Raw genomic sequence first — 43,026 nt, forward strand, 5'->3', positions numbered from 1 at the left:
AAGATCCGAGGCTGACCGAGAGCCTGCAGTGCGACTCGGTCCTGTGGGAGCGGAGCTTGCCCGCGAAGCTTTTAGCGGCTTCAAGGACGCCATCGCCGGCACGCCGAGCTCCTACAGGGACGATGCATGCCTCAAGCCTTAAATTACCTCTATATAGAAGAGAGCAGGGTGCCTAAAGGACGCCCGCTTCACGCAATGCCGCAACCGCCTCCGGTGTCAGGCCCAACACCCGCTGCAATACCTCAAGCGTGTGCTCACCCAATAGAGGAGGGGCATTGCGATACTCCACCGGCGTCACAGACAAGCGGATCGGACTCGCCACCTGTGGCACCAGGCCGGCCAGTGGATGCGGCAACTCCACCGCCAGGCCACGGGCCTGCACCTGGGGATCGGCGAACACCTGCGACAGATCGTTGATCGGCCCACACGGCACACCGGCCTGCTCCAACTGCATCACCCACTCAGCCGTGGTCTTGAACACCGTCGCCTGGCGAATCAACGGAATCAGCACCGCCCGGTTGGCCACCCGCAACGTATTGGTCACAAACCGTGGATCGTCCGCCCACTGCGGCTGACCCGCCACCTCGGCAAACTTGCGGAACTGCCCGTCATTGCCCACCGTCAGGATGAAGTCACCATCAGCCGTGGGAAAGTCCTGGTACGGCACGATGTTCGGATGGGCATTGCCCAAACGCTTCGGTGCCACTCCGGTGGTCAGGTAGTTCATGGCCTGGTTCGCCAGGCATGCCACCTGGACATCCAGCAGCGCCATATCGATATGCTGACCGCCGCCGCCCTGATCGCGATGAGCCAGGGCCGCCAGAATGGCCACCGTCGAATACAACCCGGTCAGAATATCGGTCAGGGCCACACCAACCTTCACCGGCCCGGCCCCCTCATCACCTTCGGGCCGACCGGTGAGGCTCATCAGCCCACCCAGCCCCTGGATCATGAAGTCATAGCCGGCACGCTTGGCATAGGGCCCGGTCTGACCGAAGCCGGTGATCGAGCAATAGATCAACTTCGGGTTGAGCACCTTGAGCGACGCATAGTCCAACCCATACGCCGCCAACCCACCAACCTTGAAGTTCTCGATCAGGATGTCGGACTTGGCCGCCAGCTCCCGAACCAGACGCTGCCCCTCGGGCCGGGTGAAATCGATGGTCACCGACTGCTTGTTACGATTGGCCGACAGGTAGTAAGCCGCTTCCGTGGTGTTTTTGCCGTAGGCGTCCTTCAGGAAGGGCGGGCCCCAGGCGCGGGTATCGTCGCCATTGCCCGGCCGTTCGACCTTGATAACCTCCGCCCCAAGGTCGGCGAGGATCTGGCCGGACCAGGGCCCGGCCAGCACTCGCGACAAATCCAGCACTCGCAGATGCGATAGCGCGCCCATAAGCCAAGCTCCTTCTATTAATAGAACGCCTGGAGGCCAGTCTGGGCACGCCCGAGGATCAGCGCATGGACATCGTGGGTACCTTCATAGGTATTCACCACTTCCAGGTTCACCAGGTGACGGGCAATCCCGAACTCATCGGAGATCCCGTTACCGCCGAGCATGTCGCGAGCCATACGGGCGATGTCCAGGGACTTGCCGCAGGAGTTGCGCTTCATGATCGAAGTGATTTCCACCGCCGCCGTACCTTCATCCTTCATCCGCCCCAGACGCAGGCAGCCTTGCAAGGCGAGGGTGATCTCGGTCTGCATATCCGCCAGCTTCTTCTGGATCAGTTGGGTCGCCGCCAATGGCCGGCCGAACTGCTGGCGATCCAGGGTGTACTGGCGAGCGGTGTGCCAGCAGAACTCGGCAGCACCCAACGCCCCCCAGGAAATGCCATAACGCGCGGAGTTGAGGCAGGTGAACGGACCTTTCAAACCACGCACTTCAGGGAAGATGTTCTCTTCAGGGACAAACACGTTGTCCATGACGATCTCGCCGGTGATCGATGCGCGCAGGCCGACCTTGCCGTGAATCGCCGGCGCACTCAGGCCCTTCCAGCCTTTCTCGAGCACGAAGCCACGGATATCACCGGCGTCGTCTTTGGCCCAGACCACGAACACATCGGCGATCGGGCTGTTGGTGATCCACATCTTGCTGCCCGTCAGGCTGTAGCCACCGTCGACCTTGCGGGCACGACAGATCATCGCACCCGGGTCGGAACCATGGTTGGGTTCGGTCAGGCCAAAGCAGCCGATCCATTCGCCAGAGGCCAGCTTCGGCAAGTACTTCTGCTTTTGCGCCTCGGTCCCGAACTCGTTGATCGGCACCATCACCAGGGACGACTGCACGCTCATCATCGAGCGATAACCGGAGTCGACACGCTCGACCTCCCGGGCAATCAGGCCGTAGCTGACATAGTTCAACCCGCTGCCGCCGTACTCCACCGGAATGGTTGCGCCCAACAGGCCGATTTCGCCCATTTCACGGAAGATCGCCGGGTCGGTCTTTTCATGGCGGAAGGCTTCGAGCACCCGTGGCGCCAACTTGTCCTGGGCGAACTGCTCAGCCGTGTCGCGGATCATGCGCTCTTCCTCGGTGAGCTGTTGATCCAGCAGCAGGGGATCGATCCAGTTGAAGCTTGCCTTGGCACCCATGGGTGAGTCCTCGTGAAGTCAGTGAAAGGGTCTGGACTGATCCTAGGCGCCACCCAGCCATCCGGCAAACGAGGATTTCGCATACTGTTGTGCTAATTTCTCACTCCGAAAAGCTTTTAACCGCTATCTAGCACCACCTTTAGTGAGGTTGCCGTACATGCGCCGCAAAATTCCCAGCACCACCGCGCTGATCAGCTTCGAAGCCGCAGCCCGCCACGAGAGCTTTACCAAGGCCGCCCAGGAGCTTTCCCTCACTCAAGGTGCCATTTGCCGACAGATCGCCAGCCTGGAGGAGTTTCTCAGCGTTGAACTGTTCCGACGCTCCCGGCGCGGGGTAAAACTGACCGAAGCGGGGCTTTCCTACAGTCGGCGGGTCGCCACGCAACTGGACGCGGTGGAGCGCGACACGCTATCGGTGATGGGCCAGCAGGGCGCCAACGTCATCGAGCTGGCCGTGGTCCCGACCTTCGGCACCCAATGGCTGCTGCCCAGACTCAAGGACTTCCAGCAGCAGCACCCGGAAGTCACGGTCAACCTGACCAACCGCACCCGGCCGTTTCTTTTCGCCGACACCGACTTCGATGCCGCGATCTACTTCGGCGATGCCGACTGGTCGGGTACCGAGTCTCATCGGCTGATGGGCGAGAACCCCATGCCGGTGTGCAGCCCCAGCCTGCTGGGCAACCAGCGGAACCTCAACGCGGCACAGATCGCCGAACTGCCGCTACTGCAACAGACCACGCGACCCTATGCCTGGCGCCAGTGGTTCAATGCCCAGGAACTGAATGTGCCCCGCGACATGACAGGTCCGCGCTACGAGCTATTCTCCATGCTGGCCCAAGCGGCCATGCACGAGATGGGCATCGCGCTGATTCCACCCTTCCTGATCCAACGGGAGCTGGAAGAGCAGCGCCTGGTGATCGCCAACCCCAATGCGCTGTCCAGCATCAAGGCGTATTACCTGATGATTCCCGAGCGAAAGGTCGAATCGGCGTCCTTGCGCGCTTTCCGTGACTGGCTGGTAAACCAGGCGCAGAGCTACAGCCTGCTGTCTTAAAGACCTCAGGCCATTAGCTGACTCTGTAGTCAATATCACTTAATACCTACAGATATAACAATATGTCGCTTTTTGACAGACTGTACCGATACCAGGAAATTTGGCACTAAAGTGCCTGTTAGCAAGGCTTTCAACCCCTATTTCCGTCCAATACCGACTCATTCACGCCACCGATTCGAATTTTCTTCAATTCCAGCCAGAATCCTTGTTAGCCCCCTGTATTATGGGCTCACGGCGTTTCCCTGCGACATTTGGTCACAGCGTGACTTGTAGTTAATTTTACGTCACCTTTCAGAATATCTTGAAGGGTATGGTTTTCACCTGCAAAATGCCGCGCCCCGCCGACAAATCCGGCGGGATCGTGCTGATCGGCCGCTCCAGACGCACCATCCGCAGTGCGCTGGCCTCTTATAAAAAAGATCACGCAGGAGATTTGACGTGCACATTGGTGTTCCTCTCGAAACCCAGACGGGTGAAACGCGGGTTGCTGCAACCCCGGAAACCATCAAGAAGCTGATCGGCCAGGGTCATAAGGTCACTGTGCAAAGCGGCGCCGGCCTTAGCGCCAGTGTTGTCGACAGTGCCTATGAAGCGGCAGGTGCCGCTATCGGCAGCGCCAGCGACGCCTTTGGCACCGAGCTGATCCTCAAGGTGGTGGCGCCCAGCGACAGCGAACTGACGCTGATCAAGCGCGGCACCGTCCTGGTGGGCATGCTCAATCCGTTCAACAACGACACCCTCGCCAAGCTGGCCGAACACGGCATCACCGCCTTCGCCCTGGAGGCCGCGCCACGCACCTCCCGCGCCCAAAGCCTGGATGTGCTGTCGTCCCAGGCCAACATCGCCGGCTACAAGGCGGTGCTGCTGGCGGCCCATCACTACCCGCGCTTCATGCCGATGCTGATGACCGCCGCGGGTACCGTAAAAGCCGCGCGCGTGCTGATCCTCGGGGCCGGTGTAGCCGGTCTGCAGGCCATCGCCACCGCCAAGCGCCTGGGGGCGGTGATCGAAGCCTCGGATGTGCGGCCCGCAGTGAAGGAACAGATCGAATCCCTCGGCGCCAAGTTCGTCGACGTACCCTATGAGACCGACGAGGAGCGCGAATGCGCGGTCGGTGTCGGCGGTTATGCCCGGCCGATGCCCGCCAGCTGGATGCAACGTCAGGCCCTGGCGGTGCACGAGCGCGCCAAGCAGGCCGATATCGTTATCACCACGGCGCTGATTCCGGGTCGCAAGGCACCGGTGCTGCTCAGCGCCGAGACCGTCGCGCAGATGAAGCCCGGCTCGGTGGTCATCGACCTCGCGGCAGCGCAAGGCGGCAACTGCCCGTTGACCGTGGCGGATCAGGTGGTGGTCGAAAATGGCGTGATCATTTGCGGCCCGACCAATCTGGCCGGCGCAGTCGCGGCAGACGCCTCGGCGCTGTATGCGCGCAACCTGCTGGACTTCCTGAAGCTGGTCTTCAACAAGGAAGGCCAATTCGAAGTGAACCTAGAAGACGACATCGTCGCCGCGTGCCTGATGTGCCGCGACGGCCAAGTCCTCCGCAAAAACGCCTAAGCAGGGATTCAGACGATGGAAGAGCTTATCTCCCCCGGTATCTACAACCTGATCATCTTCGTGCTGGCGATCTATGTCGGTTACCACGTGGTCTGGAACGTGACGCCTGCACTGCACACGCCCTTGATGGCGGTGACCAACGCGATCTCGGCAATCGTTATCGTCGGCGCCATGCTGGCCGCCGCGCTGACCGTGACCCCACTGGGCAAGACCATGGGCACCCTCGCGGTGGCCCTGGCCGCCGTGAACGTGTTCGGTGGCTTCCTGGTGACCCGCCGCATGCTTGAGATGTTCAAGAAGAAAGCGCCCAAGGCTGTGAAAGAGGTGCAGAAGTAATGAGCATGAATCTGGTCACGACGCTCTACCTGATCGCGTCGATCTGCTTTATCCAGGCCCTCAAGGGCTTGTCGCACCCGACCACCTCGCGGCGCGGCAATCTGTTCGGCATGCTCGGCATGGCCCTGGCGATCCTCACCACCATCGGCCTCATCTATAAGCTGGGCGCGGAACTGGCCACCGCCGGCATCGGCTACGTCATCGTCGGCCTGCTGATCGGTGGCACCGCCGGTTCGATCATGGCCAAACGGGTCGAGATGACCAAGATGCCGGAGTTGGTTGCCTTCATGCACAGCATGATCGGCCTCGCTGCGGTGTTTATCGCCATTGCGGCGGTGGTCGAGCCGCAATCCCTGGGCATCGTCAAACAGCTGGGGGATTCGATTCCGCCGGGCAATCGCCTGGAGCTGTTCCTCGGCGCCGCAATCGGTGCGATTACCTTCTCCGGTTCGGTGATCGCCTTCGGCAAGCTCTCGGGCAAGTACAAGTTCCGCCTGTTCCAGGGCGCACCCGTACAGTTTGCCGGGCAGCATAAACTGAACCTGCTGCTGGGCCTGGCCACCCTGGGTCTCGGCCTGACCTTTATGCTCACCGGCAACCTCAACGCCTTCGCCCTGATGCTGGCCCTGGCTTTCGTGATGGGTGTACTGATCATCATCCCGATCGGCGGCGCCGACATGCCGGTGGTAGTGTCGATGCTCAATAGCTACTCGGGCTGGGCGGCGGCGGGGATCGGCTTCTCGCTGAACAACTCGATGCTGATCATCGCCGGCTCGCTGGTGGGCTCAAGCGGTGCGATCCTCTCGTACATCATGTGCAAGGCAATGAACCGCTCGTTCTTCAACGTGCTGCTCGGCGGCTTCGGCAACACGGCTGACGCAGCTGGCCCGGCCGGTTCGAAGGAAGCCCGGCCGGTGAAATCCGGTTCGGCGGATGACGCCACCTTCCTGCTGACCAACGCCGACACCGTGATCATCGTCCCCGGCTACGGCCTGGCGGTGGCCCGGGCGCAGCACGCGCTGAAGGAACTGACCGAGAAGCTGACCCACCGTGGCGTGACCGTGAAGTACGCGATCCACCCGGTGGCCGGCCGCATGCCCGGGCACATGAACGTCTTGCTGGCCGAGGCTGAAGTGCCTTACGACCAGGTGTTCGAGATGGAAGACATCAACTCCGAGTTCGGCCAGGCCGACGTGGTGCTGGTGCTGGGCGCCAACGACGTGGTCAACCCGGCGGCGAAGAACGATCCAAAGTCGCCGATTGCCGGCATGCCGATTCTCGAGGCTTTCAAGGCCAAGACCATCATCGTCAACAAGCGCTCCATGGCCAGCGGCTATGCCGGTCTGGACAACGAGCTGTTCTACCTCGACAAGACCATGATGGTCTTCGGCGACGCGAAGAAAGTCATTGAGGACATGGTCAAGGCTGTCGAGTAGAAGCTTGCGTTAACGCAATATCGAGAACCCCAACCCTTGCTAGGTTGGGGTTTTTCTTTGCTCGCGAAAAAACCGACCAAAGGCCCCGGATCGTTGGCCGGCATTCGACCTTTGTCGTGCGGCGAAACTTTTTCAAACCTCTAGACTGCGCATCTTGCTTTCGTTGCCTGAGATAACACGCTATGTATCGTGATCGTATTCGCTTGCCTTCGTTGTTGGACAAGGTCATGGGCGCTGCCGAGGCTGCCGCTCTGATTCAGGACGGCATGACCGTCGGCATGAGCGGCTTCACCCGCGCCGGTGAAGCCAAGGCCGTGCCCCATGCACTGGCCGAGCGCGCCAAGACGTCGCCGCTGAAAATCACCCTGATGACCGGCGCCAGCCTGGGCAACGACCTCGACAAACAGCTCACCGAAGCCGGCGTGCTGTCGCGGCGCATGCCGTTCCAGGTCGACAGCACCCTGCGCAAGGCGATCAACGCCGGCGAGGTGATGTTTATCGACCAGCACTTGTCGGAAACCGTCGAGCAATTGCGTAACAAGCAGCTCAAGCTGCCGGACCTGGCGGTGATCGAAGCCGTGGCGATCACCGAAGAAGGGCATATCGTGCCGACCACCTCGGTGGGCAACTCGGCCAGCTTCGCGATTTTCGCCAAGCAGGTGATCGTCGAGATCAACCTGGCGCACAATCCGAACCTGGAAGGCCTGCACGACATCTATATCCCCAGCTATCGGCCAACCCGCACGCCAATTCCGCTGGTGAAGGTCGACGATCGCATCGGCAGCACCGCGATCCCGATCGACCCGGCCAAGATCGTCGCCATCGTCATCACCAACCAGTCCGACTCGCCGTCCACCGTGACCCCACCGGACAGCGACACCCAGGCCATCGCCAACCACTTGATTGACTTCCTCAAGGAAGAAGTGACCGACGGGCGCATGACCAACAAGCTCGGCCCGCTGCAGGCCGGTATCGGCAACATTGCCAACGCGGTGATGTGCGGCCTGATCGACTCGCCGTTCGAAGACCTGACCATGTACTCCGAAGTGCTGCAGGACTCGACCTTCGACCTGATCGATGCCGGCAAGCTGTCCTTCGCCTCCGGCAGCTCGATCACCTTGTCGAGCCGACGTAACAGCGATGTGTTCGGCAATCTGGAGCGCTACAAAGAGAAGCTGGTACTGCGTCCGCAGGAAATTTCCAACCACCCGGAAGTGGTGCGGCGCCTGGGCATCATCGCCATCAACACCGCCCTGGAGTTCGACCTGTACGGCAACGTCAACTCCACCCACATCTGCGGCACACGGATGATGAACGGCATCGGCGGCTCCGGCGACTTCGCCCGCAACGCGCACCTGGCGATCTTCGTCACCAAGTCCATCGCCAAGGGCGGGGCGATTTCCAGCGTGGTGCCTATGGTCAGCCACGTCGACCACACCGAGCATGACGTGGATATCCTCGTCACCGAAATCGGCTTGGCCGACCTACGGGGCCTGGCACCACGGGAACGGGCGAGGGCGGTGATCGACAACTGCGTGCACCCGGACTACCGCGAAGCCCTGAACAGTTACTTCGAACGCGCCTGTGCCCTGGGCGGTCATACCCCGCACATCCTGCGCGAAGCACTGAGTTGGCACATCAACCTGGACGAAACCGGGAAGATGCTGCCGAGCTGATTGATACAGTTCGCCGCTGACGTAAACACAGTTTCGTCAGCGGCCCTGGATTCCTCGGTAATCTGATAAAAACTGTACTGCTGTACCGGTCATTTCTCACCTCGAATCACCTCGAATCTCCCCGCCCCAGACAAAAATGCACCATTTAAAGGCAGACAGGTACAGTTGCCTCAATTTCGAGCAGTACAGCACCCTTAAACAGTTAACTGAGCCCTCACAATACAGATGAACTGTATCTACAGAGACTAGGCAAAGAGGAGGATCATTGGCATCAGTTAAACCACTACCTAATCCCGCCACAAGCGGAAGGATGCTAATCATGGAACGTACACTCAGTTCCGACATGTTCTACGAAAACACCACTACTGACGCTCAAGCTTCGATGCCTCTGCGCGTTCTCGCCAACCTGATGTTGTGGCAGCGCCGCATTGCCAGCCGCCATCAACTGGCTCGCCTGGATTCGCGTCTGCTGGCCGATGCCGGGATCAGCGAAGCACAGCGTTACGAAGAGTTGAGCAAGCCGTTCTGGCGCTAAGCAGCGCTCGCTGGCCCTGACCCACCGGGTCCACCGCCAGCACCCGAATTGAAAAAACAGAGCCCGTCGCGGGAAACCGCGACGGGCTTTGTCGTTTTCGGCGAGAGGATTTCGAGACCATGTGTGCGAAATCGCCAGATAGGCACAGTTTTATATTTTTACAATAAAGCCAGTACACTTCTGCCCGAACCACTCGCAAGCCTCTAAACCGCGGATCAGCCGACGAAACTCGCTTTCGGCGGCTCGGGAACTCTGCCTAATATCGTGGTCATAGGTAGCCTGCGGCGCGGAATGTGCGTCTGAGGTTCATCGTTCATTGTGTTCGAGTGGCGGTCCTTGTCCGCTGCCACTGTTCCTTTTCATGCCCCTGGAGATTCATCATGTCCCGCCTTCGCCTGCTCAGTGCCGCCGCCCTGTTGACCCTGGCCAGCGCCGCCCACGCCAGCAGCTTCATCGTCACCACCGATTCGCTGGTCGGCGCCCTCAAGGCCACCTCCGACGCCTCGTCCGATGCCACCTCGTCATTGCGCGACAACAAGATCGTGCGCGCCGCCCAGGATGACGCCGCCAGCTTCGTCGCCAGCAATGGTCAGATCCGCAGCGTGAAACTGGAAAGCGCCTTCGACACCATCCGCCGCCAAGCCCCACGGTTGCAGGCCAGCGACGCGCAGTTGGCCCAGGCGATCCTGGCCATCTGAAACCCTGGCGCATGGGTCGTGGATTCCGCTAGCCTTGGCGCTCGCTCAATAAGACACCGAGACCCATGCGTTCACTCACCTTATTGCTCATAGCGCTGGCCTGGATCAACCAGGCCCAGGCCTTCGACCTGACCACCCAGACCCTGGTCGGCAGCGGTTATGTCACCAGCCAAGTGACCAGCGCGCCCTTCGACCGTAAACTGATACTGGCCGCGCGGGATGACGCTGCCGCTTTCGTCGCCACTAATGGCCGACTGCGCGGCGCGCAACTGGAGTCGGCCCTGGCCTACCTGCGCCAAACCCAGCCAAAACTTCATGCCGGCGACCTTGAACTGGCCCAGGCAATTCTCGTCCAATAGTCACTTTGCATTTCCGGAGACCTTCCATGCGTAACCCCCTGATCGCCGCCGCCCTCGGCCTGCTGTTGCTGAGCGACATGGCTGCGGCGCACACCCTGGTGGCTACCAGCAATATGCTCGTACGCGCTACGGGCCGCACTCTCGACTTCACCTCGGACACCACCACCTCGATCCGCGACTCGAAAGTAGTCCGTGAAGCCCACGACGACGCCGCCAGTTTCGTCGCCAGCCAGGGCGATATCCGCGGCGCGCACCTGGAAGCCGCCTTTGCTGCCCTGCGTACCGAAGTGCCAGGCGCCCGTGACGCCAGCGATCAAGACCTCGCCGAAGCCATTCTCGCCCTGTGAAGCCACTTCTCGGCGGACTGCTGGTCTGCGTCCTGTTGCTGTTCGGCAACGCGGCCCAGGCCAGCCTGCAATTGCAGCTCAAGAGCGAAGGCCTGAGCCCGGCCGAACAACAGGCCAGCCAGGTACTGATCGATGAAGCCATGGCCCATCTGCCGCCGCGCTTTATCGAGCAACTGGACCGCCGCATCGATGTCGTCTGGTCGACCCAGATGCCGGACAACGCCTATGGCGAAGCCTCGCTGGTCTCCGAAGTGGACCTCAATCGCGCGCTGCTGCCCGGCCTGGTGGACGGGTCCGCCGCGACAAAAAAAACCAACCGCCCCCACGGCACCGTGCGCGAGGAGATGCTCGCCACCGTCCTCCACGAACTGACCCATATTTATGACCGCGCCCGTCTGTGGCCCGACGCCGAGCGGATGCTGATCCAGCGTTGCACCCGGCGCGACAGCAATACCGGCCTGGTCGGCCTGCCCGATCAATGCCGGGGCCAGACCGGTCGGCGCTTCACCCTCAGCGACGACCCGCGCCTGCTCGACCTCGCTGGCTGGCAACAATCGGTCGGCAGCCGTGGCCAACGGGAGCAGCGTAACGGCCAGGTCGTGCGCAGCCCGGATATCTACGAGACCACCAATCCCAAGGAGTTCGTCGCGGTCAACATGGAGTACTTCCTCCTCGACCCGGCGTACGCCTGTCGCCGCCCGGCGCTGTATCGCTACTACCAGGAACGCTTCGGCTGGGCGCCAGCGGCCAAGGACAGCTGTGACCAGGCCTTCCCGTTCCTCAACGCCGGCAATGACTTCGGCAAGACGCCCCTGGGCAAGATCGACCCCGAGCGCGTCTACGAAGTCGACTACCTGCTGGCCGAAGCCAACCAGAACTGGGTCAGCCGTTGGGGCCACAGCATGCTGCGCCTGGTGATCTGCGCCCCCGGTCGGCCACGGGGGCCGGATTGCCGGCTGGACCTCGACCAGCATCTGGTGCTGTCCTATCGTGCCTTCGTCAACGACGTCCAGCTCTCGACCTGGGGTGGGCTGACCGGGGCCTATCCGTCGCGACTGTTCGTCTTGCCGCTGTCCCAGGTGATCGACGAATACACCAAGACCGAATTGCGCAGCCTGGCCTCGGTGCCGCTGAAGCTGTCGCGCAAGGAAATCGAGGAAGTGGTCGAGCACGCCGCTGAAATGCACTGGAGCTATGACGGCAACTACTACTTCATTAGCAACAACTGCGCAGTGGAGACCTTGAAGCTGTTGCGCAGCGGCAGCGACAACGCCCAGCTCAAGGGTCTGGACAGCATTGTCCCCAATGGTTTGCTGGAAGTACTCAAAGGTCGTGGCCTGGCCGATACCCGCGTGCTCGACGACCCCCGTGAAGCCTTGCGCCTGGGTTACCGCTTCGACTCCTACCGTGATCGCTACCAGGCCATGTTCGAGGTCCTGAGGAAACAGTTGCCGATCAAGCAGGAAACCGTCGAGGACTGGTTGTCGCAACCCGCCGAGGCCCGTCGTCCGTGGTTTGCCCAGGCCAACCTGCGCGCCAGTGCGGCCATGCTGTTGTTGGAGCAGGCGAGCTTTCGTCGACAGTTGCTGCTGGCCCAGGACGAGGTGAAACAGAAGTACCTCGGTGCCCGCGACATCAAGCTCAAGGACAACGAAATGGATAAGGCCAACCGCACCTTGCAGGAGATTCTTGCCAACAGCGGCTACCTCAGTCGTCCGGCGGAATTGCTCGGCAGCGGTGGCTATGGCTTGCCGCAACCCTCCGAATGGAAGCGCCTGGAAGCCGAAAGCAGCCAGCGCCAGCAGCAATTGCAGCGCCTGACCGGCGACCTCGACAAGGAAATCCGCAAGCTGCTGGACCCGGCCCGAGAAGCGCAGATCGAGGCCAGCGAAGCCAACCTGAAGATGGTCGGCGAACACCTGCGAGCGCTGCACAAGGCGGCGGGTGGGTTGGAGCTGCCTTAGCCGCCCCCTCGCGTCGACGCCGCTTCCAGCAATCTATCTCCGTCAAAGCGCCCGGCTGAAAGCTTGCCCCTTTAGCATCACCTCACCGCCGGCACCAGACCGGTCGGCCGTGGCGCGTCCTGAAGACGCTCGACGGCCATTTCACAACAATAAGATGGTGATACCGATATTCGCTACGACCCGCCTGTTCGCTGCAACTCCGTTCGTTCCTTTCGCGCCGCCCGCCCAGCACTGAGCCCAGTCGCTTCGCCTTACCCCAGCCGCGTTACGCCCGGAGTATCCCCATGCTGACTTTCCTTGGCTTTGCCATGGTCATTACCTTCATGTACCTGATCATGACCAAGCGCCTGTCCGCGCCGATCGCCCTGATCATCGTACCCATTGTCTTCGCCCTGTTCGGCGGCTTTGCCGCGGGGATCGGCAAGATGATGATCGACGGCATCACCAAGCTCGCGCCCACCGGCGTGATGCTGATGTTTGCCATCCTGTATGAAGCCGCCAGCCACTACGGCATCAGCGCCGTGGAAATGACCCGTGCCTCGATCGTCGGCCAGCCCGTCCACTTGTTGAGCCCACTGGTGCCCTCGACCTACCTGCTGGTGGCTCTGGCCGGTATCGAGTTCGGCGATCACCAACGCTTCACCCTCAAGTGGGCGGTGTTGGTGTGCCTGTGCATACTGTTGGCCGCCTTGTTGCTCGGGACCTTTCCGTTGTTCAGTAGTCTATAAGGCAATGATTCACTGTCGTATCGGCGCGCGGCCTTCAGAACCTGGAGCCTGGCGCCGATACGGCTCAAACACTCGTTCAAAGGAATAGATATGGATTGGCTGACCAACCCGGAACTCTGGGTGGCCTTTTTCACCCTGACCGCCCTGGAGATTGTCCTGGGCATCGACAACATCATCATGATCTCGATCCTGGTCAGCCGCATGCCCCGGCACATGCAGCAACGCACGCGGATTTTCGGCCTGGCCCTGGCGATGATCACGCGGATCCTCCTGCTGCTGTCGATCACCTGGGTCATGCGCCTGACCGACGACCTGTTCGTGGTCTTCGACCAGGGTATCTCCGGGCGTGACCTGATCCTGTTCTTCGGTGGCCTGTTCCTGCTGTGGAAAAGCTCCCAGGAGATCTACCACGGCATGGAAGGCGCGGAAGAGGCGGGCGACGGGCCGAAAGGCAAGGGCGGCAACTTTCTCTACACCATCATCCAGATCGCCATTATCGACATCGTGTTCTCCCTCGACTCGGTGATTACCGCCGTGGGCATGGTCTCTCATGTACCGGTGATGATCGCCGCGATCGTCGTCGCGGTGCTGGTGATGATGCTGGCCTCGAAGACCATCGGCGACTTTATCGACAAGCACCCGTCGCTGAAGATGCTCGCGCTGTCGTTCCTGATCGTGGTCGGCACCGTGCTGATCGCCGAAGCCTTCGATGTGCACGTGCCCAAGGGCTACGTCTACTTCGCCATGGCGTTCTCCCTGGCGGTGGAAGCGATCAACATCAAGATGCGCGCGGCGATGCAGAAAAAGAAGCAAGAACACGAAGCCGGGGAACGGCAAAAGGATGTGGCGGGTCAATAACCCAGAGCACACCGCCCGACCCCGGACTATGGGCCTAACGATATTGCGCGGTAAAACACCGTCCCGTAGGAGCCGGCTTGCTGGCGATGGCGGCCGATCGGGCGATACAAGGCTTACGGGCCTCATCGCCAGCAAGCCGGCTCCTACAAAGACCGCGTCGACCCTGGTTACACCTCAACCCCGCACACCCCGCCAGCAGCGTGAAAAATATGACATTTTTGTTTCAAGCCCGGCGCCGAGCATGCGATGCTGGCGTTCGGCCAAATAGCCAACTACAGCTTAAGGACAAGTCGTAGATAAGGCACACGCCAATCCAAACTTGCCCCATGGGGCACCGGTCATCCCAGGGGGCCCTTCATGCTGACCCTGCTCAATCTGCTTTCCGCCGTGACCTTGCTGATCTGGGGCACGCACATCGTCCGTACCGGCATCCTGCGGGTCTACGGCTCGCACCTGCGCCACGTCATCGGTCGCAACATGTCCAGGCGCCCACTGGCGTTTCTCGCCGGGATCCTGGTCACCGCCATGGTCCAGAGCAGCAACGCCACCGCCATGCTGGTGACCTCCTTCGTCGGCCAGGGCCTGATGGCGCTGACTCCGGCCCTGGCCATCATGCTCGGCGCCGACGTCGGTACCGCGCTGATGGCCCGGGTCCTGACCTTCGACCTGTCCTGGCTGTCACCACTGCTGATCTTCCTCGGGGTGATCTTCTTCCTCTCGCGCAAGCAGACCCGTGCCGGCCAGCTCGGCCGCGTCGGCATCGGCCTGGGGCTGATCATCCTCGCCCTGCAACTGATCGTCGAAGCCGCCGCACCCATCACCCACGCTCAGGGGGTGAAGGTAATGTTCGCCTCCCTGACCGGCGATATCCTCCTCGATGCGCTGGTCGGCGCGCTGTTCGCCATGGTCTCCTACTCCAGCCTGGCCGCCGTGCTGCTCACCGCGACCCTGGCCGGCGCCAACGTGATCGGCCTGCCGGTGGCCATCGGCCTGGTGATCGGCGCGAACATCGGCAGCGGCGTGCTGGCCTTCCTTGGCACCAGCATGCAGAACGCCGCAGGCCGTCAGGTGGCACTCGGCAGCCTGCTGTACAAGCTGATCGGCCTGCTGCTGATCATCCCGGCGCTGAGTCCGCTGGCGCACTGGCTCAACCACCTCGACTTCAGACCCCAGGAAATTGTCATCGGCTTCCACCTGCTCTACAACACGGCGCGCTGCCTGGTGCTGCTGCCCAGCGTCGGCCCGATGGCGCGGCTCTGTGCCTGGCTGCTACCGGAACGCCCCGAAATCAACGGCAAGGCCAAGCCCCGCCACCTCGACCCCGCCGCCCTCGCCACCCCGAGTCTGGCCCTGTCCAATGCCGTGCGGGAAACCCTGCGCATCGGCGACCTGGTCGACAGCATGCTCGACGCCATGCTCAATGTGCTCAACGGCAAGCAGACCGCTGTCGCCATCGAGATACGCCGTCTATGTGAAGACGTCGAGGTGCTCTGTAGCGCGATCAAACTCTACCTGGCGCAGATGCCCCGGGAAGACCTCGGCGACCAAGACAGCCGGCGCTGGGCGGAAATCATCGAACTGGCGATCAACCTGAAGCTGGCCGCCGACCTGATCGAACAGATGCTGCGCAAGGTGCAACGGCAGAAGACCTCGCAGCGCCGCGGATTTTCCGAGGACGGCCTGGAGGAACTGACCGGGCTACACCGGCAACTGATCGACAACCTGCGCCTGGGCCTCACGGTGTTTCTTGGTGCCGATCCCCACAACGCCCGGCAACTGCTGCGGGAAAAACGTCGCTTCCGTGCCCAGGAACGGCGCCTGGCCCACGCTCACGTCAGCCGCTTGCAGCGTGGGGTCGTGCAAAGCCTGGAAACCAGCTCGCTGCACCTGGAGCTGATTGCCGACATGAAACGCCTGAATTCGCTATTCTGCGGCAGCGCCTATGCGGTGCTGGAAACCGCCGAGACTGGTGCCCTGGCCCTGGAAGATCTCGACGACATCAGCCAATCGTCTTGAACGTCCTGGGTTCGAGCGTTGTCTGCGTGTAGGAACCCGCCTTCGGAAAAATGGTTATGCGTTGCCTGCTGTTCGCCTGCCTGTTGCTCAATACCCTGCACGCCGCCGCCCTCGATCGCTTCCAGGTCGAGGGTTATCAATTGCCCAACGGTCTGCAACTGCTGCTCAAACCCGGCAGCGAACGCGGCCACGTGGCGATTCGCTTGGTGGTGGGCGTCGGTTTCGACGATTTCTCCTGCGCCGACAAGGAACTGCCGCACCTGCTTGAACACTTGTTGTTCAGCGGCGTCGATGCCAGCGGCGAAGGCGGGCTGGAGGAGCGCATGCAGGCCCTGGGCGGCGAATGGAACGCCTACACCAGCAACGCCGACACCACCTTCGTGATCGAGGCCCCCGCCGCGAACCAGCGCAAAATTCTCGACCTGCTGCTGGAGCTACTCACCCGCACCGAGCTCAGCGACAGCGCCATCGCCGCCGCCAAGCAGGTGGTGGAGCGCGAGGAGGGCGGCCATTACTCGCATTTGCAGCGCTGGCTGGACCGCCAGGACCTCGGTCACAGCGCCAGCAACCAGTTGGCCGTGGAGCTGGGACTCAAATGCGCCGAGCGCGCCGATGTCCAGCACCTGACCCGCGAACAGTTGGAGGCCGTGCGCAAGAACTGGTACGCGCCGAACAACATGACCCTGATCATGGTCGGCGAACTCGATCGCCTGCTCCCGGCGTACCTGGACCGGGCCTTCGGCGCGCTGGAGCCGATTGAACCGAATGACCACCCGCCACTACCGGAAATCCATGACCGGGCCGCCGCCGCGCAACGCGACCTGCCACGCGGCTGGGTCGGCAACGGGGCGAAAATCCACTGGTTGTTCCCGGAGCCGGCCTTGGACGGCTTGCCCGACGAAACCCTCGACCTGCTCAAGGATTATCTGGATTGGGCGCTGTATCGCCACTTGCGCCTGGACCACGCCCTGTCCTATGGGCCGTGGAGCGAACGCGAAGTACTCGGCGACGTCGGCTTCTTCAGCGTCAACGCCGATGTCGAACGCGATAACCTGGACGGCGCCCGGCAGGTGCTCGAGCAACTCAGGGCACGCCTGCTCAAGGACGGGCTCGATCCGGACACCTTCGCCCGCCTGCAACAGGCCGCCATCGCCCGCCAGGCCTGGGCGGTGCAGGGCAACAGCGCCCTGGCCGATTATTACTGGGGGGCGCTGGGCGATTATGAGGACGGCCGTTTTGCCGACCCGGCCCAGGCCCTGCGCGCGGTGACACTGGCCGATGCCAACCAGGCACTGCGCCAACTGTTCAAGCAGCCGGGTTACCTGCGGGTCGAAAAGCCATTGCTCAGCGATGAGCAACTGATTGGCCTGGGGGCTGCCCTGGCGGGCTTGTTGCTGATGGGGCTGCTGGGCTGGCGGGCTTATCGACAACGCTAGGCCATAAGAAGGCCATCACTGACACGACTAATCCGGCCTGAGACGGTATTGTGTCGCGATCTTTCAATCGCCCGACTGTGAACCGCCGAATGCCGAACTGGACCCTGCATATCCAACGCCTCCTCGCACTGATGAAGCGTTATCCAGGGGTCATTGCCGCCTACGGGTTCTGCTCGGGCATCGCCAGTTTCATCCTGGTCGATCGCCAGCAGGGCATGGCCAGTTGGGTCGCGGTGATCCTGCTGGTGAGCTGGCTCTGGCTGATGCTGGAGAACGTCTTCACGCAGTTTTTCAGCCGGGTGTTCAACCGTGATATCCCCGAGCCGCTGCTGCGTTATGCAACACAGCTGATCCACCAGGAAAGCCTGTCCTTCGTCCTGCCGTTCTTTTTCATCACCACCACCTGGAACAGCGGCCAACTGGTGTTTACCGGCCTGCTCGGCGCGGCGGCGCTGGTCTCGATCATCGACCCGCTGTACTACGGTTGGCTCTCGCCGAAACGCTGGCTGCTGCTGGGGCTGCACACCCTGACCCTGTTCGCCGCGTTGCTCACTGCCCTGCCGATCATCCTGCACCTGACCACCGCCCAGAGTTACCAACTGGCCCTGGGCGCCGCCCTGTTGTTGTCGATCCCCAGCCTGGCGGTGAGCCTGCCACTGCGCAGCTTGCGCGGCTGGTTGATGCTGATCGGCGTAACCCTGGCAATTGGCAGCGCCGGCTGGCTCCTGCGCTCGTGGGTGCCGCCGGCCACCTTGTGGATGAGCGAAGTCGCGGTGACCACCGAGTTGCAGGACCGCACCCCGGGCGAGGGCCTCGACGAGGTCACTACCAGTCAGGTGCGCAAGGACGGGCTCTACGCCTACACCGCAATCAACGCACCGCGCGGGTTGGACGAGCGGATCTACCATGTCTGGCAGTTCAACGGCCGCGAGGTCGACCGCATCGCCCTGGAGATCCATGGCGGGCGCAAGGAAGGTTATCGCGCCTGGTCGCACAAACAGAACTTCCCGGCCGATCCCACCGGCGACTGGCAGGTTCGGGTACTCACCGAGGACGGCCAGATGCTCGGCGTGCTGCGCTTCGAGGTGAAGGACGCGCCTCACTAGAGATCAGGGGCAAGATCGTGCTATTACAGAGGCCAGTATCAATGTCTGTTAAGCACGGAGCTTTCAATCATCAGCGCAATGGCCGGCACCGCCCACCTGGATACCTCGAGCAGTCCCGCGCGCCTGCGGATCAGTGGTGACTGGACGCTGGCCCATTATGCCGACCTGAAACAACGTGCCGCCTACCTGATCGGGCAGTACGACGCCAGCACCGACATCGACCTCAATGACCTCGGCGCCCTCGACACCGCCGGCGCATCCTTGCTGGTGGAGCTGCTCGGCGCCGAACGCCTCGGCCGTTCGGCCGAGCACCCGGACTGCCACATCAGTGCCGCCGACCGGGCCCTGCTGCACACCGTGTTTTGCTCGCTGGCGGATTTCTGCGAACCGCTGCGCGAGCCTGAAGAAGCGGCAGGTATCCAGCTGCTTGAGCGCATCGGCCGGGCCGTCGATGCCGTCTGGCAAGACACCCTGCAATTGCTCGGTTTTATCGGCCTGATCCTTGAGACCCTGGCCCGGGGGATTTTCAACCCGCGGCGCTGGCGCATGACCGCGACCGTTGCGCATATCGAGCAGACCGGCCTGGATGCCGCCCCGATCGTTGCCCTGCTGACCTTCCTGGTGGGCGCCGTGGTGGCCTTTCTCGGGGCCACGGTGCTGAAAAGCTTCGGTGCCAGTATCTTCACCGTCGACCTGGTGGCCTTCTCTTTCCTGCGTGAATTCGGCGTGCTACTCACCGCCATCCTCATGGCCGGCCGCACCGCCAGCGCCTTCACCGCGCAGATCGGCTCGATGAAGGCCAACGAGGAAATCGACGCCATTCGTACCCTGGGCCTCGACCCCATGGAGTTGCTGGTGCTGCCGCGGGTCCTGGCCCTGCTGATCGCCCTGCCGATGCTGACCTTCCTGGCGATGCTCTGCGGGATTGTCGGCGGCGGCGTGGTCTGCGCCTTGTCGCTGGGGATCTCGCCGGCGATGTTCCTGTCGCTGTTGCAGGCCGATATCGGCGTCCAGCATTTCCTCGTCGGCATGGTCAAGGCACCGATCTTCGCCTTCCTGATCGCCGCCGTCGGTTGCCTGGAAGGCTTCAAGGTCAGCGGCAGCGCCGAGTCGGTCGGCGCCCACACCACCTCCAGCGTGGTCCAGTCGATCTTTATCGTGATCGTGCTGGATGCCGTCGCCGCGCTGTTCTTCATGGAGATGGGCTGGTGAGCCGGCCGCCACGCGCGCCCAGCGAGGCGGTGATCGAGGTGCGCGGGCTGGGCAATCGTTTCGGCAGCCAGAGCGTCCACGAAAACCTCGACCTGGACCTCTACCGGGGTGAGATTCTCGCCGTGGTCGGCGGTTCCGGCAGCGGCAAGTCGGTGCTGCTGCGTAGCATCGTCGGTCTGCGCAAACCCAGCGAGGGCAGCGTGCGGGTGTTCGGCCAGGACCTGCGCAGCCTCTCGGAACAGGCGCGCTCCCAGGTCGAACGGCGCTTCGGCGTGCTGTTCCAGAAGGGCGCACTGTTTTCCTCGCTGACCGTCACCGAGAACGTCGCCCTGCCGCTGATCGAGCACGCCGGCCTCAGTCGTCGCGATGCCGAGCACCTGGCGGCGGTCAAGCTGGCCCTGGCCGGCCTGCCACTGTCCGCCGCCAACAAATACCCGGCCTCGCTGTCCGGCGGCATGATCAAACGCGCCGCCCTGGCCCGGGCCCTGGCGCTGGACCCGGATATCCTGTTTCTCGACGAACCCACCGCCGGCCTCGACCCCATCGGCGCGGCAGCCTTCGACCAACTGATCCTGACCCTGCGCGATGCCCTCGGCCTGAGCGTGTTCCTGGTCACCCACGACCTCGACACGCTCTACACCATCACCGACCGGGTCGCGGTGCTGGCGCAGAAACAGGTGCTGGTGGCCGATGCCATCGACCGGGTCGCCGACACCGACGATCCGTGGATTCACGAATACTTCCATGGCCCGCGTGGCCGCGCCGCATTTGACGCGGTAACCCCGCACAAGGAGGGATGAAATGGAAACCCGCGCCCATCATGTGATGATCGGCCTGTTCAGCGTGCTGGTGGTCGTGGCCGCGTTGCTGTTCGGCCTGTGGCTGGCCAAGTCCAGCGTCGACACCGCGTTCAAGGACTATGAAGTGGTGTTCAACGAGGCGGTCAGCGGCCTGTCCAAGGGCAGCCCGGTGCAGTACAGCGGGATCAAGGTCGGTGACGTGCTGCAACTGAGCCTCGACCCGAAGGACCCGCGCCGGGTGCTGGCGCGTATCCGTCTGGCCGGCGACACACCGATCAAGGAAGACACCCGCGCCAAGCTGGCCCTGACCGGTATCACCGGCACCTCGCTGATCCAGCTCAGCGAAGGCACGCCGCAGAGTCCCGAGCTCAGGGGCAAAGACGGCAATCTGCCGCAGATCATCGCCTCGCCATCGCCGATCTCGCGCCTGCTCAATGACAGCAACGACCTGATGAGCGGGATCAATCTGCTGCTGCACAATGCCAACGAGATGTTCTCGCAGAAAAACGTCAGCCAGGTCAGCCAGACCCTGGAAAACCTCCAGCAGGCCACCGGGGCCATCGCCGGCCAACGCGACGATATCCGCCAGACCCTGAAACAGATGACCCAGGTCAGCAAGCAGGTCAGCGCCACCCTGGAACAGACCAGCGCGCTGATGCGCAATGCCAATGGCCTGCTCGACAACCAGGGCAAGCAGGCCTTCGGCAGCGCCGAGCGGGCCATGCAGTCCCTGGAGCAGAGCAGCGCCACCCTCAACACATTGCTGAGCAACAACCAGGACTCGGTCAACAGTGGCTTGCAGGGCTTGAATGAACTGGCCCCGGCGATCCGTGAGCTGCGTGACACCCTCAGTTCCCTGCGCGCGATCTCCAAGCGTCTGGAAGCCAACCCCAGCGGCTACTTGCTGGGCCGTGACAAGAACAAGGAATTCAGCCCATGAGGCGTGCCCCTCGTGTATTGAGCCAGCTTACCCTGGTCGTCGGCCTGGCCTTGAGCGGCGCCTGCTCGATCCTGCCGCAGGCGGACCCGGCGGATGTCTATCGCCTGCCGACCGCGCAGAACAGCGTTCCGGCGCCCAACAGCCTGCCGGTCAATTGGTCGCTGCGGATTGCCAAGCCGATTGCCAGTGACGCCTTGAACAACCCGAATATCGCCGTGGTCCCCCAGGGCGACCTGATCAGCCACTACAAGGCCTCGCGCTGGAGCGATTCGGCGCCGGTGCTGCTGCGCAACCGGATCCTCGATGCCTTCCAGCGCGACGGCCGGGTGCGCCTGCTGAGTACCGACGACAGCAACCTGCAGGCGGATTTCGAGCTGGGCGGCGAGTTGCAGGCGTTCCAGAGCGAGTACCGGGGGCAGGGGGCCGAGGTGGTGATCCGCTTCGATGCGCGGCTGGTCCGTGGGATTGATCAACGGATCCTTGCCAGCCGGCGCTTTGAAGTGCGCCAGCCGATCAGCGACAAGCAGGTGCCTGGCGTGGTCGAGGGCTTCGGGAGGGCGGGTGACAAGCTGATGGTGCAGTTGATCGACTGGGCGGTGCGGCAGGGCGAGGATTCGGCTAAACGCTGAGGCCGCCATCGCCGGCAAGCCAGCTCCTACAAGGATCCGGGCTTGCCGATAGATTGCGGCCAGACACCGTACCGTGGGAGCCGGCTTGCCGGCGATGGCGGCGGTGAGTCTTGCCACGCAACCACAGGCAAGCGCAGGTTTCAGCCAAAGAACCAGTAGCACACCCCGATCGCCGCCAGCACCCCGGCCAGCTCCGCCAGCAAGGCGCAGCCCACCGCGTGTCGCGCGCGCTGGATATTCACCGCGCCGAAATACACCGCCAGCACGTAGAAGGTGGTTTCGGTGCTGCCCTGAATGGTCGCCGCCGCCAGCGCCGGGAAGCTGTCCACACCCTGGGTCTTCATGGTTTCGATCAACACGGCCCGGGCAGCGCTGCCGGAAAACGGCTTGACTATCGCCGTGGGCAGCGCATCGACGAAACGGCTGTCCCAACCGAGCCACTGCACCAGGTGGCGAATGCCGTCGAGGCCGAAATCCAGCGCCCCGGACGCCCGCAACACGCCGATCGCGCAGAGCATCGCCACCAGGTACGGCAACAGGTTCTTCGCAACATCGAAACCCTCTTTCGCCCCTTCGACGAACGCCTCGTAGACCTTCACCTTACGCAACGCGCCGACGACCAGGAACAGCATGATCAGGCCGAACAGCGTCAGGTTGCCGAGGATCGACGACAGACTGGCCAGCGCCGTGGCCGACAGCCCGGCCAACAGCGCCATGAAACCGCCGAGGATCAACGCGCCGGGCACCAGGTAGGCCAGCACCACCGGGTCCCACAGGCGCAGGCGCTGCATCACCGCCACCGACAGCAGGCCGACCAGGCTCGAGGCGCAGGTGGCCAGCAGGATCGGCAGGAACACCAGGGTCGGGTCCGCCGCGCCTTGCTGGGCGCGGTACATGAAGATGGTCACCGGCAACAGGGTCACGGCCGAGGCGTTGAGCACCAGGAACAGGATCTGTGCGTTGCTCGCCACGGTCTGGCTGGGGTTGAGCTCCTGCAGGGAACGCATGGCCTTGAGGCCGATGGGCGTGGCGGCGTTGTCCAGACCCAGGGCGTTGGCGGCCAAGTTGAGGGTGATCAGGCCGATGGCCGGGTGATCCCGTGGCACCTCCGGCATCAGGCGGCTGAACAGCGGCCCCAGGGCCTTGGCCAGCCAGTCGACGATCCCGGCCTTTTCGGCGATGCGCAGAAAGCCGAGCCAGAGGGTCAGAGTGCCGAACAGCAAGACCATGACCTCCACCGAGAGCTTGGCCATGGCGAAGATGCTTTCCACCATCGCGGCGAAGATCGCGTGGTTGCCGCCCACTATCCATTGCGCCAGCGCCGAGACGGTCGCCACCACGAAAAAGCCAAGCCACAGGCCATTGAGCATCGGGAAAACTCCTTGAAGATGCGGCGAATGATAGCGGTCGGGCCAGAAACAACAAACCCCGGAAAGTCCGGGGTTTGTCTAGCGGGCTGGAAATACGCCGAACCTGTGGGAGCGGTGCTTGCCCGCGAAGCTTTTTAGCGTTCTCACAGGCTTCTTCGCGAGCAAGCGCTGCTCCCACAAGAACAGCGCCGCTTCCACACCAAAGGCAAGCCGGTCAGCCCCTGGAAGCCTCACCCACCGGCAGCGGCTCCTTGCTGCGCCAGTGCGGCAGGGAGTTCCAGTAGCGCTCGCCCTTGGCATCGTCGTACATGCCTTCCCAACGGGAAACCACCAGGACGGCCAGGGCATTGCCGATCACGTTCAACGCGGTCCGCGCCATATCCATCACCCGGTCGACACCGGCGATAAAGGCCAGGCCTTCCAGCGGAATACCGACACTGCCCAGGGTCGCCAGCAGCACCACGAAGGACACGCCCGGTACCCCGGCAATCCCCTTGGAGGTGACCATCAGGGTCAGCACCAGCAGCAATTGCTGGCCGATGGACAGGTCAATGCCATAGAGCTGGGCAATGAAGATCGCCGCGATGCTCTGGTACAGGGTCGAACCGTCGAGGTTGAAGGAGTAGCCGGTCGGCACCACAAAGCTGCAAATGGCTTTCGGCGCGCCGTAGGCTTCCATCTTCTCGATCACCCGTGGCAACACGGTTTCGGAACTGGCGGTGGAATAGGCCAGCACCAACTCATCCTTGAAGATGCGCATCAGCTTGATCACCGAGAAGCCGAACAGCCGGGCCACCAGGCCGAGCACGGCAAAGGCGAAGAACAGGATGGCCGCGTAGACCAGCAGCACCAGCTTGGCCAGCGGCAGCAGCGAGGCGAAGCCGAAGCTGGCGACGGTCACCGCGATCAGGGCGAACACACCGATCGGCGCGTAGTTCATGATCATGTGGGTGACCTTGAACATGCTTTCCGAGACGCCCTGGAACATCTTCACCAGCGGGTCGCGCAACTCGGCCTGCAGGCTCGACAGACCGAGGCCGAAGAGGACCGAGAAGAAGATGATCGGCAGCATTTCGCCGCGGGCCATGGCGGCAAAGATATTCGATGGAATCAGGTTGAGGATGGTCTCGATAAACGCATGCTCATGCTGCACTTCGGCGGCGGTGGCCTTGTACTTGGAGATATCCACGGTGCCCAGGGTGCTCATGTCGATGCCGGAGCCCGGGTGGAACACGTTGGCCAGCAGCAGGCCGACCACAATGGCGATGGTGGTGACGATCTCGAAGTAGATGATGGTCTTGAGGCCAATGCGCCCCAGCTTCTTGGCATCGCCGACCCCGGCAATGCCGACCACCAGCGAGGAAATGACAATCGGGATGACGATCATCTTGATCAGGCGGATAAAAATATCGCCTGCCGGTTGCAGCACGTTGCTGATCCACCAGGCCTTCTCGGCACTGAAATGGTTGAGCAGCGCGCCCACTGCGATCCCCAGTACCAGACCGATGAGGATCTGCCAGGCGAGGCTGAGCTTTGCCTTCTTCATGTCGTTACCCTTGCTTCAAGTGGAGTCGGACAGAAGCCCCTCACCGTTGCATTTACGCAGGTCAGGTGGCGGCAGCTGCCCCCCATGGAAGGTCATCGCCCACCAGCCTGATGGCTTTTTGGCAGGCGAAAAAAGGCGCAACTATTCCCATGCAAGGGGGGGACGTCTAATGCCGTAAACGCCTACCCTATGCCGAATCGGCATGAGCTTTGTTCAAAAATACGACTGTTTTGCCTTCCGACAGCAGGACATTTCAGCCGAAAAAAGTGCCGTAAACCGGCCATTTCAAAGCATTTTTTCCTCTGCGCCCCAAGAGTGAATCCAGGCCAAATAAGTAGAAAAGTCCTACGAATTCAATCGGAAACAATGGGGGAATCAGCAGGGTATTTCTAGACGTACGGTCACGTCCAAACAAGCGAGCCCGTGAAAGTGCCACTTAATGTCAGAACGACATAGGATTAAAGCGGCAAACGGTTGTCTTGTCGCGGCAGGAACCGCCGCCCCACGGCAGGGCGGCTACGGCTCATGGTCAACCTCGACCGCGGCGTCCGAACAGGAAGGAAACCACGAACATCACCAGGAATACGACAAACAGGATCTTGGCGATACCCGTAGCCGTACCGGCGATGCCACCAAAGCCCAATACCGCGGCGACAATGGCAATGATCAGGAATGTGACTGCCCAGCTCAACATGGTGATTCTCCTCAACTTACGAGTTTTTGGATGCCGCCTTTACTGCTCCGGGCAATAGTCGGTCTGTCGTCCGAGCGCCCGGCTATTGCCTAGAACACCCAGCGCTGCTGCAGCGATTCGTCAGGCACCTGGGCTTGATCGACCGATGTCAGACGGTAGGCGGCAGGGTCGCCGATGCTGGCGCCAACAGCACTGAAATGGGTTTGTTGCAGGGTATGCTCGGGCAGGCGCGGGACCTGGACGCTGGCCTGGTTCCAGCGTTGCAGCTGCTGGCCGACAATCAGCGTGACCAGCAGCGCCAGTACGGCAAACAATCCTTGCTGCAGGTGCAGTGGCGAAAGATGGCGATGGGCGGCACGTGGGCGATTCATCCTGAAACTCCTCCGACACAAGGGTGATTGTTCCAGGGCAGGGAGAGATGAACCGGCCCGACCACTGTGAACGCTCTTGGGAGGAGTGTTGCAGCCTGCATGCCAGCTTTTTTATTATAAAAATATTAATCAAATCAATAAGTTGAAAAACTTATCGCATTGATGAGCGCGCATCCTGCACGATGCCCATCCTACGATCGTGCGTATTGCACGATGAATCCGTAGGAAAGAACCTAAACTCACGAATAAAGAGTAAGAAAATCAGTAGGAATTAGCTGGGAGCCCAGCTGTCGGAAGCAAAGAGCTTAAAAAATTCCCCAAATCAGCGGGTTAGTAATCAGGCGCAGAGACCGTTACCCTGCTTGTTATCGGGTCAATCAGAAGCAGCTCTATAACGTGCCGGATTTTTCCGGGACAGCCTGGAAACTTTTACTAAAGGAGCATGGGATATGGAATCTGCCACGGAACATCAAGGCCGTATTCTGCTGGTGGATGATGAGTCCGCCATCCTTCGCACCTTTCGCTATTGCCTGGAAGACGAGGGCTACACCGTCGCCACGGCGAACAGTGCGGCCCAGGCCGACAGCCTGTTACAGCGCCAGGTCTTCGACCTGTGCTTCCTCGACTTGCGCCTCGGCGAGGACAACGGCCTCGATGTGCTCGCCCAGATGCGTATCCAGGCGCCCTGGATGCGTGTGGTGATCGTCACCGCCCACTCCGCCGTGGACACCGCGGTCGATGCCATCCAGGCCGGTGCCGCCGACTATCTGGTCAAGCCGTGCAGCCCCGACCAACTGCGCCTGGCCACGGCCAAGCAACTGGAAGTGCGGCAACTGTCCGCCCGCCTCGAAGCCCTCGAAGGTGAAGTGCGCCAGCCCAAGGACGGCCTGGACTCCCACAGCCCATCGATGATGGCCGTGCTGGAAACCGCACGGCAGGTGGCCAGCACCGATGCGAACATTCTGATCCTCGGCGAGTCCGGTACCGGCAAGGGCGAACTGGCCCGCGCCATCCACGGCTGGAGCAAACGGGCGAAGAAGTCCTGCGTGACCATCAACTGTCCGTCGCTGACCGCCGAGCTTATGGAAAGCGAGCTGTTCGGCCACAGCCGAGGGGCCTTCACCGGCGCCAGCGAAAGCACCCTGGGCCGGGTCAACCAGGCCGATGGCGGCACCCTGTTTCTCGACGAGATCGGCGACTTCCCCCTGACCCTGCAACCCAAGTTGCTGCGCTTTATCCAGGATAAGGAATACGAGCGAGTCGGCGATCCGGTGACCCGACGGGCCGATGTGCGGATCCTCGCCGCCACCAACCTCAACCTCGAAGACATGGTCCGCGACGGACGTTTTCGCGAGGACCTGCTCTACCGTCTGAACGTCATCACCCTGCACCTGCCCCCCCTGCGCGAGCGCAGCGAAGACATCCTGATGCTCGCCGATCGTTTCCTCGCGCGCTTCGTCAAGGAGTACGCGCGGCCGGCCCGCGGCTTCGGCGACGAAGCCCGCGAAGCCCTGCTCAACTACCGCTGGCCGGGCAATATCCGCGAGTTGCGCAACGTGGTCGAACGCGCCAGCATCATCTGTCCCCAGGAGCGCGTGGAGATCAGCCACCTGGGCATGGCCGAGCAACCGACCAACAGCGCTCCGCGTATCGGCGCCGCCCTGAGCCTGGACGAACTGGAAAAAGCCCATATCGGCGCCGTACTGGCCACCAGCGATACCCTCGACCAGGCGGCCAAGACACTGGGCATCGACGCTTCGACGCTGTACCGCAAACGCAAACAGTACAACCTGTGAGTCACACACCATGAAACTCACGATGAAGCTGCGCACCCGGCTCTTCCTGAGTATTTCGGCGCTGATCACCGTCGCCTTGCTCGGGCTGATGCTCGGCCTGGTCAGCGTGATGCAGATGGCCAATACCCAGGAGTCACTGGTCAGCGACAACTTCATCACCCTGGACCTGGGCCTCAAGCTGCGCCAAAGCCTGGGCGACCAGTTGCTCCTGATGCTCGGTGACAAACCCGACCAGACCGCGCTCGAGGCCTCGCGCGAGCACTACCTGCAACTGCTCCACGAAGGCATCGAGCATGAGCAGAGCAGCGACGTACGCAGTGGCTTTGCCCAGGCACGGATCGACTACGAACTGTTCCTCCAGGCCTTCGCCCACTCGCGCGACGGCAGCGGCAGCACCGAGGAGCTCACCAATCGCTTCAACGTCCTGCGCAACGGCCTGATCGCCGAGCACAAGCAGGCGCTGGACAACATCAGCTCGACGGAAACCAACGCCCGCGAGCGGGCGCTGCTGGTGGCCGGGCTGCTGGGGTTTGTCGGGCTGGCGGTGCTGATCATCGGTTTTATCACCGCCCACGGCATTGCCCGGCGTTTCGGTGCGCCGATCGAGGCCCTGGCCGAGGCGGCGGACCACATCGGCCAGGGCAACTTCGAAGTGACCCTGCCGACTTCCTCGGCCGTCGAGATGAACCTGCTGACCCGACGTTTCGGCATCATGGCCGAGGCCCTGCGCCAGCATCAGGCAACCAACATCGACGAATTACTGGCTGGCCAGCAACGCTTGCAGGCCGTGCTCGACAGCATCGACGACGGGCTGCTGATGATTGACCGCGAAGGCCGCCTGGAACACCTCAATCCGGTAGCCCAACGGCAACTGGGCTGGGACGGCGACCGTCTGGGCCAGGGCCTGGGCGCGGCCCTGCAACGGCCCGAGCTGGACGCGCAACTGCACTTGATCCTGCGCGGGGCCAGTCTGGAACGGGCGCCGGAAGACCTTGAGGTCGAGGTCGAAGGCGAGTCGCGCCTGCTGACCTACAGCTTGACCCCGGTCAGTCATACCCAAGGCCATATTCTCGGCGCGGTGATGGTGCTCCACGACGTCACCGAACAGCGCGCCTTCGAGCGGGTGCGCAGCGAGTTCGTCCTGCGCGCCTCCCACGAGCTGCGCACGCCGGTTACCGGCATGCACATGGCCTTCGGCCTGTTGCAGGAGCGCGTGCATTTCGACAGCGAATCGCGGGAAGCGGACCTGTTGAACACAGTCAACGAAGAAATGCTGCGGCTGATGCAATTGATCAACGACCTGCTGAATTTCTCCCGTTACCAGAATGGCCTGCAGAAGCTGACGCTGCTGCCCTGCGACATCGAGACACTGCTCGAAGCCTGCCGCCTGCGCTTTGCCGAACGGGCCCTGACCCAGGGCATCGACCTGCAGGTCGAACTGCAGCCGCCCTTGCCGCGCCTGCCGGCCGACCAACCGCAACTGGAGCGCGTGCTCGATAACCTGCTGGACAATGCCCTGCGCCATACCCCCCGAGGCGGGCAGATTCGCTTGCAGGCCCGGCGCCATGGCGAGCGGGTCATCATCAGCGTCGAGGACAACGGCGAGGGCATTGCCTATGGGCAACAGGGCCGCATCTTCGAACCCTTCGTCCAGGTCGGCCGCAAGAAAGGCGGCGCCGGCCTGGGCCTGGCCCTGTGCAAGGAGATCGTGCAATTGCACAGCGGGCGCATGGGCGTGTATTCAAGGCCGGGACAGGGCACGCAGTTCTACATGGCATTGCCGCTCTAGCGCTCCCACGGCCTAGGCTTCATTGTCCAGCCGGCGCGAGGCCAGGCGTCGACCGCGCGTGATCAGTTCGACGAACTGCACCGCCGTCAGCGCCTGGGCGAACAACCAACCCTGGCCGTAATTGACCCCTTCGCTGCTCAGCAGCAAGGCCTGGTGCTCGTACTCGATGCCCTCGGCGATCACCCGCAAATGCAGCGCATGGGCCATACGGATGATATGCGGCGCCACGCCACTGCTGGCGGCGTCATGACCCAGAGCATCGATAAAGGCCTTGTCGATCTTCAGGCAGTCCACCGGCAGGGTTTGCAGATAAGCCAGGCTGCAATAGCCGGTACCGAAGTCGTCGATCAACACCTGATGACCGACATTGCGCAGGGCCTGCAAATTGTCCCGGGCCACCACCACGTCGATCAGCCCGCGCTCAGTCACTTCGAAAGCGATCTGCCGAGCGCTGACCCGGTGCGCCCGCAACAGATCGGCAATCACCTCACCGATACGTGGCACCATGACATCGCAGGCTGCCAGGTTCACCGAGATATACAGCTGCGGATTGGCCCGCAACAGGTGCCCCAGCTGCTCGAGCAAGCGTTGCAGGACGAAATCGGTGATCTGGCGGATCTGCCCGGTATTTTCCGCCAGGGGGATGAACAGGTCGGGGCTGGTCAGCGTGCCATCCGGCCGGCGCCAGCGGATCAAGGCTTCGGCGCCCACGCAATGGCGGCTGCCGAGCTCGAAGATCGGTTGATACAGCACCTGGAACTCACCCCGCCGCAACGCCCCTTGCAGTTCGCCGTTGAGCGACTGGCGCTGGCGGGCCAGTTGCAAGGTCAGGCCACCGATGCAGAAGGCAATCAGCAGGCTCACCGAGAGCAGCCACCACCACAGCGGGTCGATCGGCAGCGGCCTGGCCCCGCGCGGGGCCACCATCACCAACTGGTATTCCGGGGTACGGGTGGGCATGCGATAGATCAATTCATTCGGCGTGATCACCAGCGGGTCGCGCCCCTTCGGCGGCCAGCCAAGGGGTGGCCAGGTTTGCGCCGGCCCCAGCACCGGAATCGCCCGCCGACCACGGTCGACCACCACCAGCAGGCTGGCCCCCGGCGGCAGTTCCACCACATCGCTCAGATGCCCACGGGAGGTGGACACCCGGAAGTGACCGCGTCCGAGCATCAGGGTGGCCAGGTTGTCATTGGGTTGGGTCGAGGTATTGAGCCAATAGCTGTAGGTCGGCCCGCGCATATCCGGCCCCCGCAAGGGCATGTGGGCCTCTCGGTTCGGCCAGTTGGAGCAGGACTGGACGGCGTCGACATAGAAGGCTTCGGAGATAAACCGGTAGTTGAAGCTCAGTTGCTGCAAGGTGTCGATCATCTCCGGGCTGCAGTCCCGCAAGGGCTGGGCCTCCAATTGGTCGAGCCCCTCGCGTAGCTGCCCGAAAAGCTGCTCCAGGCGCGCCAGGAAACGTTGTCCCTGGGCATTCATCTGCTCGCTTTCGTGCTGCCTGACCTGGTGCATCGCCACCCCCAGGCTACCGGCCAACAACAGGGCGATACTGAGCAGGGCCGCCAGCAATGCCAGCGACCAGGGACGATGGAACCAGGTACGCAACGTCTCACGAGCCGGCATCAGCGAATTTCCGAAGACTTACCAATGAGTTATAGCAACAGATTGGCGAGTTGGCGCTGACCGTCCGGCGGTGACGCTATTTTGACTGGTTCAGTACCTGGAGGATCGCGGCACTTTGCGCATCCGGCAGGCCGTCGAAGCGTGTCGGGCGGAAGTGCATCTGGAAAGCCGCCAGCACATGGCGCGTGGCAACATCCAGTTCGCCGGTCTGCGGCGTGGCATAGCCCAGGCGCATGAGCTGCTGCTGGAACCAGGTGATGCTCGGCAGTTGCGCGACGTAGGCACCTTGCAACCCGGCGACCGCCTGTTCGTCAGGCCATACGCCGAGACCCTCCGCTGCCAGGCGCTTCCAGGGCATCAGCGGGCCCGGGTCCTGCTTGCGCAGCGGCGCGATATCGCTATGGCCGATCACGTTGCGCGGCTCGATATGGTTGCGTTTGACGATGTCCTTGAGCAGCACCACCAGGGCCTGGATCTGGGCTTCGCTGTAGGGGTACCAGACACGCCCGGCGGGTGTGTCGCGGAAACCCGGGTTGACGATTTCAATGCCAATGGAGCTGGAGTTCAGCCAGGTACGCCCCAGCCATTCGCTTTCCCCGGCGTGCCAGGCGCGCTGACTCTCGTCCACCAGCTTGTAGAGGGTGGCGCGGGGGTCGTCGCCGATCAGGTAATGGCTGCTGACCTGGCCATGGGTCAGCAATCTCAGCGAGTTTTCCATATTCGCCGAGGTGTAATGGAGGATCACGAACTGCACGCGGTTGTCGTAGTTGACCGAAGGGTGACTGGTGTCCAGTCGCGGAGCGCTGGCGCAGCCCGCCAGCAACAGGATCGAAAGAAGGAGAGGGAGCAGTTTCATGGCGGTGGCAACAAACGAAGACAGTAATTTGACAGCATAACGTACTGGCCGGCCCAGCAGCGGCCAATACACTGTTACCTGATGCAACCTGGAGTACCCTCCTGACCCTGGACCTACCCCTTCAGTCAACGCGATCACTGTAGGAGCCAGCTTGCTGGCGATGAGGCCCGCAAGCCTAGCATTGGCCTTGCGGACGCCATCGCCAGCAAGCCGGCTCCTACAAGCACGTGCGTCTTGTACTCAGCCCTGCTCGACACGATTGCGCCCGGCATTCTTGGCCCGGTAAAGCGCCTCATCGGCTCTTTTCAGCGCATGATCGCTGCGCTCACCGGTCTTGAGCGCCGACAACCCGACCGACACGGTGATCGTCACGCGCTCGCCCTTGAAGTGGAACGGACACGCCTCGATCGCCGCGCGCAAGGCGTCGGTCAGCTTGAGCCCGGCGCTGATCGAGGTATTGGGCACCAACAGGACGAACTCCTCGCCGCCGAAACGGGCAATGAAGTCACTGGGACGCAGACGCTTGCGCAACTCGCCGGCAATGATCTTCAACACTTTGTCGCCGGCCAGGTGACCGTAGTTGTCGTTGATCCGCTTGAAGTGGTCGAGATCGAGCATGGCGATCAGCAGGGTGTTGCCATGCTGCTGCCACTGCGCCATCTCATGCTCCAGGCGCTCGCTCCAGGCCGCCCGATTGGGCAGGCCGGTCAGCGGGTCGACCAGGGCTTTCTGACGCTGCTCCTCGAGGTGATCACGATAGCCCTGGGCCTCCTGCTCCATGTGCGCCACGCGCTCGGCCAGGCTCTGCAAGCGCACGGCGACTTCCTGCTCGCGGATCGCTCGTTGCTGCTGGTGCTGGTCCATGGTGCCGAGCAAACCTTCAAGGCGGTTTTCCAGGATGTGCTTGAGGCTGTCCAGGTCCGCGGCATCCTGCACGCTGCTTTGCAGGCTATCGACATGCTCGCGCAGTTGGCTGTGCAACTCGTTCGCCGCCGTACGCCCTTCGGCATGCCCGGCACTCGCCGCTTGCAGGTTGCTCTGGAACGACTCCAGGCGTTCGTTGAGCTGCTTGAGGTAGATCTGGAAGTCGTGTTGACCGCTGTCGTTGATCGCCAGCATCAACACCGCCAGATCGTCGAGGATCGGCAGCAACTCGTACCAGTTCAGCCCATGTTCTAGCCGGTGGCGCATGGCCTCGGCATGCGCCTGGTGACGCTCGGGCAGGGTCAGGTCATTCAGCAGGCCCAGCAACGTCGACTCGATATGCTCGGCCACCGAGCTGTAGGACGGCTCTGGGGATTCGGGTAAGGCAAACAGCACATCCGGCTCCGGATACTCCGGGTCGACGGCCGCCAGCGCTTCAGCCATCACTGCGGGTAATGGCAGGCTGTCGATAAACACCGTAGGCACGGGATGCACCGTCGGGGCCGGCGCTTCTGGCGCGGCGGCCGCCTCGACGACCGGCGCGGGCACCAGGCTGGGCCCGGCAGCCAGTACCGAGGGGTGTTCATCTTCGCTCGCCGGGACCACGGACGGCGCTGCGCAAACCGCCTCGGCGACAACAGCCGACGGCTCCAGCTGCACCACCGGTGGCGCATAGGCCACCGCTTCGACAGGCTTGGCGGCGGCCAGCGGCTCGGGCTCGATAGCCGGTGTCGGTACTGGCCGAGGCGCTTCGGGCTCGGCTGACGCGGTGGCCTCAACCGGGGCGGCGGGCGGAGCCGCTGTCGCGATGGCAGGTGCCACTACCGGTACAGGTGCTGTGGGTGCGGGTGCGGGTGTATGAACAGGCTCCGATACCTGAACCCCGGGCTCGCGCGCCATGGGTTCGGCCGCGTGGGCTGGAACCTCTTCGACAGCGGAGGGCGGAACCGACGGCTGGCCCGGGCGGGTTTCTTGCGTCGCCTCCTTGCCGCCGAACAGCCGTTGCAACAGACCCGGGCGACCCGGCTCGACCGGCTGCTCAAGCTGGGTCAATGCCTTGCCTTGCAGACCACTGAGCTCGCTGAGCAGCAAGGGGATTTCCCGCGCCTGACCAACACGCCCCTCAAGCTGCTTGGCGAAGTTCTTCAGCGGCCGCCTGACTTCACGGGACAGCGGCAGGGATTGCAGCTGGGTCACCAGTGAGGTCAACGCGCTGCTCACCTGCTCGGCGCGAGTCTCACGACGCTGTTCGGAGTCGAGCACGGCCTTTTCCAGCCGGGGCAACAAGGCCGCGAGCGCTGCGTCCATATCGTCGCTACGCACGATATCGCGCATTTCCTTCATGCACAGGTCAACCGCGCGGTCGGTCCCTTCCGCCGCCAGCGTGCTGCGCACCAGCCCACGGCGAAGCAGGTCCAGACGGGCGTCCCAGCGACGCTCGAGCTTTTCCTGTTGTTCGATGCTTTTAAGGTATTTCTCTTTCCAGCGTTCGACTTCTTCGCTGCTCATGCCGGTGTCCGCGAGATTTAGCTACTCAAGGCCGGCAACGTATCAGAACCGATGGAACCTGGCAGACGAATTTCGACCGCCACCGGCAAATGGTCGGAAATAGGTTGGGCCAGCACCTCAACTCGCTCCAGCGTCAGACTGGGGCTGAGCAGAATGTGGTCCAGGCAACGTTGCGGACGCCAGCTGGGGAAAGTGGCTTCCACCTGCGGTGCGAGCAAGCCGAGGTCACGTAAAGGCGAGTGTAGTAGCAGGTCGCTGGCATGGGTGTTCATGTCGCCCATCAGCACCAGGTGCCGAAAGCCGCCAATCAACTCGCGGACATAAGCCAGTTGCCGGGTACGGGCCCGCGCCCCCAGGGCCAGGTGCATCATCACCACCACCAAGGCCTCCGGGCCCTCGCCAAAGCGCACGAGAATGGCCCCGCGGCCGGCGGGCCCCGGCAACGGATGATCCTCGATCGCCGAGGGCCGCAAACGGCTCAGCACCCCATTGCTGTGCTGGGCCAGGCGCCCGAGGTTGCGATTGAGTTGCTGGTACCAGTAGGGAAAGGCACCGAGCTGGGCCAGGTGCTCGACCTGATTGATGTAGCCGGAACGCAGGCTGCCACCATCGGCCTCCTGAAGGGCCACCAGGTCGAAATCGGCGAGCAGGCCGCCGATTTTCTGCAGGTTGTCCGCCCGCCCCGTGGCTGGCAACAGGTGCTGCCAGCCACGGGTCAGGTAATGTCGATAACGCTGGGTGCTGATGCCCACCTGGATATTGAAACTGAGCAGGCGCAGGCGGTTGTCCACCGGCAGCCCAGTGCTCTCCAGGTGACGCTCGTTGACCTTGGGTTCATGCAGGCCAACAAGACGCTCCGTCCCCCAGCGCCCGATCACGGCGGCGGCCTTACTTGGCCGCCGTCATGGCTGCCCGCTCCTTGGCGATCAACTGATCGGCGACATTCAGCGCGGCCTCGGGACCACCGGTGGTGCCGAGGTCGAAGCGGTATTTGCCGTTGACGATCATGGTCGGTACGCCGGAGATACCGTACTGTTCAGCCAGGTCCTTGGCCTTTTTCATCTGGCCCGTGATCGCGAACGATTTGAAGGTATCGAGGAACTTCTGCTTGTCGACGCCCTGGGTGGCGAGGAAATCGGCCATCTCTTCAGGCTGGGTCAGCTTGTGGGTTTTCTGCACTTCTTCGAACACCGCCTTGTGCACACGGTTTTCCACACCCATGGCTTCGAGGGTCAGGAACATCTGGCCGTGAGCGTTCCAGGGGCCGCCGAAAATGGCCGGGATACGCACGAAGTTGACATCGCTGGGCAGTTTCTCGGCCCAAGGATTGATGGTCGGTTCAAAGGCATAGCAATGCGGGCAGCCGTACCAGAAGAACTCGATCACCTCAATCTTGCCTGGGACGGCAACCTGCACCGGTTTTTCCAGCTCGACATAGGTCTTGCCGGCCTCAAGTGGTACATCGGCGGCCTGGGCCGTCATGCCAAACAAGCTGGCGGTGACGAGGGCGGCGCTGAGAATCAGATTACGCATGCTTTGCTCCTGGACATGGATAAGTGGCCTCAGACGCGACCTGTGACTCAGACAGACCGGGGCGGGCTCTAGTTCGATAATGAGTGTAACGGCAGCGGCCACAAAAAAGGGCGGCCAAGGCCACCCTTTTATCGTCGCAACAGCGGATTAATCGATCATTAACGTTGCCAAAGATGACAATCCGCCGCGCGCCTGAGCGTCAGAACCTCAGTGCAGGCCCTGTACGTAGCTGGAGACGGCTTCGATATCCTTGTTGCTCATCTTCGCGGCGATGCTCTGCATGATCTTGGTATCGCCGTCGTTGGTGCGGTTGCCTTCACGGAAATCGTTCAGCTGCTTGGCAACGTATTGCGCATGCTGGCCGCCCAGGTGTGGGAAGCCGGCGGCGGCGTTGCCCGCGCCATTGGGCGAGTGGCAACCGATGCAGGACGGCATGCCCTGGTCCAGCTTGCCGCCGCGGAACAACTCTTCACCGTGGGCCACGACCTTGGGATCGGCGGCGCCGACGCTGCCTTGCTGGCTGGAAAAGTAGGCGGCGATATCGGACAGGTCCTGATCGCTCAGGTTGGTTAGCAGTCCGGTCATTTCCAGCACGGTGCGCTTGCCCGACTTGATGTCCTGCATCTGCTTGGTCAGGTAGCGTTCGCCCTGGCCGGCCAGTTTCGGAAAGTTGGGGGCCATGCTGTTGCCATCGGGCCCGTGGCAGGCTCCGCAGACAGCGGCCTTGGCCTGACCGGCCTTGGCATCGCCAGCGGCCTGTGCCAGGCCTGTGATCCCCAGGGTCAACAGCAGACTCACGATCAGTTTGTTCATCAGCTAATCCAACTACGGCTAAGGGTTAAGAGTTATGGACCGGGCTTACTCGCTCATCCACTGGATGATGCTTCGGTAATCCTCGGTACTGCAGTCCATGCACAAACCACGCGGCGGCATCGCCTTGAAACCCTGGGTCACGTGTTGCACCAGCGTCTCCATACCTTGCGCCAATCTTGGCTTCCAGGCCACCTGGTCACCCTTTCGAGGGGCCATCGGCAGCTGTCCGGCATGGCAGGCACCACAAACACGGTTGTACACGGCCTCCGGATCCTGTGTAGCCTGCGCGCTGCAAAGCGGCATCAAGAGTCCGGCGGCCAGCAGCCATTGGGTCATAAATGACCTTCTCAGGGTTGGGGACGTACCGCGTTCTACTGCGCGGCCTAGGTCTATCGCCCCCGTGGGCTTTATCCTGTGTAGGGACAAAGCACACACAAAATCTGCGGCATTATATACTGGCGCTACTGAAACGGAAACGACACTGCTGCCGCGTCCATCCCCGGCACCGCCCACATCGGAAATCCCATGCAACTCAAGAACCCCATTCTCGGCCTGTGCCAACAGTCCACCTTCATGCTCAGCGCCGCCAAAGTCGACCAGTGCCCGGACGACGAAGGATTTGAAGTGGCCTTTGCCGGCCGTTCCAACGCTGGCAAATCCAGCGCCCTCAACACCCTGACCCATGCGAGCCTGGCGCGCACCTCGAAAACCCCGGGTCGCACACAGTTGTTGAACTTCTTCAAGCTAGACGATGATCGGCGTCTGGTCGACCTGCCGGGCTACGGTTATGCAAAAGTTCCGATTCCGCTCAAGCTGCATTGGCAGCGTCACCTGGAAGCGTACCTGGGTGGCCGCGAGAGTCTGAAGGGCCTGATCCTGATGATGGATATCCGCCATCCGATGACCGACTTCGACCTGTTGATGCTCGATTGGGCGGTGGCCAGCGGCATGCCGATGCACATCCTGCTGACCAAGGCCGACAAGCTGACCTACGGCGCGGCGAAGAACACCTTGCTCAAGGTCCAGGCGGAAATCCGCAAGGGCTGGGGTGACACCATCAGCATCCAACTGTTCTCGGCACCCAAGCGCCAGGGCCTGGAAGAGGCCTACACGGTGTTGGCGGACTGGATGGAACTGGCGGACAAGGGTAGCGAAGCCGTAGCGGAATAAGCTTTTGAGGCCCGACAGACGTACACCAAACTGTCTGTGGTGCGCTCAGGCAAGACAAAAGCGCGGTGTGAAAGGCGAAGTTTACTGGCTGTAAATGAGTCTTTCACACCGCGCTTTTGTCTTGCCTGAGCGTGCCACAGCCAGTTTGGGGGCAAAAAAAACCCCGGACTTCGTATGGGGAGGGGAAGTTCGGGGTCCAAGTTCCGAACCGCTAGGGCGGGGTCCGGAATATCTGCCAACACTTAACACAACATAGGAGCATCGAAGGGCTTCACCAGCCATTCAGTAACTCTGAGTGCCGTTTCGCCGATTTAGTTCCGAACATTTTCAAAAACTATTTGGCATAAGTGGCACCGATTCCGAAACCAATTGCCCTTCGATGGTGTTTTGCCGCGACGTCATATCGCGGCAAAAACCCTCTGTTGTGGTGCTTTCAGGTTCTGCGCTTAATGCGCCTCATCCCAGTTGTTGCCCACGCCCACGTCCACCAGCAACGGCACATCCAGCTGCACCGCGCCGCTCATATGGAGGCGAATCTTCTCGCTGACTTCCGCCACCAGGTCCTCACGCACCTCCAGCACCAGTTCATCGTGCACCTGGAGGATGACCCGGGCATCCAGAGCGGATTCGCAGAGCCAGTTATCCACCGCCACCATGGCTTTCTTGATGATGTCCGCCGCCGTGCCCTGCATCGGCGCATTGATCGCCGTACGCTCGGCGCCAGCACGCTCCTGGGGTCTGTTGGAGTGGATCTCCGGCAGGTACAACCGACGTCCGAACAGGGTCTCGACATAACCCTGCTCCGAGGCCTGGGCACGGGTACGCTCCATGTATTCGCGCACTCCCGGGTAGCGGGCGAAATACACGTCGATGTAAGCCTTGGCGGTCTTGGTGTCGACACCGATGTCCTTGCCCAGCTTCTGCGCGCCCATGCCATAGATCAGGCCGAAGTTGATGGCCTTGGCGCTACGGCGCTGGTCGGACGTGACCTCACCCAGCTCGACCTTGAACACTTCCGCCGCCGTCGCCGTGTGCACGTCGAGGTTGTGGCGGAAGGCATTGAGCAAGCCTTCGTCCTTGGACAAATGGGCCATGATCCGCAGCTCGATCTGCGAGTAGTCCGCCGACAGCAACTTGTAGCCCTTGGGCGCGACGAACGCCTGGCGAATCCGCCGCCCTTCAGCGGTGCGCACCGGGATGTTCTGCAGGTTCGGATCGCTGGAGGAGAGCCGCCCGGTGGCCGCCACCGCCTGGTGGTAGGAGGTGTGGATACGCCCGGTACGCGGGTTGATCTGCTCCGGCAGGCGATCGGTGTAGGTACTTTTCAACTTGCTCATGGAGCGGTACTGCATCAACACCTTGGGCAACGGATAATCGTCCTCGGCCAGCTTGGTCAGCACTTCTTCGGCCGTGGACGCCTGCCCCTTGCCGGTTTTCTTCAGCACCGGCAGGCCAAGTTTTTCGTAGAGGATCGCCCCCAATTGCTTGGGTGAACCGAGATTGAACTCCTCGCCGGCGATCGCGAACGCTTCGCGCTCCAGCTCCACCATCTTCTTGCCCAGCTCGAGGCTCTGCACCCCGAGCAACGCGGCATCCACCAGCGCGCCCTGGCGTTCGATCCGCGCCAGCACCGGCACCAGCGGCATTTCGATATCGGTCAGCACGCTGAGCAGGCTCGGCACAGCGGCCAGTTGCTCGTGCAAGGCCAGGTGCAGGCGCAAGGTTACGTCGGCGTCTTCGGCGGCATAAGGCCCGGCCTGCTCCAGGGCGATCTGGTCGAAGGTCAGTTGCTTGGCGCCCTTGCCGGCGATGTCCTGGAAGCTGACGGTGTCGTAGTCGAGGTACTTCTTCGCCAGGCTGTCCATATCGTGCCGCGTTGCCGTGGCATTGAGCACATAGGACTCGAGCATGGTGTCGAAGGCAATGCCGCGCACGCTGATGCCGCACGCCGGATCGCCGCCGATGGCGCAGTTGGCGAGGATATTCATGTCGAACTTGGCGTGCTGGCCGACCTTGAGCTTTTCCGGGTCTTCCAACAGCGGCTGCAAGGCCCGCAGCACGCTGTCGCGATCCAGTTGCTGCGGCACATCGAGATAGCAGTGGGTCAGCGGCACATAGGCGGCTTCATTGGCCTGCACGGCAAAGGAAACACCGACCAGTTGCGCCTGTTGCGCATCGATCCCGGTGGTTTCGGTGTCGAAGGCGAAGAGTTTCGCCTCCTTGAGCTTCTTCAGCCAGACATCGAAGCGGGCCTGGTCGAGGATAGTTTCGTACTGTGGCTCGCTGGGAGCCTCGACCACCGGCAGGGTCGCGGGCGCCGATTCGGCGTCGAAGAGCCCGGCGCTGTCCGCCACGGGTGCCGCAACCACCGCCAGCTCGATGCGCTTGGCTTCGCGCTGCAACTCGTCGATCCAGCTCTTGAACTCCAGCTCGGCGTACAGCTCGGCGAGTTTTTCCCGATCCGGCTCGCCCAGGTGCAGGTCGTCGAGGCCGATCTCCAGCGGCACATCGACCTTGATGGTCGCCAACTGGTAGGACAGGAACGCCATGTCCTTGTGCTCGAGCAACTTGGCCGGCAAGGTCTTGGCTCCGCGAATCGGCAGGTTCGGCACCTGGTCGAGCTGCTCGTAGAGCTCTTTCAAGCCGCCGTTGACCCCCACCAGCAGGGCCACGGCGGTTTTCTCACCAACGCCCTTGACCCCGGGAATGTTGTCGGAAGAGTCGCCCATCAGCGCCAGCAGATCGATGATCTGCTCGGGAGCGACGCCAAACTTAGCCTTCACGCCTTCCACGTCCATCGAGGTTTCGTTCATGGTATTGACCAGGGTAATGTGCCCGTCGACCAACTGCGCCATGTCCTTGTCACCGGTGGAAATCACCACCGGGCGGTCGGCCGCCGCACTGCTGCGGGCCAGGGTACCGATTACATCGTCGGCTTCCACGCCTTCCACGCACAGCAACGGGAACCCCAGGGCACGCACGCTGGCATGCAGCGGCTCGATCTGCACGCGCATATCATCGGGCATGCTCGGGCGATTGGCCTTGTAGTGGGCATACATTTCATCGCGAAAGGTTCCGCCCTTGGCGTCGAAGACCACTGCGAACGGGCTTTGCGGATACTGTTTGCGCAGGCTTCTGAGCATGTTCAGCACGCCCTTGACCGCTCCGGTGGGCAAGCCCTTGGACGTGGTGAGCGGCGGCATCGCGTGGAAGGCGCGATACAGGTAGGAAGAACCGTCCACCAGGACGAGAGGAGCTTGGCTCATGAGTACGATCAACCTTTTCGGCGGGTGCGGCGCTAGAATAGCCGGACCGTTGACGACAAAGGGACAAGGTTATCATGCGTAAACTCAATCGCCTGTTATTGGGCGGCCTGCTCGCGCTCACGCCGTTGGCCGCCATGGCCGCGTCGGATGCGCCTTCGGCCGAACCAGAAGTGACGATTCACACGGAAGGTGACAAAACGATCCAGGAATACCGGGTAAATGGCTTTCTGTACGCCATCAAGGTCACCCCCAAGGGTGGCAAACCCTACTTTCTGGTCCGTGCCGATGGTACTGATGCAAACTATATCCGCTCGGACCAACCGGATATGCTGATTCCCGCGTGGAAGATCTTCGAGTGGAAGTAAGCCCCTAACTTTAATCGGCGCCGCCTTGGGCGGCGCCCGTACTGGCAGTTTTAACCATGTCTGTGTTCACCCCCCTGGCTCGGCCTGAGCTGGAAACCTTTCTCGCCCCTTACGGGCTCGGTCGTCTGCTCGACTTCCAGGGAATTGCCGCCGGCAGTGAAAACACCAATTTCTTCATCAGCCTGGAGAAGGGTGAATACGTCCTGACCCTGGTTGAGCGCGGACCGGTGCAGGAAATGCCGTTCTTCATCGAACTGCTCGACGTGCTGCATGACGCCGACCTGCCGGTGCCCTATGCCTTGCGCACCACCGACGGCCAGGCCCTGCGCGAGCTGGCCGGCAAGCCGGCGTTGCTGCAACCGCGGCTGGCCGGCAAGCACATCAAGGTAGCCAATGCCCAGCACTGCGCCCAGGTCGGCGAGTTGCTCGGCCACCTGCACCTGGCGACCCGCAACCATATTCTCGAGCGCAAGACCGATCGTGGCCTGGACTGGATGCTCGAAGAGGGCGAGAAGTTGCAGTCGCACCTGGACGACGAGGCACGCGGCCTGCTGCAAGCGGCGCTGGAGGAGATTGGCCAGTACAAGGCGCAGATCCTCGCGCTGCCACGGGCCAACCTGCACGCCGACCTGTTCCGCGACAACGCGATGTTCGAAGGCACCCACCTGACCGGGTTGATCGACTTCTACAATGCCTGTTCCGGACCGATGCTGTACGACGTGGCGATCGCCTTGAACGACTGGTGTTCGGATGACGCCGGGGTGCTCGACGGGCAACGGGCCCGGGCCCTGTTGGGTGCGTATGCCGGCTTGCGGCCGTTCACCGCTGGCGAGGCCGAGTTGTGGCCGACCATGTTGCGGGTGGGCTGCGTACGTTTCTGGCTGTCGCGCCTGATTGCCGCCGAATCCTTTGCCGGGCAGGACGTGCTGATTCACGACCCGATGGAGTTCCAGCTGCGCCTGGCGCAGCGCCAGCAGGTCAACACCTCGTTGCCGTTCGCCCTCTGACCTGAAGAGCGCAAGATAACCTTGTGGGGGCGGTGCTTGTGTGGGAGCGGGGGGGGGGGGGGGGGGGGGGGGGGGGGGGGGGGGGGGGGGGGGGGGGGGGGGGGGG

General features: G+C 62.4%; 37 protein-coding genes and 1 pseudogene. 24 read left to right on the forward strand and 14 right to left on the reverse strand.

What is annotated here, in order from left to right; translation table 11 throughout:
• Window positions 1-172: 172 nt before the first annotated feature.
• Together AC07T0_RS30165 and AC07T0_RS30170 are read right to left on the reverse strand one after the other, a co-directional pair.
• Complete coding sequence (locus tag AC07T0_RS30165) at window positions 173-1,393, reverse strand: CaiB/BaiF CoA transferase family protein (protein ID WP_495004615.1); 1,221 nt, start codon at window positions 1,391-1,393, stop codon at window positions 173-175.
• Window positions 1,394-1,410: 17 nt separating this feature from the next.
• Entirely contained in the window at window positions 1,411-2,592 is a 1,182-nt protein-coding gene (locus AC07T0_RS30170) for an acyl-CoA dehydrogenase (RefSeq protein WP_495004616.1), read from the reverse strand.
• A gap of 157 nt (window positions 2,593-2,749) precedes the next feature.
• Here AC07T0_RS30170 and AC07T0_RS30175 point away from each other — a divergent pair, with 157 nt between their 5' ends.
• The 19 genes and pseudogenes from AC07T0_RS30175 to AC07T0_RS30265 all read left to right on the forward strand — a co-directional run bounded on the left by AC07T0_RS30175 (window position 2,750) and on the right by AC07T0_RS30265 (window position 22,285).
• Entirely contained in the window at window positions 2,750-3,649 is a 900-nt protein-coding gene (locus tag AC07T0_RS30175) for a LysR family transcriptional regulator (RefSeq protein WP_495004617.1), read from the forward strand.
• Window positions 3,650-4,087: 438 nt separating this feature from the next.
• Window positions 4,088-5,209: a Re/Si-specific NAD(P)(+) transhydrogenase subunit alpha gene (locus AC07T0_RS30180; RefSeq protein ID WP_495004618.1), complete on the forward strand. Its 1,122-nt coding sequence runs from the start codon at window positions 4,088-4,090 to the stop codon at window positions 5,207-5,209.
• A 15-nt stretch (window positions 5,210-5,224) separates the two neighbouring features.
• Window positions 5,225-5,545: an NAD(P) transhydrogenase subunit alpha part 2 gene (locus tag AC07T0_RS30185; RefSeq protein WP_057432530.1), complete on the forward strand. Its 321-nt coding sequence runs from the start codon at window positions 5,225-5,227 to the stop codon at window positions 5,543-5,545.
• On the forward strand, window positions 5,545-6,981 hold the full coding sequence (locus AC07T0_RS30190; RefSeq protein ID WP_495004619.1) for an NAD(P)(+) transhydrogenase (Re/Si-specific) subunit beta: 1,437 nt from the start codon (window positions 5,545-5,547) through the stop codon (window positions 6,979-6,981). The genes AC07T0_RS30185 and AC07T0_RS30190 overlap by 1 nt, the downstream gene beginning before the upstream one ends.
• Window positions 6,982-7,163: 182 nt before the next feature.
• Window positions 7,164-8,657 (forward strand): succinyl-CoA:acetate CoA-transferase ScpC, encoded by a 1,494-nt coding sequence (gene scpC, locus AC07T0_RS30195; protein ID WP_495004620.1) that lies wholly within the window; start codon window positions 7,164-7,166, stop codon window positions 8,655-8,657.
• Window positions 8,658-8,976: 319 nt separating this feature from the next.
• Entirely contained in the window at window positions 8,977-9,192 is a 216-nt protein-coding gene (locus AC07T0_RS30200; RefSeq protein WP_495004621.1) for a DUF1127 domain-containing protein, read from the forward strand.
• 380 nt (window positions 9,193-9,572) lie between these two features.
• Complete coding sequence (locus AC07T0_RS30205; RefSeq protein ID WP_495004622.1) at window positions 9,573-9,890, forward strand: DUF2388 domain-containing protein; 318 nt, start codon at window positions 9,573-9,575, stop codon at window positions 9,888-9,890.
• A 65-nt stretch (window positions 9,891-9,955) separates the two neighbouring features.
• Window positions 9,956-10,249 (forward strand): DUF2388 domain-containing protein, encoded by a 294-nt coding sequence (locus AC07T0_RS30210; protein ID WP_495004623.1) that lies wholly within the window; start codon window positions 9,956-9,958, stop codon window positions 10,247-10,249.
• A gap of 26 nt (window positions 10,250-10,275) precedes the next feature.
• Window positions 10,276-10,596 (forward strand): DUF2388 domain-containing protein, encoded by a 321-nt coding sequence (locus tag AC07T0_RS30215; protein ID WP_495004624.1) that lies wholly within the window; start codon window positions 10,276-10,278, stop codon window positions 10,594-10,596.
• The gene (locus tag AC07T0_RS30220; protein WP_495004625.1) at window positions 10,593-12,560 is read left to right on the forward strand and encodes a DUF7844 domain-containing protein; all 1,968 of its coding nucleotides are present in this window, start codon (window positions 10,593-10,595) and stop codon (window positions 12,558-12,560) included. The genes AC07T0_RS30215 and AC07T0_RS30220 overlap by 4 nt, the downstream gene beginning before the upstream one ends.
• 482 nt (window positions 12,561-13,042) lie before the next feature.
• Window positions 13,043-13,288 (forward strand): annotated as a pseudogene (locus AC07T0_RS30225) (citrate transporter); the annotation flags it as partial.
• 90 nt (window positions 13,289-13,378) lie between these two features.
• On the forward strand, window positions 13,379-14,146 hold the full coding sequence (locus AC07T0_RS30230) for a TerC family protein (RefSeq protein ID WP_495004626.1): 768 nt from the start codon (window positions 13,379-13,381) through the stop codon (window positions 14,144-14,146).
• A 357-nt stretch (window positions 14,147-14,503) separates the two neighbouring features.
• Window positions 14,504-16,162 (forward strand): Na/Pi cotransporter family protein, encoded by a 1,659-nt coding sequence (locus AC07T0_RS30235; protein ID WP_495004627.1) that lies wholly within the window; start codon window positions 14,504-14,506, stop codon window positions 16,160-16,162.
• Window positions 16,163-16,218: 56 nt separating this feature from the next.
• Window positions 16,219-17,598, forward strand: a complete 1,380-nt coding sequence (locus AC07T0_RS30240) for a M16 family metallopeptidase (RefSeq protein WP_495004628.1) — start codon at window positions 16,219-16,221, stop codon at window positions 17,596-17,598.
• 89 nt (window positions 17,599-17,687) lie between these two features.
• The gene (locus AC07T0_RS30245) at window positions 17,688-18,704 is read left to right on the forward strand and encodes a DUF5924 family protein (RefSeq protein ID WP_495004629.1); all 1,017 of its coding nucleotides are present in this window, start codon (window positions 17,688-17,690) and stop codon (window positions 18,702-18,704) included.
• 78 nt (window positions 18,705-18,782) lie between these two features.
• Window positions 18,783-19,916, forward strand: coding sequence for an ABC transporter permease (locus tag AC07T0_RS30250; RefSeq protein ID WP_495004630.1), 1,134 nt, complete (start codon window positions 18,783-18,785; stop codon window positions 19,914-19,916).
• Window positions 19,913-20,716 (forward strand): ABC transporter ATP-binding protein, encoded by an 804-nt coding sequence (locus tag AC07T0_RS30255; protein ID WP_495004631.1) that lies wholly within the window; start codon window positions 19,913-19,915, stop codon window positions 20,714-20,716. The genes AC07T0_RS30250 and AC07T0_RS30255 overlap by 4 nt, the downstream gene beginning before the upstream one ends.
• A 1-nt stretch (window position 20,717) precedes the next feature.
• A complete protein-coding gene (locus AC07T0_RS30260) occupies window positions 20,718-21,656 on the forward strand; it encodes an MlaD family protein (RefSeq protein WP_495004632.1) in 939 nt (312 codons plus the stop codon).
• On the forward strand, window positions 21,653-22,285 hold the full coding sequence (locus tag AC07T0_RS30265; protein ID WP_495004633.1) for an ABC-type transport auxiliary lipoprotein family protein: 633 nt from the start codon (window positions 21,653-21,655) through the stop codon (window positions 22,283-22,285). Before AC07T0_RS30260 ends, AC07T0_RS30265 begins: the two co-directional genes overlap by 4 nt.
• Window positions 22,286-22,425: 140 nt before the next feature.
• On the opposite strand, the gene AC07T0_RS30270 is transcribed toward AC07T0_RS30265, so the two are convergent.
• The 4 genes from AC07T0_RS30270 to AC07T0_RS30285 form a co-directional block, all read right to left on the reverse strand.
• Window positions 22,426-23,655: a nucleoside recognition domain-containing protein gene (locus AC07T0_RS30270; protein ID WP_495004634.1), complete on the reverse strand. Its 1,230-nt coding sequence runs from the start codon at window positions 23,653-23,655 to the stop codon at window positions 22,426-22,428.
• A 214-nt stretch (window positions 23,656-23,869) separates the two neighbouring features.
• The gene (gene gltP, locus AC07T0_RS30275) at window positions 23,870-25,201 is read right to left on the reverse strand and encodes a glutamate/aspartate:proton symporter GltP (protein ID WP_495004635.1); all 1,332 of its coding nucleotides are present in this window, start codon (window positions 25,199-25,201) and stop codon (window positions 23,870-23,872) included.
• A gap of 529 nt (window positions 25,202-25,730) precedes the next feature.
• Window positions 25,731-25,895, reverse strand: coding sequence for a DUF1328 domain-containing protein (locus tag AC07T0_RS30280; RefSeq protein ID WP_100940022.1), 165 nt, complete (start codon window positions 25,893-25,895; stop codon window positions 25,731-25,733).
• An 89-nt stretch (window positions 25,896-25,984) separates the two neighbouring features.
• Window positions 25,985-26,266 carry a hypothetical protein gene (locus tag AC07T0_RS30285; RefSeq protein WP_495004636.1) on the reverse strand — a complete coding sequence of 94 codons (282 nt, stop codon included), beginning with the start codon at window positions 26,264-26,266 and terminating at the stop codon, window positions 25,985-25,987.
• A 449-nt stretch (window positions 26,267-26,715) separates the two neighbouring features.
• Between AC07T0_RS30285 and algB the strand changes: the two genes are divergently transcribed.
• Window positions 26,716-28,062, forward strand: coding sequence for a sigma-54-dependent response regulator transcription factor AlgB (algB, locus tag AC07T0_RS30290; RefSeq protein WP_495004637.1), 1,347 nt, complete (start codon window positions 26,716-26,718; stop codon window positions 28,060-28,062).
• 10 nt (window positions 28,063-28,072) lie between these two features.
• Window positions 28,073-29,851 (forward strand): ATP-binding protein, encoded by a 1,779-nt coding sequence (locus tag AC07T0_RS30295; protein WP_495004638.1) that lies wholly within the window; start codon window positions 28,073-28,075, stop codon window positions 29,849-29,851.
• A 12-nt stretch (window positions 29,852-29,863) separates the two neighbouring features.
• On the opposite strand, the gene AC07T0_RS30300 is transcribed toward AC07T0_RS30295, so the two are convergent.
• From AC07T0_RS30300 to AC07T0_RS30330, 7 genes are all read right to left on the reverse strand, one after another.
• A complete protein-coding gene (locus AC07T0_RS30300; protein WP_495004639.1) occupies window positions 29,864-31,477 on the reverse strand; it encodes an EAL domain-containing protein in 1,614 nt (537 codons plus the stop codon).
• Between the two features lie 76 nt (window positions 31,478-31,553).
• Window positions 31,554-32,333 (reverse strand): N-acetylmuramoyl-L-alanine amidase, encoded by a 780-nt coding sequence (locus AC07T0_RS30305; protein ID WP_495004640.1) that lies wholly within the window; start codon window positions 32,331-32,333, stop codon window positions 31,554-31,556.
• Between the two features lie 240 nt (window positions 32,334-32,573).
• On the reverse strand, window positions 32,574-34,766 hold the full coding sequence (locus tag AC07T0_RS30310; protein WP_495004641.1) for a GGDEF domain-containing protein: 2,193 nt from the start codon (window positions 34,764-34,766) through the stop codon (window positions 32,574-32,576).
• A gap of 17 nt (window positions 34,767-34,783) precedes the next feature.
• Window positions 34,784-35,644, reverse strand: coding sequence for an endonuclease/exonuclease/phosphatase family protein (locus AC07T0_RS30315; protein ID WP_495004642.1), 861 nt, complete (start codon window positions 35,642-35,644; stop codon window positions 34,784-34,786).
• A gap of 10 nt (window positions 35,645-35,654) precedes the next feature.
• Window positions 35,655-36,299, reverse strand: coding sequence for a thiol:disulfide interchange protein DsbA/DsbL (locus AC07T0_RS30320; RefSeq protein WP_495004643.1), 645 nt, complete (start codon window positions 36,297-36,299; stop codon window positions 35,655-35,657).
• 207 nt (window positions 36,300-36,506) lie between these two features.
• A complete protein-coding gene (locus AC07T0_RS30325; RefSeq protein WP_495004644.1) occupies window positions 36,507-37,112 on the reverse strand; it encodes a c-type cytochrome in 606 nt (201 codons plus the stop codon).
• Between the two features lie 45 nt (window positions 37,113-37,157).
• On the reverse strand, window positions 37,158-37,448 hold the full coding sequence (locus tag AC07T0_RS30330; protein ID WP_495004645.1) for a c-type cytochrome: 291 nt from the start codon (window positions 37,446-37,448) through the stop codon (window positions 37,158-37,160).
• Between the two features lie 189 nt (window positions 37,449-37,637).
• Here AC07T0_RS30330 and yihA point away from each other — a divergent pair, with 189 nt between their 5' ends.
• Complete coding sequence (yihA, locus tag AC07T0_RS30335; protein ID WP_495004646.1) at window positions 37,638-38,282, forward strand: ribosome biogenesis GTP-binding protein YihA/YsxC; 645 nt, start codon at window positions 37,638-37,640, stop codon at window positions 38,280-38,282.
• Window positions 38,283-38,728: 446 nt separating this feature from the next.
• Here the strand turns inward: yihA and polA are convergent, their stop codons facing one another.
• Window positions 38,729-41,548: a DNA polymerase I gene (gene polA / locus AC07T0_RS30340; protein WP_495004647.1), complete on the reverse strand. Its 2,820-nt coding sequence runs from the start codon at window positions 41,546-41,548 to the stop codon at window positions 38,729-38,731.
• Window positions 41,549-41,622: 74 nt separating this feature from the next.
• Here polA and AC07T0_RS30345 point away from each other — a divergent pair, with 74 nt between their 5' ends.
• The gene (locus AC07T0_RS30345) at window positions 41,623-41,913 is read left to right on the forward strand and encodes a DUF2782 domain-containing protein (RefSeq protein ID WP_495004648.1); all 291 of its coding nucleotides are present in this window, start codon (window positions 41,623-41,625) and stop codon (window positions 41,911-41,913) included.
• A gap of 56 nt (window positions 41,914-41,969) precedes the next feature.
• On the forward strand, window positions 41,970-42,920 hold the full coding sequence (locus AC07T0_RS30350; RefSeq protein ID WP_495004649.1) for a homoserine kinase: 951 nt from the start codon (window positions 41,970-41,972) through the stop codon (window positions 42,918-42,920).
• Window positions 42,921-43,026 lie beyond the last annotated feature (106 nt).

This window comes from Pseudomonas sp. GW821-FHT04D07 (genome assembly GCF_059420225.1).

Excerpts from the sequence above, each read along its gene's own strand:
- AC07T0_RS30250 (WP_495004630.1), top strand. The coding sequence starts at position 18,783 with ATGGCCGGCACCGCCCACCTGGATACCTCGAGCAGTCCCGCGCGCCTG.
- AC07T0_RS30350 (WP_495004649.1), top strand. The coding sequence starts at position 41,970 with ATGTCTGTGTTCACCCCCCTGGCTCGGCCTGAGCTGGAAACCTTTCTC.
- AC07T0_RS30300 (WP_495004639.1), bottom strand. The coding sequence starts at position 31,477 with ATGCCGGCTCGTGAGACGTTGCGTACCTGGTTCCATCGTCCCTGGTCG.
- AC07T0_RS30205 (WP_495004622.1), top strand. The coding sequence starts at position 9,573 with ATGTCCCGCCTTCGCCTGCTCAGTGCCGCCGCCCTGTTGACCCTGGCC.
- AC07T0_RS30190 (WP_495004619.1), top strand. The coding sequence starts at position 5,545 with ATGAGCATGAATCTGGTCACGACGCTCTACCTGATCGCGTCGATCTGC.
- AC07T0_RS30295 (WP_495004638.1), top strand. The coding sequence starts at position 28,073 with ATGAAACTCACGATGAAGCTGCGCACCCGGCTCTTCCTGAGTATTTCG.
- AC07T0_RS30200 (WP_495004621.1), top strand. The coding sequence starts at position 8,977 with ATGGAACGTACACTCAGTTCCGACATGTTCTACGAAAACACCACTACT.
- algB (WP_495004637.1), top strand. The coding sequence starts at position 26,716 with ATGGAATCTGCCACGGAACATCAAGGCCGTATTCTGCTGGTGGATGAT.
- AC07T0_RS30165 (WP_495004615.1), bottom strand. The coding sequence starts at position 1,393 with ATGGGCGCGCTATCGCATCTGCGAGTGCTGGATTTGTCGCGAGTGCTG.
- AC07T0_RS30270 (WP_495004634.1), bottom strand. The coding sequence starts at position 23,655 with ATGCTCAATGGCCTGTGGCTTGGCTTTTTCGTGGTGGCGACCGTCTCG.
- scpC (WP_495004620.1), top strand. The coding sequence starts at position 7,164 with ATGTATCGTGATCGTATTCGCTTGCCTTCGTTGTTGGACAAGGTCATG.
- yihA (WP_495004646.1), top strand. The coding sequence starts at position 37,638 with ATGCAACTCAAGAACCCCATTCTCGGCCTGTGCCAACAGTCCACCTTC.
- AC07T0_RS30325 (WP_495004644.1), bottom strand. The coding sequence starts at position 37,112 with ATGAACAAACTGATCGTGAGTCTGCTGTTGACCCTGGGGATCACAGGC.
- AC07T0_RS30215 (WP_495004624.1), top strand. The coding sequence starts at position 10,276 with ATGCGTAACCCCCTGATCGCCGCCGCCCTCGGCCTGCTGTTGCTGAGC.
- AC07T0_RS30265 (WP_495004633.1), top strand. The coding sequence starts at position 21,653 with ATGAGGCGTGCCCCTCGTGTATTGAGCCAGCTTACCCTGGTCGTCGGC.
- gltP (WP_495004635.1), bottom strand. The coding sequence starts at position 25,201 with ATGAAGAAGGCAAAGCTCAGCCTCGCCTGGCAGATCCTCATCGGTCTG.
- AC07T0_RS30175 (WP_495004617.1), top strand. The coding sequence starts at position 2,750 with ATGCGCCGCAAAATTCCCAGCACCACCGCGCTGATCAGCTTCGAAGCC.
- AC07T0_RS30235 (WP_495004627.1), top strand. The coding sequence starts at position 14,504 with ATGCTGACCCTGCTCAATCTGCTTTCCGCCGTGACCTTGCTGATCTGG.
- AC07T0_RS30230 (WP_495004626.1), top strand. The coding sequence starts at position 13,379 with ATGGATTGGCTGACCAACCCGGAACTCTGGGTGGCCTTTTTCACCCTG.
- AC07T0_RS30330 (WP_495004645.1), bottom strand. The coding sequence starts at position 37,448 with ATGACCCAATGGCTGCTGGCCGCCGGACTCTTGATGCCGCTTTGCAGC.
- AC07T0_RS30210 (WP_495004623.1), top strand. The coding sequence starts at position 9,956 with ATGCGTTCACTCACCTTATTGCTCATAGCGCTGGCCTGGATCAACCAG.
- AC07T0_RS30285 (WP_495004636.1), bottom strand. The coding sequence starts at position 26,266 with ATGAATCGCCCACGTGCCGCCCATCGCCATCTTTCGCCACTGCACCTG.
- AC07T0_RS30280 (WP_100940022.1), bottom strand. The coding sequence starts at position 25,895 with ATGTTGAGCTGGGCAGTCACATTCCTGATCATTGCCATTGTCGCCGCG.
- AC07T0_RS30320 (WP_495004643.1), bottom strand. The coding sequence starts at position 36,299 with ATGCGTAATCTGATTCTCAGCGCCGCCCTCGTCACCGCCAGCTTGTTT.
- AC07T0_RS30245 (WP_495004629.1), top strand. The coding sequence starts at position 17,688 with ATGCCGAACTGGACCCTGCATATCCAACGCCTCCTCGCACTGATGAAG.
- AC07T0_RS30310 (WP_495004641.1), bottom strand. The coding sequence starts at position 34,766 with ATGAGCAGCGAAGAAGTCGAACGCTGGAAAGAGAAATACCTTAAAAGC.
- AC07T0_RS30185 (WP_057432530.1), top strand. The coding sequence starts at position 5,225 with ATGGAAGAGCTTATCTCCCCCGGTATCTACAACCTGATCATCTTCGTG.
- AC07T0_RS30345 (WP_495004648.1), top strand. The coding sequence starts at position 41,623 with ATGCGTAAACTCAATCGCCTGTTATTGGGCGGCCTGCTCGCGCTCACG.
- polA (WP_495004647.1), bottom strand. The coding sequence starts at position 41,548 with ATGAGCCAAGCTCCTCTCGTCCTGGTGGACGGTTCTTCCTACCTGTAT.
- AC07T0_RS30170 (WP_495004616.1), bottom strand. The coding sequence starts at position 2,592 with ATGGGTGCCAAGGCAAGCTTCAACTGGATCGATCCCCTGCTGCTGGAT.
- AC07T0_RS30305 (WP_495004640.1), bottom strand. The coding sequence starts at position 32,333 with ATGAAACTGCTCCCTCTCCTTCTTTCGATCCTGTTGCTGGCGGGCTGC.
- AC07T0_RS30240 (WP_495004628.1), top strand. The coding sequence starts at position 16,219 with ATGCGTTGCCTGCTGTTCGCCTGCCTGTTGCTCAATACCCTGCACGCC.
- AC07T0_RS30260 (WP_495004632.1), top strand. The coding sequence starts at position 20,718 with ATGGAAACCCGCGCCCATCATGTGATGATCGGCCTGTTCAGCGTGCTG.